This is a genomic window from Helicobacter sp. WB40, assembly GCF_027859275.1.
Taxonomy (GTDB): domain Bacteria; phylum Campylobacterota; class Campylobacteria; order Campylobacterales; family Helicobacteraceae; genus Helicobacter_D; species Helicobacter_D ibis.
Genome location: NZ_JAQHXS010000001.1, coordinates 113,955 through 171,625 on the forward strand (window position 1 = coordinate 113,955; position 57,671 = coordinate 171,625).

The 57,671-nt window shown below is 31.5% G+C and carries 53 protein-coding genes (2 of these 53 cut by a window edge); 28 read left to right on the top strand and 25 right to left on the bottom strand.

Annotated elements, in window-relative coordinates; all coding sequences use genetic code 11:
- The 4 genes from PF022_RS00670 to PF022_RS00685 all read left to right on the top strand — a co-directional run.
- Positions 1-652, top strand: the 3' portion of a protein-coding gene (locus tag PF022_RS00670; RefSeq protein WP_271021199.1) for a citrate synthase. The gene continues 626 nt to the left of window position 1, outside the view; 652 of the gene's 1,278 nt are visible here — the last part of the coding sequence; its start codon lies beyond the left edge, outside the window; its stop codon occupies positions 650-652.
- A 99-nt stretch (positions 653-751) separates the two neighbouring features.
- Positions 752-2,095, top strand: a complete 1,344-nt coding sequence (locus PF022_RS00675; protein WP_271022449.1) for a class II 3-deoxy-7-phosphoheptulonate synthase — start codon at positions 752-754, stop codon at positions 2,093-2,095.
- Between the two features lie 108 nt (positions 2,096-2,203).
- Complete coding sequence (gene hsrA, locus PF022_RS00680) at positions 2,204-2,875, top strand: homeostatic response regulator transcription factor HsrA (protein ID WP_271021197.1); 672 nt, start codon at positions 2,204-2,206, stop codon at positions 2,873-2,875.
- Between the two features lie 121 nt (positions 2,876-2,996).
- Positions 2,997-3,740 (top strand): hypothetical protein, encoded by a 744-nt coding sequence (locus tag PF022_RS00685; RefSeq protein ID WP_271022451.1) that lies wholly within the window; start codon positions 2,997-2,999, stop codon positions 3,738-3,740.
- On the opposite strand, the gene murI is transcribed toward PF022_RS00685, so the two are convergent.
- From murI to PF022_RS00705, 4 genes are all read right to left on the bottom strand, one after another.
- Positions 3,734-4,483, bottom strand: coding sequence for a glutamate racemase (gene murI / locus PF022_RS00690; protein ID WP_271022453.1), 750 nt, complete (start codon positions 4,481-4,483; stop codon positions 3,734-3,736). The genes PF022_RS00685 and murI overlap by 7 nt on opposite strands.
- Positions 4,484-4,486: 3 nt before the next feature.
- Entirely contained in the window at positions 4,487-5,812 is a 1,326-nt protein-coding gene (rho, locus tag PF022_RS00695) for a transcription termination factor Rho (protein WP_271021194.1), read from the bottom strand.
- 76 nt (positions 5,813-5,888) lie between these two features.
- Positions 5,889-6,497 carry a LysE family translocator gene (locus tag PF022_RS00700; RefSeq protein WP_271022455.1) on the bottom strand — a complete coding sequence of 203 codons (609 nt, stop codon included), beginning with the start codon at positions 6,495-6,497 and terminating at the stop codon, positions 5,889-5,891.
- A gap of 1 nt (position 6,498) precedes the next feature.
- Positions 6,499-7,410, bottom strand: coding sequence for an aspartate carbamoyltransferase catalytic subunit (locus PF022_RS00705; RefSeq protein WP_271021192.1), 912 nt, complete (start codon positions 7,408-7,410; stop codon positions 6,499-6,501).
- A gap of 133 nt (positions 7,411-7,543) precedes the next feature.
- Here PF022_RS00705 and PF022_RS00710 point away from each other — a divergent pair, with 133 nt between their 5' ends.
- From PF022_RS00710 to dapE, 6 genes are read left to right on the top strand one after another with little or no spacing between them, the layout of a single operon-like run.
- Complete coding sequence (locus PF022_RS00710) at positions 7,544-8,869, top strand: UDP-glucose dehydrogenase family protein (RefSeq protein ID WP_271021191.1); 1,326 nt, start codon at positions 7,544-7,546, stop codon at positions 8,867-8,869.
- Positions 8,862-9,365: a hypothetical protein gene (locus tag PF022_RS00715; protein ID WP_271021190.1), complete on the top strand. Its 504-nt coding sequence runs from the start codon at positions 8,862-8,864 to the stop codon at positions 9,363-9,365. Before PF022_RS00710 ends, PF022_RS00715 begins: the two co-directional genes overlap by 8 nt.
- Positions 9,362-10,084 carry a 23S rRNA (cytidine-2'-O)-methyltransferase TlyA gene (tlyA, locus tag PF022_RS00720; RefSeq protein ID WP_271021189.1) on the top strand — a complete coding sequence of 241 codons (723 nt, stop codon included), beginning with the start codon at positions 9,362-9,364 and terminating at the stop codon, positions 10,082-10,084. The genes PF022_RS00715 and tlyA overlap by 4 nt, the downstream gene beginning before the upstream one ends.
- Positions 10,041-10,928, top strand: a complete 888-nt coding sequence (locus PF022_RS00725; RefSeq protein WP_271021188.1) for a bifunctional riboflavin kinase/FAD synthetase — start codon at positions 10,041-10,043, stop codon at positions 10,926-10,928. The genes tlyA and PF022_RS00725 overlap by 44 nt, the downstream gene beginning before the upstream one ends.
- Positions 10,921-11,625 (top strand): carboxy-S-adenosyl-L-methionine synthase CmoA, encoded by a 705-nt coding sequence (cmoA, locus tag PF022_RS00730; protein ID WP_271021187.1) that lies wholly within the window; start codon positions 10,921-10,923, stop codon positions 11,623-11,625. The genes PF022_RS00725 and cmoA overlap by 8 nt, the downstream gene beginning before the upstream one ends.
- An 18-nt stretch (positions 11,626-11,643) precedes the next feature.
- Positions 11,644-12,759 carry a succinyl-diaminopimelate desuccinylase gene (gene dapE / locus PF022_RS00735; protein ID WP_271022554.1) on the top strand — a complete coding sequence of 372 codons (1,116 nt, stop codon included), beginning with the start codon at positions 11,644-11,646 and terminating at the stop codon, positions 12,757-12,759.
- On the opposite strand, the gene PF022_RS00740 is transcribed toward dapE, so the two are convergent.
- Positions 12,752-13,204, bottom strand: a complete 453-nt coding sequence (locus tag PF022_RS00740) for a hypothetical protein (protein ID WP_271021186.1) — start codon at positions 13,202-13,204, stop codon at positions 12,752-12,754. The genes dapE and PF022_RS00740 overlap by 8 nt on opposite strands.
- Positions 13,205-13,244: 40 nt before the next feature.
- Here PF022_RS00740 and truB point away from each other — a divergent pair, with 40 nt between their 5' ends.
- Positions 13,245-14,066 (top strand): tRNA pseudouridine(55) synthase TruB, encoded by an 822-nt coding sequence (gene truB, locus PF022_RS00745; protein ID WP_271021185.1) that lies wholly within the window; start codon positions 13,245-13,247, stop codon positions 14,064-14,066.
- Here truB and PF022_RS00750 read toward each other — a convergent pair.
- The 9 genes from PF022_RS00750 to selD all read right to left on the bottom strand — a co-directional run bounded on the left by PF022_RS00750 (position 14,059) and on the right by selD (position 22,741).
- Positions 14,059-15,216, bottom strand: a complete 1,158-nt coding sequence (locus PF022_RS00750) for an acyl-CoA reductase (RefSeq protein WP_271021184.1) — start codon at positions 15,214-15,216, stop codon at positions 14,059-14,061. The two genes, truB and PF022_RS00750, sit on opposite strands and share 8 nt — an antisense overlap.
- The gene (locus PF022_RS00755; protein WP_271022457.1) at positions 15,182-16,237 is read right to left on the bottom strand and encodes a LuxE/PaaK family acyltransferase; all 1,056 of its coding nucleotides are present in this window, start codon (positions 16,235-16,237) and stop codon (positions 15,182-15,184) included. The genes PF022_RS00750 and PF022_RS00755 overlap by 35 nt, the downstream gene beginning before the upstream one ends.
- A complete protein-coding gene (locus PF022_RS00760) occupies positions 16,234-17,598 on the bottom strand; it encodes an AMP-binding protein (protein ID WP_271022458.1) in 1,365 nt (454 codons plus the stop codon). The genes PF022_RS00755 and PF022_RS00760 overlap by 4 nt, the downstream gene beginning before the upstream one ends.
- On the bottom strand, positions 17,595-18,590 hold the full coding sequence (locus tag PF022_RS00765; protein ID WP_271022460.1) for an N-acetylneuraminate synthase family protein: 996 nt from the start codon (positions 18,588-18,590) through the stop codon (positions 17,595-17,597). The genes PF022_RS00760 and PF022_RS00765 overlap by 4 nt, the downstream gene beginning before the upstream one ends.
- On the bottom strand, positions 18,591-20,315 hold the full coding sequence (locus PF022_RS00770) for a thiamine pyrophosphate-binding protein (RefSeq protein ID WP_271022461.1): 1,725 nt from the start codon (positions 20,313-20,315) through the stop codon (positions 18,591-18,593).
- A 3-nt stretch (positions 20,316-20,318) separates the two neighbouring features.
- Complete coding sequence (locus tag PF022_RS00775) at positions 20,319-20,783, bottom strand: 3-hydroxyacyl-ACP dehydratase FabZ family protein (protein WP_271022462.1); 465 nt, start codon at positions 20,781-20,783, stop codon at positions 20,319-20,321.
- Between the two features lies 1 nt (position 20,784).
- Positions 20,785-21,027, bottom strand: a complete 243-nt coding sequence (locus PF022_RS00780; protein ID WP_271021178.1) for an acyl carrier protein — start codon at positions 21,025-21,027, stop codon at positions 20,785-20,787.
- Positions 21,017-21,613: a hypothetical protein gene (locus tag PF022_RS00785; RefSeq protein ID WP_271022463.1), complete on the bottom strand. Its 597-nt coding sequence runs from the start codon at positions 21,611-21,613 to the stop codon at positions 21,017-21,019. Before PF022_RS00785 ends, PF022_RS00780 begins: the two co-directional genes overlap by 11 nt.
- 141 nt (positions 21,614-21,754) lie before the next feature.
- Positions 21,755-22,741 carry a selenide, water dikinase SelD gene (selD, locus tag PF022_RS00790; protein WP_271022555.1) on the bottom strand — a complete coding sequence of 329 codons (987 nt, stop codon included), beginning with the start codon at positions 22,739-22,741 and terminating at the stop codon, positions 21,755-21,757.
- A 142-nt stretch (positions 22,742-22,883) separates the two neighbouring features.
- Here selD and PF022_RS00795 point away from each other — a divergent pair, with 142 nt between their 5' ends.
- The gene (locus PF022_RS00795) at positions 22,884-23,657 is read left to right on the top strand and encodes a sulfite exporter TauE/SafE family protein (protein WP_271021176.1); all 774 of its coding nucleotides are present in this window, start codon (positions 22,884-22,886) and stop codon (positions 23,655-23,657) included.
- On the opposite strand, the gene PF022_RS00800 is transcribed toward PF022_RS00795, so the two are convergent.
- The gene (locus PF022_RS00800) at positions 23,654-25,330 is read right to left on the bottom strand and encodes a cation:proton antiporter (RefSeq protein WP_407081407.1); all 1,677 of its coding nucleotides are present in this window, start codon (positions 25,328-25,330) and stop codon (positions 23,654-23,656) included. The genes PF022_RS00795 and PF022_RS00800 overlap by 4 nt on opposite strands.
- Positions 25,331-25,474: 144 nt before the next feature.
- Positions 25,475-26,428, bottom strand: coding sequence for a catalase family peroxidase (locus tag PF022_RS00805; protein WP_271021174.1), 954 nt, complete (start codon positions 26,426-26,428; stop codon positions 25,475-25,477).
- 184 nt (positions 26,429-26,612) lie between these two features.
- Here PF022_RS00805 and PF022_RS00810 point away from each other — a divergent pair, with 184 nt between their 5' ends.
- Positions 26,613-27,107 carry a flavodoxin gene (locus tag PF022_RS00810; RefSeq protein ID WP_271021173.1) on the top strand — a complete coding sequence of 165 codons (495 nt, stop codon included), beginning with the start codon at positions 26,613-26,615 and terminating at the stop codon, positions 27,105-27,107.
- Here PF022_RS00810 and PF022_RS00815 read toward each other — a convergent pair.
- Entirely contained in the window at positions 27,104-27,502 is a 399-nt protein-coding gene (locus tag PF022_RS00815) for a hypothetical protein (protein WP_271021172.1), read from the bottom strand. The genes PF022_RS00810 and PF022_RS00815 overlap by 4 nt on opposite strands.
- Positions 27,489-29,690: a phosphoribosylformylglycinamidine synthase subunit PurL gene (gene purL / locus PF022_RS00820; RefSeq protein ID WP_271022464.1), complete on the bottom strand. Its 2,202-nt coding sequence runs from the start codon at positions 29,688-29,690 to the stop codon at positions 27,489-27,491. The genes PF022_RS00815 and purL overlap by 14 nt, the downstream gene beginning before the upstream one ends.
- A 134-nt stretch (positions 29,691-29,824) precedes the next feature.
- Here purL and ppsA point away from each other — a divergent pair, with 134 nt between their 5' ends.
- From ppsA to purH, 7 genes are all read left to right on the top strand, one after another.
- Positions 29,825-32,245: a pyruvate, water dikinase gene (ppsA, locus tag PF022_RS00825; RefSeq protein ID WP_271021170.1), complete on the top strand. Its 2,421-nt coding sequence runs from the start codon at positions 29,825-29,827 to the stop codon at positions 32,243-32,245.
- Between the two features lie 14 nt (positions 32,246-32,259).
- Positions 32,260-32,880 (top strand): phosphoserine phosphatase SerB, encoded by a 621-nt coding sequence (gene serB, locus PF022_RS00830; RefSeq protein ID WP_271021169.1) that lies wholly within the window; start codon positions 32,260-32,262, stop codon positions 32,878-32,880.
- 9 nt (positions 32,881-32,889) lie between these two features.
- A complete protein-coding gene (locus PF022_RS00835; protein WP_271021168.1) occupies positions 32,890-33,909 on the top strand; it encodes a transaldolase in 1,020 nt (339 codons plus the stop codon).
- 105 nt (positions 33,910-34,014) lie between these two features.
- Complete coding sequence (locus PF022_RS00840) at positions 34,015-34,551, top strand: 50S ribosomal protein L25/general stress protein Ctc (protein WP_271021167.1); 537 nt, start codon at positions 34,015-34,017, stop codon at positions 34,549-34,551.
- Complete coding sequence (pth, locus tag PF022_RS00845) at positions 34,552-35,118, top strand: aminoacyl-tRNA hydrolase (RefSeq protein ID WP_271021166.1); 567 nt, start codon at positions 34,552-34,554, stop codon at positions 35,116-35,118.
- Positions 35,115-36,182, top strand: a complete 1,068-nt coding sequence (locus PF022_RS00850) for an LptF/LptG family permease (protein WP_271021165.1) — start codon at positions 35,115-35,117, stop codon at positions 36,180-36,182. Before pth ends, PF022_RS00850 begins: the two co-directional genes overlap by 4 nt.
- 9 nt (positions 36,183-36,191) lie before the next feature.
- Positions 36,192-37,724, top strand: a complete 1,533-nt coding sequence (gene purH / locus PF022_RS00855; protein ID WP_271021164.1) for a bifunctional phosphoribosylaminoimidazolecarboxamide formyltransferase/IMP cyclohydrolase — start codon at positions 36,192-36,194, stop codon at positions 37,722-37,724.
- On the opposite strand, the gene PF022_RS00860 is transcribed toward purH, so the two are convergent.
- The 3 genes from PF022_RS00860 to secA are packed head-to-tail and all read right to left on the bottom strand — an operon-like array spanning position 37,705 to position 42,329.
- Positions 37,705-38,562 (bottom strand): radical SAM/SPASM domain-containing protein, encoded by an 858-nt coding sequence (locus PF022_RS00860; RefSeq protein WP_271021163.1) that lies wholly within the window; start codon positions 38,560-38,562, stop codon positions 37,705-37,707. The genes purH and PF022_RS00860 overlap by 20 nt on opposite strands.
- Entirely contained in the window at positions 38,555-39,835 is a 1,281-nt protein-coding gene (locus PF022_RS00865; RefSeq protein WP_271021482.1) for an ABC transporter permease, read from the bottom strand. Before PF022_RS00865 ends, PF022_RS00860 begins: the two co-directional genes overlap by 8 nt.
- Positions 39,771-42,329: a preprotein translocase subunit SecA gene (secA, locus tag PF022_RS00870; RefSeq protein ID WP_271021162.1), complete on the bottom strand. Its 2,559-nt coding sequence runs from the start codon at positions 42,327-42,329 to the stop codon at positions 39,771-39,773. The genes PF022_RS00865 and secA overlap by 65 nt, the downstream gene beginning before the upstream one ends.
- Positions 42,330-42,422: 93 nt before the next feature.
- On the opposite strand from secA, the gene hemE reads away from it, so the two are divergent.
- The 3 genes from hemE (at position 42,423) to kcuS (ending at position 45,913) form a co-directional block, all read left to right on the top strand.
- Positions 42,423-43,439, top strand: coding sequence for a uroporphyrinogen decarboxylase (gene hemE / locus PF022_RS00875; protein ID WP_271021161.1), 1,017 nt, complete (start codon positions 42,423-42,425; stop codon positions 43,437-43,439).
- 124 nt (positions 43,440-43,563) lie between these two features.
- Positions 43,564-45,723, top strand: a complete 2,160-nt coding sequence (locus PF022_RS00880) for a carbon starvation CstA family protein (RefSeq protein WP_271022466.1) — start codon at positions 43,564-43,566, stop codon at positions 45,721-45,723.
- Positions 45,695-45,913, top strand: a complete 219-nt coding sequence (gene kcuS / locus PF022_RS00885; protein ID WP_271021159.1) for a KCU-star family selenoprotein — start codon at positions 45,695-45,697, stop codon at positions 45,911-45,913. Before PF022_RS00880 ends, kcuS begins: the two co-directional genes overlap by 29 nt.
- Before the next feature lie 34 nt (positions 45,914-45,947).
- Here the strand turns inward: kcuS and PF022_RS00890 are convergent, their stop codons facing one another.
- The 4 genes from PF022_RS00890 to PF022_RS00905 form a co-directional block, all read right to left on the bottom strand.
- Positions 45,948-47,144, bottom strand: a complete 1,197-nt coding sequence (locus PF022_RS00890) for a glycosyltransferase family 2 protein (protein WP_271022468.1) — start codon at positions 47,142-47,144, stop codon at positions 45,948-45,950.
- A gap of 70 nt (positions 47,145-47,214) precedes the next feature.
- A complete protein-coding gene (locus PF022_RS00895) occupies positions 47,215-48,462 on the bottom strand; it encodes a TolC family protein (RefSeq protein ID WP_271022469.1) in 1,248 nt (415 codons plus the stop codon).
- Positions 48,425-51,574 (bottom strand): efflux RND transporter permease subunit, encoded by a 3,150-nt coding sequence (locus tag PF022_RS00900; RefSeq protein ID WP_271022470.1) that lies wholly within the window; start codon positions 51,572-51,574, stop codon positions 48,425-48,427. The genes PF022_RS00895 and PF022_RS00900 overlap by 38 nt, the downstream gene beginning before the upstream one ends.
- Positions 51,571-52,617: an efflux RND transporter periplasmic adaptor subunit gene (locus tag PF022_RS00905; protein ID WP_271021155.1), complete on the bottom strand. Its 1,047-nt coding sequence runs from the start codon at positions 52,615-52,617 to the stop codon at positions 51,571-51,573. Before PF022_RS00905 ends, PF022_RS00900 begins: the two co-directional genes overlap by 4 nt.
- Positions 52,618-52,989: 372 nt before the next feature.
- Between PF022_RS00905 and PF022_RS00910 the strand changes: the two genes are divergently transcribed.
- From PF022_RS00910 to PF022_RS00930, 5 genes are all read left to right on the top strand, one after another.
- On the top strand, positions 52,990-54,978 hold the full coding sequence (locus PF022_RS00910) for an STT3 domain-containing protein (RefSeq protein WP_271021154.1): 1,989 nt from the start codon (positions 52,990-52,992) through the stop codon (positions 54,976-54,978).
- 2 nt (positions 54,979-54,980) lie between these two features.
- The gene (moaC, locus tag PF022_RS00915; RefSeq protein WP_271021153.1) at positions 54,981-55,460 is read left to right on the top strand and encodes a cyclic pyranopterin monophosphate synthase MoaC; all 480 of its coding nucleotides are present in this window, start codon (positions 54,981-54,983) and stop codon (positions 55,458-55,460) included.
- 154 nt (positions 55,461-55,614) lie between these two features.
- Positions 55,615-56,862: a sulfite:cytochrome c oxidoreductase molybdopterin oxidoreductase subunit gene (gene sorA, locus PF022_RS00920; protein WP_271021152.1), complete on the top strand. Its 1,248-nt coding sequence runs from the start codon at positions 55,615-55,617 to the stop codon at positions 56,860-56,862.
- Between the two features lie 3 nt (positions 56,863-56,865).
- Positions 56,866-57,198, top strand: coding sequence for a cytochrome C (locus PF022_RS00925; protein WP_271021151.1), 333 nt, complete (start codon positions 56,866-56,868; stop codon positions 57,196-57,198).
- Between the two features lie 111 nt (positions 57,199-57,309).
- On the top strand, positions 57,310-57,671 hold the 5' end (the start) of the coding sequence (locus tag PF022_RS00930; protein ID WP_271022471.1) for a PhoX family protein. It continues 1,450 nt past the right edge of the window; the window shows 362 of its 1,812 coding nt (coding positions 1-362); its start codon is at positions 57,310-57,312; its stop codon lies beyond the right edge, outside the window.

Below are 57,671 nucleotides of genomic sequence, written 5' to 3' on the forward strand. Positions count from 1 at the left end.
AAAATATACAATAAATGGTGAAGAAGAAATTACTGCACTAGAAATTGAAGCGTTAGATAAGTTGTTTATACTTCATGCAGACCATGGTCAAAATGCTTCAACTACAACCGTTAGAAATGTAGCTTCAACTGGTGTTCATCCATATGCTGCAATATCAGCAGGTATAAATGCGCTATGGGGTCCAGCTCATGGTGGTGCAAATGAAAAGGTGCTAGATCAATTAAGAGAAATAGGTGATGTAAATAATGTAGATAAATTTATCCAAAGGGCTAAAGATAAAAACTATCCTTTTAGACTTATGGGATTTGGACATCGTGTGTATAAGAATTATGACCCTAGAGCAAAGGCTATTAAGGCATTAAAAGATGAGCTTGATAAAAAGGGAATTAAGATGGATTCAAGGCTTAGTGAAATAGCTGAAAAACTAGAGGAGGTAGCATTGAATGATGATTACTTTAAAGAGAGAAATTTGTATCCTAATGTTGATTTTTATAGTGGAATTATTTTAACAGCACTAAAGATTCCAGTTGAATTATTTACGCCTATATTTGTGATTGGGAGAATGCCCGGTTGGTGTGCTCAAGCAATAGAACACATAACAAATCCTTATGCAAGAATCACTCGTCCTAGACAAGTATATCTAGGAGAATAATTATTATAGCATTATACATGCTATGATAATTTTAATTTATATTTTATTTTATATTCCATTTTGCTACAATCAACGCTTATTAAAAAATTAGGAATTAATATGTCTTATAATCAATGGAGCATAGATAGTTGGCGAAGCAAAGTAGCACTACAACAACCACAATATTCAGACTTAGAATCTCTAAAAAAAGTAGAAGAAGAATTATGTAAATATCCACCATTAATCTTTGCTGGTGAGGCAAGATCGTTAAAAAAACATTTAGCAAAAGTATCAAAAGGAGAAGCATTCTTACTACAAGGTGGAGATTGTGCAGAGAGTTTTTCTAATTTTAGTGTTATAAAGATACGGGATTTGTTTAAGGTGATTTTGCAAATGGCTGTTGTTTTAACCTATGCTGGTAGTTGTCCTATTGTAAAGGTTGGTCGTTTGGCGGGGCAGTTTGCAAAGCCTAGATCTAGTGATAGTGAGAGTATAAATGGAATCTCATTGCCTAGTTATAGGGGTGATATTATAAATGATATAGAGTTTGATGCTAAAGCAAGGGAAGCAAATCCACAAAGAATGCTACAAGCATATCATCAGTCAGCCTCAACACTAAATATTATTCGTGCATTTGCCTATGGTGGTTTGGCTGATTTAAATCAAGTTCACAAGTGGAATTTGGATTTTGTGCGTGGAGAGAACTTTTTACAATATAAAGATATGTCAGATAAGATTAATCAAGCATTATCCTTTATGAAAGCTTGTGGAATTGATTCTGCTAATACAACTTCATTAAGACAAATTGAGTTTTTTACCTCACATGAAGCATTACTGCTAAACTATGAAGAAGCTCTAACGAGACAAGATCATCTAACTGGCAAGTGGTATGATTGCTCTGCTCATATGCTATGGATAGGTGAGAGGACAAGGAATTTAGATGGTGCTCATTTGGAGTTTTTAAGAGGTGTTGATAATCCGCTTGGTGTAAAAATAGGTCCAAGTTGCACAAAAGATGAGATTTTAGGGCTTTGCGATATTTTAAATCCTCATAATGAAGCAGGAAGATTGAATCTTATTGTAAGAATGGGCAGTGTCGCTATAAAAGAGAAATTCCCAAAACTGCTAGAATCTATAAAGAATGAAGGAAGAGAGATTGTATGGAGCATTGATCCTATGCATGGAAATACAATAAAGACAGATAGTGGTTATAAAACTAGAATCTTTGATGATGTCTTAAGCGAAGTGAAGAGCTTTTTTGAGATTCATAAAAGTGCAGGAACTTATGCTGGTGGAGTGCATTTAGAAATGACTGGAGAAGATGTTACAGAATGCATTGGTGGTCTTGTCAAAGAAGAGGGACTTGGTATTAATTATAATACACAATGTGATCCTAGATTGAATGCAAATCAAGCTGTTGAGCTATCATTTTTGATTGCTGATATTTTAAAGCATGGCAGATAGAGTGATTTAAATATTTTTTTAGATTCCTTAAAATTTTCATAAGAAATTTTTAAAAAAATCTGAAAAAGTATGTTATAATCGTCAATGATTTTATTTAAGGATACTCAAATGCGTATTTTAATCATAGAAGATGATATAGGTCTTAATAGGTCTATTACTGATAAACTAAACAGCAGTGGCTATCAAACTGATGTAGCAGAGAATTTAAAAGATGGTGAGTATTATATTAGTATTAGAAATTATGATTTAGTTATAACTAGCTTTTTGCTATCAGATGGTAGCGGACTTGATATTGTAAGTCAAATTAAAAGCAAATCACCAAGAACAGCGGTTATTATAATATCATCAAAGACAGATTCAAAAAGTGAAATAGATTCTTTAAAGAGTGGTGCTGATGATTATTTGAAAAAACCACTAGATTTTGATGTTTTACTAGCTAGAATTGAAGCTAGACTTAGGTTTGGTGGGTCAAATTTAATTGAAATAGATGACTTAGTTATTAATCCTGATGAGGAGAAGATTACCTACAAGGGGCAGGAAATCGAATTAAAAGGTAAGCCTTTTGAGGTTTTAACACATCTAGCTAGACATAAAGAACAAATAGTATCTAAAGAACAATTGCTAGATGCCATTTGGGAAGAACCTGAACTTGTAACTCCAAATGTAATAGAAGTTGCAATAAATCAAATAAGACAAAAAATGGATAAACCACTAAACATAGCTACAATAGAAACCGTTAGAAGAAGAGGGTATAGATTCTGCTATCCTAAAGGTTCTTAAAGATTCTTCAAGCAAGAATCTCATTCTTGCAAATTACTTTCTAAAGATTCTTGTCTGCTAACTTCTTAATTTATATCTAAAAAGGAACGATACTTGCTAATAAATTCCAAAAGGAGTTTGTATGAATTTAAGGATCGTTTGTTTATTTTTATTTTTGTATTCTATTGCCTTTGCTGTCCCTCAAATTGAGTTCAAAAACTCTTGTGTTCCTTTGAAGGACTTTTCTGATTCTCAAAAAGAAGTGCTGTTAAAATCTTACCTAGCTGGAGAAAAATTTGGCTATGGATATACTCTAGCTGCAATAGCATGGAAGGAATCTTGTGCTGGAGAGTATAAAATGAATTTTCAAGATCCAAGTGCGGGCAATTTTCATGCTTATATTCCTGGTGTAATTAAAAGATATCCAAGTTTAAAGCAAAATGGATTTACGCAAAATATGGTAGGTGCTTTACTTGTGGAAGATGATGACTTTGCAGCAAAAATCGCCATTAGTGAGTTGCAATTTTGGGATAAAACCCATAAGGGAAACTGGAAAAATATTATTAAATCATATAATAAAGGATATAGTTGGCAAAAAAATGAGAACTCAAATGTCCAAGCTGAAAAGTATTATTCAGATGTCGCACAAAGAGTAAAGCAACTTCAAGGATATTTTGATACCAAAGAAATGAAAGAAATTGCTCTAAAAATGCCTAAGAAAAATATGCAAAATAAAGAAGAAAATAAAACATACTATGCATATAATGAAGATAAAAAAGAAGAGTTTATGCTTCTGCCAATATATCAAATAGGAAATGAGTTTGCAGCTCCTCTAAAACAAAAGCCGACAATTATAAAAGATTTTGAGCTTATGGAGATTTATTGATTTAGCCAAATATTTGCAGTTGCTTTTAGTTTCTCTAAGTTATCACTTGCATAGAATTCTATGTTTGTAGTGTCGAATCTTTGTAGCTTATATTTTGCTTGTAGATATTCTACTATTGATTCGCCTGAATGTATAAGGATTGGCTTGTTGTTAAAAAAGTTTGATATTTCTTTTGAGATTAGTGGGAAATGTGTGCAACCAAGTATGATAGCATCTGGAATATTTATGTTGTTAAAGTAATATTTTATTGCACTATTTAAGACTTCACCACTAAAGATTCCTTCTTCTACCATTGGAACAAATAGACTTGTTTGTAGTGATTGTATGTTGCTATATCCCTTATCTTGCAATAAAGTTGCATATATATTGCTATTTATTGTCGCTTTTGTGCCTAGTATTAGTATTTTTGAATCTTTATTTTTGATTTTGTTTGTAAGTGCTAATACACCCGGCTCTATCACACCTATGATTGGGTAATTTGCGTTTTGTTGCATTTGTTTTAATGCATATGCACTAATTGTGTTGCATGCAACTATTAGTAAATCTATATTGTGTGTGTTAAAAAATTCTAATGCTTCAAGAGAGTATTGTGTGATAACTTCTTTACTTCTCGTTCCATATGGAACTCTAGCAGTATCTCCATAATACACGATAGTTTCAAAATGTTGTGAGCTAATTATGCTCTTAAGAACACTAAGCCCACCAACTCCGCTATCAAAAACACCAATTTTTCTTGGAATCACAAGCTATTCCTTGGCATTATCATTCATATTGTTTAGGAACTCTTCATTGTCTTTTGATTTTTGCATTTGAGAATAAAGAAAAGTTAGTGCTTCAACTTCGTTATTCATCTGATGAATCGCATTCCTTAAAACCCAAACTTTTTGTAATTTTTCTTTACCTAGTAGTAACTCTTCTTTTCTTGTACCACTCTTTAGTATATCCATAGCAGGATAGATTCTTCTTTCTGCAATAGGTCGCGATAGGACTATTTCACTATTGCCAGTACCTTTGAATTCTTCAAATATTACTTCATCCATTCTTGAGCCAGTTTCAATTAAGGCTGTTGCTATAATTGTTAGAGAACCGCCTTGTTCTATATTTCTAGCAGCACCAAAGAATTTTTTTGGTCTATGTAGTGCATTTGCATCTACACCACCACTTAGCACCTTTCCGCTACTTGGAGTTGCTGTATTGTATGCTCTTGCAAGTCTTGTAATTGAATCTAAAAGGATTACTACATCTTTTCCCATCTCAACCATTCTCTTTGCCTTTTCTACAACTAATTCAGCAACTCTTGTGTGGTTGCTTGCAGGCATATCAAATGTTGAGCTATATACTTCCCCTTTCACACTTCGTTCCATATCTGTTACCTCTTCTGGTCGCTCATCTACTAGCAATACTATCAGCTCTACTTCTGGGTGGTTTTGTGTGATACCATATGCTAGTTCTTTCATTAATTCTGTTTTACCAGTTCTTGGGGGGGCAACTATTAATGCTCTTTGTCCTTTGCCTATTGGTGCGAATAAATCAAGCATTCTACCTGTGATTTTAAAGCTATTGTATTCTAGTTTTATTTGTTGTATTGGGAATAGAGGTGTTAGATTTTCAAATAAAGGACGATTCTTCATTTCATCTGGTGAATGATAATTTATCGCTTCTACTTTTAATAGAGCATAATATCTTTCTTGATCTTTTGGTGATCTTACTTGACCTGTTACTATATCTCCATTTCTTAGAGCGAATTTTCTAATTTGTGTGCTACTTACATAAGCATCGTTTCTTGAGCCAGAGAAATTCTCATCAATAGATCTTAAAAATCCATATCCTTCTTGGGTGATTTCCAAGATTCCAGTAAATAGTATAAATCCACCTTTGCTTACTTGTGTTTTTAATATTTCAAAAATTAATTCTTGTCTTAAAAATTCTTGGGGGTTTTCAATTCCTAGAGATTTTGCTATTTCTGCTAATTTATCTATTGATTGTGATCTTAAAAATTCTATCGTGTAGCCTTCAACGGGCGTATGTGTCCTTGATTTATGCTTTGTTTCTTTTTCGTTTTTTTCACTCATTTATAACCTCTATTGTGATTGATTTGGCTAGTGCCTAAAGTTTAAGAAAGTGATTAAGTAGATTAAAATTAAAATTCTATTCTAAAAGTAAAGTGTTGTCAAGCATACAAATGGCTGAATACAGCAATGACGCACCAAAAATAGAAAACACAATCGCACATATCTTATCTATTTTGTTAAATAAATCATTTGTTAAAAATCTCCTAAAATATATAGAGAGTATTAACGCACTAAAAAATGCTAATAAATTACCAAGCATCAACGAAATAAGGTTTAATCCTAGATTCTTATCTATAAATGGGGTTACTATTACTGCAAAGAATAATATAACTTTTGGGTTTGAGAGATTTATAAAAAGACCTTTTAGGTAGCAATTATTAGACTTTGTTATATGTTTTGTTAGGTTAATATTATTTTTGCTCTTTAGCAAAGATATTGCAAGATATATTAGATACACTCCGCCTATAATGCTTAATGTCATTTGAAAAGCATCGCCACTTAGAATCTTAGTTAGCCCAAAATACACTAAAAGTGCAAAAATAGTGCAACCACTAAAGATGCCAAATAAGCTATATAAACCTTCTTTAAAACCATATTGCAATGTATTTCTTGTGATAAATAATATATCAGGTCCGGGAGTTATAGCAGCGATAAATCCCGTTATAAAAACTAATACAAATTCCATATTAAAAATATGGGAAATGTTTAGGAAGTTTTGTTACATCTTGTGCTATTAGTGTCTCTAAGACTGCCATTCTTATAGCTACACCATGTGTTACTTGCTCTAGCACTTTACATCTTGAATCGCTTAGCATATCATCGCTTATATCTATATTTCTATGCACAGGTCCGGGGTGTAATAAGATTATATTTCTATCTCCTACTAGCTCTTTTGTTATGCAGTAATCTTTTGCATAGTCTTTTAGGCTAGAGTATATAGATTCATTGTGTCTTTCTGTTTGTGTTCTTAGACTCATTATCGCATCGATATTGTCTATTATCTCTTTTATATCATGTGTGTATTTTAGCTTTGTTCTAGGAAGGAAATGTGGTGGGGCTACTAGTATTACTTCCATACCGAATCTGCTTAGTAATTCTATATTGCTATTTGCAACGCGTGAGTTTTTTATATCTCCTACTATTGCTATTTTTTTACCTTCTACATTTCCTAAATGCCTCTTTAGTGTTAGTAGATCAAGTAATGCTTGTGTGGGGTGCGCATGTGAGCCGTCTCCTCCATTTACAATAGAACACGAAAGATATTTTGATAGTATATTTGGGACGCCGGAATTTTTATGTCTTACTACAATGGCACTTGGATTCATGGCATTTAAGTTTGCTGCAGTATCAAATAGGGTCTCACCCTTTGAAGTTGAGCTTCTCTCAACATCTAGTCTAACTACGCTACCACCAAGTCTTTTGGTTGCAACTTCAAAGCTAGATAGAGTTCTTGTTGAATTTTCAAAGAAAATAGTAATTACAATGTGTCCATTTAGAGAATTGCGAGGTTTTCCATCTAAAAACTGCTCTGCTAAATTAAGTATCATTTCAACTTCGTTTTTATTAAAATCTTTTGTGCTTATTAAATTGCGTGGCATTTATTTCCCTTTTAAACCCCAAAAAATTCATTCTTGTAAAATGCTAAATTATATTTTTAAATTACTTTAAGTTTGCTTTGCTTTGCCTAGTAAATATGCTAGAATCGCACAAAATTTTGTGTTTGGGGTTTGTATGAATATCTCTGTAATTGGCACTGGTTATGTTGGATTGGTTAGTGGGACTTGTTTTGCTGAAATGGGTAATAAAGTTAGCTGTGTAGATGTGTTAGAAGAAAAAATAAATAATCTCAAAGAAGGCAAAATACCAATTTATGAACCCAGCTTAGAATCTCTTGTAATAAAAAATTATAAAAATGGAAATTTAAGCTTTACTACTTCTTTAAAAGATTCGATTATAAATAGCAATATAGTTTTTATAGCTGTTGGGACACCTATGGGTGAAGATGGAAGTGCTGATTTGCAATATGTATTAAGCGTAGCAAAAGACATAGGAGAAAATATGCAATCTCCGTTAGTTGTAGTAAATAAATCAACCGTTCCTGTCGGCACTGCTAGTAAGGTTAGAGAAGTTATAGAAGGTGAGCTTCAAAAAAGAGGAGTTTCTATTGATTTTAGCGTTGCTTCAAATCCGGAGTTTTTAAAAGAAGGAGATGCTGTAAATGATTTTCTAAAACCAGATAGAATAGTTGTTGGTGCAGAGGATACTTGGGCGAAGGATATGTTAAGGGAACTTTATATGCCATTTAATAGAACAAATAATAGGTTAATAATAATGGATATAAAAAGTGCAGAAATGACAAAATATGCTGCAAATGCAATGCTTGCTACAAAAATTAGCTTTATGAATGAAATAGCAAATATTTGTGAAGCTGTTGGTGCAAATGTCAATGAAGTAAGAATTGGTATTGGCAGTGATAATAGAATTGGATATAGCTTTATTTATCCTGGGTGTGGATATGGTGGGAGTTGCTTCCCAAAAGATGTAAAAGCACTATCAAAAATAGCACTTGACAATAATGTAGAGCCAAAGTTAATAAATGCAGTGGAGCTAGTAAATGAAAATCAAAAAAAGATTCTAAGTAAAAAGATAGTTAGACATTTTGGGGAGAATTTAGAAGGTAGGACTTTTGCAATTTGGGGGCTTAGCTTCAAGCCAGAGACAGATGATATGAGAGAGGCTAGTTCTATAGTGTTAATTGATGAGTTATTAAAGAGGGGTGCAAAGGTGCAGTGCTATGATCCAAAGGCAATGGAAGAGGCAAAGAAGTTTTATTTAAAAGATAAAGTAGGTGTTAGCTATGCAGATAATAAATATGATGCTCTAAACAATTGTGATGCTTTGGTATTAGTTACGGAGTGGAAGGAATTTAGAAGCCCTGATTTTAGTGAAATAAAAGAAAGATTAAAAGAAGCAGTAATATTTGATGGCAGGAATCAATATAGCACTTGTAATTTAGATGGGATTAAATATTATGAAATTGGAGTAAAACATGCTTAGGAGTGTTTTGTTATTTTGTGTTTGTTTGTTTTTGGTTGGTTGTGCTTCAATACAAAGTAGCTATATCCCAACACTTAGCGAGGAAGAATATATGCAGGCAACAAGAAAGGCAGAGTTGATAGTTGATGATACTACAAAAATTGTAGTTGTTGCTACTAGAATGAATATAATGCAAAAATATAAATCTAAAGATGAAGTATTTTTGCTTGATGTTTATGAAAGCGGTGATGGCAAGAAAGACTTTATCCAAAATGGATACAAAATATATCTGCAAAATAAAACAAAACCACTAAAGATACAAAAAATAAATAAAGATTCATTAGATGAGTTTATGCAAAGCAAGGTGATGAGGTGGAGTGAGCAATATTTAGTTACATTTGCACCACAAGATAAAAAAACTACAGATTCTTTAACTTTGGTCTTAGAGCATGAAAAATATGGCAAGAATTTTTTACAATTTGGATATAGAAACATAAAAAAAGAAGCAAGGGAATGAGGCTTGATGTAGCGTGTGCGAATCTTGGATTACTGGAATCTAGAAATAAAATAAAAGAAGCAATAAAAAATGGGCTTATACTAGTAAATAATAAAGTATGCACAAAGGCTTCATTAAATGTAGAATTAGGTGATGAAATAAGCATAAAAGATACAAAGCACTTTGTAAGTAGGGCTGCAAATAAGCTTGATTTGTTCTTAGATTCTTGTGATATTGATGTTAGGGATTTGGTTGTGCTTGATATTGGTTCTAGCACTGGTGGGTTTAGTCAAGTCTTGCTTCAAAGAGGGGTTAGGCTAATACATTGTGTAGATGTTGGAAGTAATCAACTTCATAAAAGTATAAAAGAAGACACTAGGGTAGTATGCTATGAAAATACAGATATAAGAGAGTTTGAAGCTAGCATTAAATCTTATTCTATGATAGTTTGTGATGTGTCTTTTATTTCAGTGTTTCAGATATTGCATAAAATTGAAGAATTATTAGATGGAATCTTTATTCTGCTTTTTAAGCCTCAATTTGAAGTAGGGAAAGATGTTAGAAGAAATAAAAAAGGTGTTGTGTTAGATAGAGAAAAAATAATGCTATCTTTAGAGAACATTAGAGAAACTTTACAAAATAGAGGGTTTGAGATGCTAAAAATAGAAGAATCTAAATTAAAGGGTAAGGAAGGAAATGAAGAGTTTTTTATCGCTACAAGACGATATAAAGTTAGCTAGTAGTATCACAAGCGTAGCATTGGGTAAATTTGATGGTATGCATATTGCACACAATGCTTTATTCTCATGTTTAGATAAAAGTGGAATCATACTTAGCATAGAGCAAGATAGTGGAAGTTTGTTGCCTAAGAAATATAGGGATTTTTATGCACCAAACGATATTTATAATCTGCCACTAGATGTAGTTAGAGAAAAAAGTGATATTGAGTTTGTTGAATTTTTAATGGATATATTGCCAAATTTAGAAAAAATAGTTGTTGGTTATGACTTTAGATTCGGAAAGGATAGATATTATTATACTTTTGATTTACAAAAGTGCTTTATAGGTGAGGTTGTAATTGTAGATGAGGTATTTTATAAAAAGTTATCAGTTCATAGTGGTCTTATAAAAGAGTTATTAATAAATGGAAATTTAAAACAAGCAAACAAATTACTTGGTAGATATTATGAAATTAGGGGAAATATAATAAAAGGGCAGGGTATTGGTAAAAGAGAGCTATATGCAACAATAAATATAGAAAATGATGGATTTTTGATTTTGCAAGAAGGTGTATATGCAGGATTCATACAACTTGGAGAACAAAGTCTTATATCACCATTTTATCCTGCTGTTATTTTTGTTGGTAATAGACTTAGCACTGATAAGAGTTTCGCAATAGAGGGGCATTTGCTTGGTTGTGAGCTGGAGGTAAAAGATAAAGTAGCTGGATTTTATTTTGCTAAAAAAATACGGGAGAATAAGTATTTTGATAATTTAGCAGATTTAAAAGCACAAATAACAAGTGATATAAATAAAGCAAGTAAGATTCTAAAGCTAGAAACTTGTGAGGTAGAAAATGGATAAAGTCTTTAGCGTAGAGAAAGATAGGCAGTTTGAATTTGATGAGAGTGTAGCTGATGTATTTGATGATATGTTATCTAGGTCTGTGCCATTTTATAAGGAAGTCTTAGAGTTATCATCATCATTTGCATTATCTTTTGTTAAAGAGGGAGATAGAATCTTGGATTTAGGAACTTCTACTGCTTCAATGCTAGTAGAAATTGCTAGAAAGTCCAAATATAAACTAGACTTAGTTGGTATTGATAATTCTCCTTATATGATAAAACACGCTAAAAATAAGCTTCTAGCTTATGGAATTAATGCTACTTTAATAGAAGGTGATGTTTTGGAGTATGATTTTGGGAGTTGTAATTGCATTATTTCTAACTATACTTTGCAGTTTATTCGTCCGCCACAGAGACTATCTTTGGTAAAGAAGATTTCTAACTCCATAAAAGAAGGAGGAGTTTTTATTTGTTCTGAAAAGACCATATGCGAGGATAAGGGACTTGATTATAAGTTTATAAATTATTATTTAGACTATAAGAAAAGTCATGGATATAGTGAGTTTGAGATAAACAAAAAAAGAGAAGCATTGGAAAATGTGCTTGTGCCATATAGCGAAGAAGAAAACAAAAAAATGTTCTTAGAATCTGGTTTTAGAGATGTTCAAATTTTGTTTAAATGGGTTAATTTTGCTACATTTATAGCTATAAAATAGATAAATTAAAAAGGTTAGATTGTGGAAATTGAAATACTAAAAAAGTTAATTTCTTTTAAGAGTGTTACTCCAAATGAAAGTGGAAGCTATGAGTATATTTTGGGGTTACTTAGTGGCTTTAAGGCTTTAGAGTTTGATAAAAATGGTGTTAAGAATCTATTTTTATATAAACAATATGGAGAGTGTAAAGATTCTTTGCATATTTGTTTTGCTGGGCATGTAGATGTAGTTCCTGCCGGAGATTCTTGGGATAGCGATCCATTTACTCCAATCATAAAAGATGGATATATTTATGGTAGAGGCACTCAAGATATGAAAAGTGGAATTGCAGCTTTTTTATCTGCTATTATGGAGATAGAAAGCTTCAATGGAATAATATCAATTCTCCTAACTAGCGATGAAGAAGGAGAAGCAATATATGGTACAAAATACGCATTAGAAGAGTTAGAAAAAATGAATCTTTTGCCTAATTTTGCTATTGTAGCAGAGCCAACTAGTGTAGAATCTGTGTGTGATATGATAAAAATAGGCAGAAGAGGCTCTATAAATGGAATCTTAACATTAGAGGGAAAACAAGGACATGTAGCATATCCAAGCAAATGTATAAATCCAACAGAGATTCTAGCTGTATTGTTGCCAAAGATAGCTGGATATAATCTTGATAATGGAGATGATAATTTTGAGCCTAGCAAGATTGTAATAACAGATATTCGTGGTGGTATGGAAGCTGTAAATGTAACTCCACAGAATATAAAAATAATGTTTAACATAAGGAATTCCACAAACACTACACTAAAAGATGTAGAAGAGTATTTTTATAATTTATTAAAAGATACTAAGCATACTCTAACTCTAAAGCAAAGCTCAAAGCCATTTTTAAGTAAAAAAGATAGTCTTGTGGTAAGTTTGCTGGTAAAGTCAATACAAAATGTCTTAAATATTAATCCAGCTCTTAGCACAAGTGGTGGTACTTCTGATGCGAGATATTTTGCCGAATATGGTATAAGTGTAGTGGAGTGTGGGGTGTGTAATGACAGAATTCATGCGGTAAATGAAAGAGTAAAAATATCTGAAGTAGAATCTTTAAGACGAGTTTTTAGTGAGTTTATAAATTTGGCAAAAGGGATTAATTAAAATCCCTTATAATTTGTTCTAAAAAATTATCAAATCTATTGTCATGCTTAACATTAAAGCTAAAAGTTGGAATTTCATAATAGCGTGAGTATTCCTTTGTCGCATTACTTGAGCTTGCAATTATATGTAGTCTAAAAAGATACCTAGGAGAGAAGCTTGATGAAGCACTTGGATTGTGCTCTTCTTTGGCTTCATTGTAAAATTCTGTGATAAAGAATTCTACTTTTTCTATATTGTTATTATTTACTAGTGCTAGTTTTATTTTTCTTTCTATTGTGTATATTATATCGCTTAGGACTATATCACTTTTATCTTTATTGTATGTTACTTTTAGGTCTATTTTTTCATTGTTTATATTTTGTATTGGTGTGAAATGCTCTGATATAGAACAAGCACTAAAAGACAGGCTGAAAAGTAAAGTTATAAAACATGTTAAAATTCTCATATTAACCTCCTAAATTGCATTATTATATCAAAGGAAATACTTGAATAAAATATTTGTAGCATATAAGCCTATTTTTGTGTCATCAAACTCTTATTTATCAAAGTTGAAAAAACGAGATAGAGTAACCAAGGCTGGTTTTAGTGGGACATTAGATCCATTTGCTTGTGGAGCATTACTCGTAGCATATGGTAAATATACTAGATTATTTCAGTATATAAATAAAACTCCAAAAGTATATAGAGCTACTTTGTTTCTTGGCTTAGAGAGCGATTCGCTTGATATTGAAAATATAAAAAATATCCATGAAGTTATAAAATTTGATGAATCTTTTTTGAAGGATTTATTGCAAGGATTCATAGGTAAAGTAGAGTTTATACCTCCAAAATATAGTGCAAAGAAAATAAATGGAGTAAATGCCTATAAACTTGCAAGAGAGGGGCATGATGTCACTTTAAAGAAAGCAGTCATGGAAGTATTTTTTATAAAATTTCTAAATTATTCTCACCCATTTTTGAGCTTTGAAGTTGGAGTTAGCGAGGGAGGATATATCCGCTCTTTAGGAGAATTAATAGCAAATAGACTTGGAAGTTTTGGCTCTCTTAGTTATTTAGAGAGGATTAGTGAGGGGACATTAAGCTATGAAGGAGAAAAGCCATTAAATCCGCTAGAGATTCTAAATATGGATATTGTGAATATTAATTCTAATCTAACAGAAAAAATACAAAATGGAAAAAAGTTAAGCATAGATGAGGTTGGATATTTTAAAGATTGCGAATTTATATTAAAGAGTGATGAGTTTTTTTCTATCGTTCGCGGTGAGAATGGTATGGTGGAATATCTTGTAAATAATATCCCTATATGACTTCTATCTTTTTAGATAGAGAAGTTATTAAATCATATCCGTCCCAATGAAATGAAAACTCTAAACTTTTGCCAAATGGCACTATTCTATCTAAACCTTTTTTATCTAAGTTTATTATTGCTTGTATTTGTTCTTTATTTAGTCCATAGTAAATTAAGCTTTGAGCTTTTTTCTGTAATATGGTTGATAACTCTTGTAAAGTATGTATTGTTCTATCAATAAAGAATCCGCTGTTGTATGCAAGAGATTCTATATTGTCTGTGTTAGTTTGTATAACTATTAGTTTTGGTGTGAATATTTCTGCTTTTATATTGAGTGAAATTGCTCCTTTACAGAAGTGTAAGTATTTATCCATTATTTTTGAATCTGCTATTTTATATTCTTGTATTTTTTCTAAAAGCATTGAGTAGAATAGTTCCTTTGCTTTATTATTTTTATAAATAGAGCCAAGCCATATAATAATCTTTGGCGAAGTGCAGGCGTTTTGGTCAAATAAGTAAGTATCATTGTAAAAATTATTTATTATCATTTGTTTATTATTAGAATCTAAAAAACTATCTGAATTTATAAGTGCAAGTGAGTATCTATCGCCAAAGACTAGATCATAAGCTAGTGGATTTATTTTTATTTGCCTTATTTTGTTAATACTCTCATCTCCACCCCATATCATTCGTATATCAGCCATTTTGCTTAGTTCTTCAAAGATTTCATCTTTACTTTGGAATCTTACAAATACAATTGAATCTTTTAGGTTTTTATATTGTTGTAAAAGTGTATTTACTTCATTTACAAAAATATTAACTTGTATATATTCCCTAAAAGGAATCCTAACTATATTTGCATTACCGCTAATTAACCCACTAATTAGAGAGTATGCGAAGTTTAGTGGTATATTTTGTGGGGCTAGGTGTAGCACTATCCCTCTACCACGCCTAGATTTATCATAATTTCTACTTTCTTTTAGCATATTTGCTCTTCTGCACCAAAAACCTAAAGACACTAAATCGCTATATTCTTTATGCTTCATCAAACTTTTACTTAATGAATCTAAAAAGTCTAATATCTCATCACAGAAAATATTTTTTATCTTGTAGGATTCTGCACTTTTTAATGAATTATTGCTTAGTATTTTTAAGTTCGTATGTATCACTACAACCCCTAATTTCAGAATTTTCCATTCTTCTTGTTAGTTTAAAATATTTTCCATATCTGCCACATGGGCAATCATCTTCACCATATATAATTCCCATATCTTCGCTTAAGATAGAATGCCCCGGATATGATTTTGGGAGTATTGAAATTATTTGCATGAATCCTTCTTTATTGTATGTGGAAATGTTAAAATTTTCATCTCTTATTATTATGTCATTATATGTGCTTGTATGAAAGTATCCACAAGGACATTCTATAAATATACTCCCAGCACTCTCTGCCATACCATAATAATCAATAACTTTTGTAATGCTAAATCTTTCTTTTAGCATTTCTTTAAATGAATCTTTTTGTATATTTAGTGATTCTAGTTTTTTCCAGCCACCACCATGTATTAGTGTGCTATTTTCTAAATTTATATTTGCATTTTCTAGTTCTTTGTAGAAATGTAAATATATAATAAAAGTAAAGCCAAAAACTAGAATATGCTTATCTTTGTGCTTATCTAAAAAGCATAAAATTTCATCAAGTTTTGGCTTATTATTCTCATCTAGTGCATATAAAATATCATTACCAAAAATAGAAAACCCAAAAATCCCAGCAGCCCTTGCGTTAAATTTCTCTTTATTGCTAGTTGTGCTTTTGCAGTCTATTATTAGCATAGGAGAGCGTTTAATATGGAGTGCATTGGAGATTGTTTTTATTAGAGCATTTTGTTGATTTTTTGCATTTTCTTTATCTAGGAATATTTGTGAAGCCTTGCCACTTGTGCCGGAGCTTGTTAGTGTTTTAGTCTCATTTTGTGTTGATTTTAAAGATAGTTCTTTAAATAGCCTTATTGGCAAAAATGGCGTGTTTAAATAGTTATTATCAAAGCTATATTGCAATGCATCTAGTATTGCTTTGTATTCTTTGCAGTTTTTGTAGTGGTATTGTGTTAGGGCACAAATATATTCTCTAAAGGATTCTTTATCCTTGTTTGGCAAAAATGGATCTAATTTTAGTATTTCTTCTATCATTGTTCTATCTTTAGTATTGGTTTTCCATTTTGATTTTTTGGTATTTCTTGTATGTATTGAACTTTAAATGCACTTTTATTAAGTTTAGTCTCATTGCTTAGCAGATTCTTTATGCTTTGTATATCTTTATTTGTGCTTAGAATTGTTATTAGATCATCTCTTCCATGTGCTAAAAATTCACCACAAAAATTACTTCTTAAAATATCTTCTATTGAATCTAGGCTAACTCTATTACCAAAAACTTTTAAAAATCTGCTTTTTCTACCAACCACAAAGAAGAATCCATCTTCATCATATTTTGCAATATCTCCTGTTTTTAGCACACCATTAAAGACATCGCCTTTTTGTAAATCTTCATAACTACTTGCATAACCTAATGCTACACTTTTTGCCTCTATACATAGCTCACCTTCAGTATTGCTCGTGTTTATCTTGTTGTTATTTTCATCTATTAGATACATGTTTATTTTATCTAGTGCTTTACCTATTGAGCCTATCTTGCTAAGCGAAAATTTGGGATTTAAATAGCTTATTCTAGGACTAGCTTCTGTTTGACCATACATTACATAGAAGTCTTTATTATTTTCTTTTGCGTAGTTTGCATATTTTGCTAGAAGTTTATTGTCCATTTTGCCTCCAGCTTGAGCTAGTAGTGTTACTTTTGTAAAGTGCTTGGTTGCTTTTAGTTTATCTAGCATACTAAAAGTATATGGAACTCCAAAGATACAATTAACTTCATATTCTAAAAATAAATCCCAAAAGTCTTTGTTTAATATGCTAGATTCGCTTAAGACAATACTAGCTTGTGAGTGCAAAAATGTATTTATAATTGATAGCCCAAAAGAATAATTAAGCGGTAGAGTGCTTATTGTCTTGTGATTGTTAGTTAGTTTTAGTGATTTGCATATGGCATTTGTATTAGTTAGTATATTTTCATAGCTTAAACGCACAAATTTAGAATCACCAGTGCTGCCAGACGTACTAAGAAGCAATGCTAAATTATTATCTGCTATTAATTTTGTATCTCTTAGCTTTAATAATACAAAGCCATCAAGCTCAAAAATAACTTCGCTATCTAAAAAATTATCTTCACTTTTTATAAACAAATATTCAACATTAAATAACTCTGTGTATTTTTGTATGCTTTTTTGATTGTTTGGGAGCATTATAGATACACAATTATTATTAAAAGAGGCAACATAAGCACATATGCATGGTATAGCATTGTAAGATACTATTCCTATTAGTGCTCTTTTGTTTATTTTTGCGTATATTTCATTGCTTATTGTTAATAGTTCTTTATAGCTTAGTTTTTTATTTTTTTGTATTAGGGCTATATTGTTTGTATTTTGTATTATCATTGTAAGTCTTCATAGGTTATTATACAATCTTGTTGTATATCATTTTTTAATTTCTTGCCTATTAGCTTATCTTTATCTTTTATACTAAGTCCTTCTCCAGCTCTCTTAAAGTCTAAATCATCTTTTGTGATTACATCTCCTTTGCTTAGATTCTTGTTTGCTATTATATTTCGTTGCATTTTTTGCTTATAGGCTAGTTCCTCATTGCTTAAGATTCTCTCTTTTGCTCCTAGAATCTTAATTGTATCTTTTATTTGTTCTATCATTTCTCTAAAGTCATCTTTATTTGTAGCCATATTATTATCCATACCCATTTTTGTGTTATCTAAAGAGAAGTGTTTTTCTATCACACATGCTCCAAGTGCCACGGCCAAAGAGGCTGCTTTATATCCTTGTGTATGGTCAGAGTAGCCTATGTTTATTTTAAATTTTTCTTTTAGCATTGTTATATTATTTAGATTTGCTAGATTGTTTGGTGTGGGATATATTGAAGTGCAGTGAAGTAAGATTACATTTTTATTGTGTTTTAGTATGGTTTCAAGTGCAGTTTGTATTTCTTCTATATTTGCCATTCCGCTTGAGATTATTATATTTGCTCCACTTTTTGCTATGTATTCTAAAAAGTTTAAATTATCTATTTCTTGAGAGGCGATTTTTATAAATGGCACTTGTAAAGATAAAAGAAAATCAACTTCTTCTTTAGAATATGGAGTGGAGGAAAAGTCAATGTCTAGCTCTTTTGCATATTCTCTTAATTTTATAAAATCATCTTTTTTAATTGAGAATTTATCTATGATCCTCTTTTGTATTGGATTTTTTAAATAATAACTTTGAGAATATAAAGATTCTGCACTAAAACTTTGAAATTTAACGCAGTTTGCTCCTATATCTTTTAGTATCTTTATCATCAAAAGTGCTGTATTTATATCGCCAAAATGACTAGAATTTACCTCTGCTATTATGTATGGCTTATGTTTTAGTATATTTTGCATTTATTCTCCTAAGCTTTGTAGTATTTTTTGCAGTTTTGATTCCTCTAAAAATGGTGCTTGATTTTCAAGTGTGCTTTTTATTGCTTTACCATTTTTGATATAAAAAGAGTTATGTATGTATTCTTGTGTATTTGTTGTTAGTATTTCACATATACATAGGTCTTCTTTTAGTATGTCTCCTAACTTTTCTAATTGCTCTTTGTTTTCTATTTTGAAGTATGGAATTTGGAATGTAGAAGCTACTTTTTTAAAATTTGGAAAAGAGATTCCATCATTTATATCATTCCCTATGGTTCTAGTTTTAAATAAATCTTTTTGTCTCTTTTTGATAATCCCATATCCGCTATTATTTGCTATTAAGATACATACTTTTATTTTATTAAATACTATGCTTTGTAGTTCTTGGATATTAAACATAAAAGATCCATCACCTATTAGTGCTATTGTTTTGTTGTTATTTGCTAGATATGCACCAATACTAGCAGGTAGTGCAAATCCCATACAACCTTGTGAGAAAGGCTCTATTAGAATCTGATTATCCTTGAAGTTAATATTGCTTGGTGCAATTAATTCTATAAACCCAGAATCGCATACGAAATTTGCCTCCTTTGGCATTGTCTTACTTAAAATGTCACATAGTTTATATATATCTATTTCTTTATGTGTTGGATTGTATTTTTTGAGCCCTATTTTTATGTTTTGTAACTTTTCACTCCATACTTCCCAAGTTTTTTCTAATTTTAGGTTATTTAGATTTTGTAAGGCTTCTTGTATATCGCATTGTATTTTGATTGCTTCTATTTCTTGTGGTGTTTTAAAATCTGTATTTATGAGTATCTTTTTTGCATTTGGTGCAAAGTTAGCTAATTCACCAGTTGTTGTGCTATCAAGCCTTGTTCCTATACATAGGAGTAGATCACATTTGCTTAGTGCGATATTTGCAGCCCTAGTTGCTCCTATTGTACCTATGCTACCTATGCTTAGTTTGTTGCTAGTTGGATAAATATCGCTTACTGATTTTTCAAATATTATTGGTATTTGTAGATTGTTAATTAGTTGTTGTATGCTTTGTTTATATTTTCTTATTTCGTGTCCTAGACATATTAGAGGTTTTTTGGAATCTTTTAGATGATTTTTAATTATTTTTATGTCTATGTTTTCTTTTTCATGCTTCTTTGGTGTGTATCTTTTTAGATTCTCTACTTCTATTCTTGCATTTTGCAAATCTAGGGGTATATCAAGCCACACAGGACCAGCTCTATTTTCTAGCATCATATACAAGGCTTCATCTATTATATATGCTATATCATTTTTATCTTCTAGCATTTTGGCGTATTTCGTTATTGGCTTTACTATATTTATTATATTTGTTTCTTGTTGCCCATAAGTCCTTATGTCTCTATTTGTGTGAGTTGTTGTTTCTTTTAGGGTGTTTTGACCAGAGATTATTATAAGTGGGATTTCATCTTGATATGCACACAAAACAGGAGTGATTGCATTTGTGCTAGCACAGCCACTAGATATAAGACATATTCCTATATTATCGCTTGCGATACTTACTCCCATAGCGGCAAATGCCGCTCCTTGCTCATTATGTGTGCATATGTAGTTAATTCTACTCTTTGCTATGCTATCAGTTAAGAATAATGCACCTCTGCCATTTACTAAAAATACATAATTACTTAGATGTTTTATTCTATCTACTAAATAATCACAAACTCTCAAAATTTACACTCTTGGTTTAAATTTATTTAATATACTTGGTATACAAACTATAAAGTTTGCTTTTACTGCTACTTTATCCTTGATGTATCCTATGCTCTCTCCCTTTGCTATGCCTCTTTTGTATGAAAATAGTTTTGATTCTATATCTAATCTATCTCCGGGTTTTACTTCTATGTGAAAACTACTACTACTACTAAGGTCTGTTGCTATTGCACCTTTGTTTCCATTTAGTGTTAGGAAAGTCATAATAAATACTTGAACCAAAGATTCAGTTAAGATAAATCCCGGAACTATTGGATTATCCTCAAAATGAGGTGGGAAAAACCACTCATTATATGTGAAGTTCTTGTAACCTTTAGCATATTCTCCGGGCTTTATCTCTTCTATAATGTCTAAGAAAAACCATGGATAGCGATTTGCTTGATATTTTTGAATCTCAATTGGGTTTAAGTTTCTTAATATCTCCATTCTAGCTCATTTTTATATTGTATTTTTCTAGTATTTCTATTCCCTTAGCGAAGCTTGATAGATCGATAATATCATCTGCTTCAAACTCTATATGAAACATATCTTCTAGTGCTGCTACTAAGCCCATATGTCCTACGCTATCCCATGAATCTATATCTTGATATTTTAGATTCTTTGCTTCTTCTTTATTTACATCAAAGCACTCGCAAAAAACATCAATGTAGTTTTGTAAATTATTTTCCATATAACATCCTTTCAAATTTAGATTTATTTTTCAAAAAATTTTCTTTGTAAAAGTTCAGCATTATGTGATCTATCGAATCTTCAAAGCCTATTTCTACGCTTCCCCAATTTTTATGGAAATTTAATACCCTAGTATTGTCTTTATGAACTATTTGTGCTGCAAAGTCATATGGGAAGTGTTCAAAAAATAACTTCTTTATTAGATAGTCAGATTCTAGGCTTTCAAGCACACTAGATTCATCGCTCATAACCCATCTACCAGGAGATAGCATACCTTGAGAATTATCTATTACATAGCCTTTTGTATCTTTCCATTGTTCGGTAAAGATTGGATATGGATAAATCGAGTTTGTCCCAAGAGGTGTGCCATCTTTTCTTTCTACTATGTAATACCACTCATTTTGTAGAGTTTTATAGTGTTTTATGTAATCTATTTGTTTTTGTAGATTGTTTTCTATTTTGTTTATATAGCGGTCTTTTTTTGGATTTATTCTTAGCTCTAGTATAAACTTTGCATCAGAGATTTCTACTTCTCTAAAATTTACAAATTTACCTTCAATATTATTTAAAAGTGGAGATTTAGGCATGTGCTATGCCTTTGTGATAGGTATCATATATATATATATATATATATCTAAACATACGAATCCTTTTTCAAAATTAAAAGTGTAACTATATCTAAAAACAAATAAAAATATGTAGATTTACTTAAAATAATAAATTCTACATTATAAAATATTTAGTTTTAATTCTTTGTTTTCTACTACTTTAGATATTACATTTGCACATTCTATTCCTTCATCTTTTAGGTGTTGTATTAGTTTGTTAGCTTCATTTTCGTTTATTGCTAATGCTAATCCGCCTGAAGTTTGTGCATCAAAGAGCAAAATATCAAGCTCTCTAAAGATTGAATCTTGTGCTAGATTAAAGTTACATTTATTGTGTATTGCTTCTTTATTGGCATAGCTTCCACCGGGGATTATTCCTTTTTTTGCAAATATTATAGATTCTTCTATTAGTGGGATATTATTGCTATATATCTCTAGTGATGTGTTTTTAGTTGTCATTTCTAGCAAGTGTCCTAATAATCCAAACCCAGTAATATCAGTGCATGCACTTATTTTGTAGTTTTGTGCTATGTTTTTAGCCTTTAAATTTAGCTCACTCATTATTTTGGATATTTTCTCTATTGTGTTGGATTCAAGTTTATTGGCTTTTAGTGCAGTTGTTAGAATCCCTAGTCCTATTGGTTTTGTGAGGATTATTACATCACCTATTTTAGCTGTGTTATTTCTCCATATCTTTTTTGGATTTATTATCCCATTTACACTAAGTCCATATTTTTGCTCACTATCTGCTATTGTGTGTCCTCCAAGTAGTGCAGCACCGGCTTCTTGTATTTTTGATAGCCCTCCCTCAAGGATTCCTTGTATTAGTTCTTGTGGTATATTGCATTTATCCCACATGAGCAAGTTTATAGCACTAATTGCATCTCCTCCCATTGCATATATGTCGCTAATTGAATTTGCAGCTGCAATTTGTCCATATATATATGGATCATCTACAACAGGGGTTATAAAGTCAGCACTTTGAACAATAGCTACTTCATCATTGATAGCATAGATTCCAGCATCTTCATTGCCATAAAAATCAACAAGAATGTTTTTGTTGTTTGTATTTTGTAGCTTAGATGATATTTGTCTTAGGTCTTCCAGACCTGTTTTTCCTGCTCAGCCTGCTACTTTTACGAATTTTGTAATTTTTATATCTTCCATTTTTAGCCTTTAAATTGTGTTATTTTATCAATTTGTTTTGCTAATTATGATAAATTTGAGATTTAAAATTTTTAGGATTCTTATGGAAGCTTTTGATTTATCTTTATTATCTGTTTTAATTTTGCTTTGTATTGGATTGTTTACTGGAGTTGTAGCAGGATTTTTTGGTATTGGTGGTGGAGCTATTATTGTGCCTATGATGATATTTTTGGGTAATGATATAAAAGTTGCCATTGGTATTTCAATTATGCAGATGATTTTCTCCTCTATTTATGGGACATATATAAATTACAAACAGAATAATTTGCACTTGCAAGATGGAATCTATATTGGAATAGGCGGGCTAATTGGTGCTTCATTTAGTGGTATTGTAGTTGATAGAATAGATTCATATATTTTAGAGGTTTTATTTTCATTATTTCTTGTGTATAGTATTTTTAAGTTTTTTAAATCGAATGCATATGGTGGTAACAGAAAGATCAAAGAAGGTTTGTATGGAAATTTATTTTTAGTGTGTTGTGGAATTGTTGTTGGAATCTTTGCTATATCTCTTGGAATAGGTGGCGGAATGATGCTGGCACCGCTTATGGCTTATTATCTCGGATATAATAGTAAGAAGATTATTCCAATTTCATTATTTTTTGTGATTTTTTCTTCAATATCTGGTTTTAGTTCTTTAGCGTTGCATGGTTATGTTGATTATAGGCAGGGATTTATAGTTGGTTTAGCTTCTTTGATTGGTGTTAGAATTGGTATTTATGTATTAAGCAGAATTGATGCAAAGAAGCACAAAAATGCACTTCTTGCAATGTATGTAGTTGTATTATCTCTAATGCTAAAAGAGATGTTGCTTTAGCTATCATTTTCTTCTTTTGAGGCTTCCGTTACCATATTAGCTATCATAGTTGCTATTTCTCTTTTGCCATTTATTACACTATATAATCCCATATCTTTATATTTGGCTTCTGATTCGTTGTTTTTTGTATATACAATTATTTTGCAAAATTTAGAGATTGATAGTATGTGATATATCGCTCTTTCGGCTACACTTATTGATTCTACACATATTATTACTGCTGTGCTTTTTTCCACTTGCATTTCTCTAAAGATTGTTTTGTTTGTTATATCTCCATAGATTACATTATGATTATTTCTATATCCTTTTTCTACTCTTTCATAGTTAAAGTCAATTGCAACTGCCTTTAGTTCAGTTCCCGCAAAGTAACTTAATAATCCTTGTCCTAAGATCCCATATCCACATACTATTACATGCTTGTTTAATAGTTCATCTGGCACTGCTGTATGCACTTTTTCTGTGTTTACTTCATTTGTTTTAGATAGATGTAGAAACTTCAAAATAGAATCTGAATATTGGTCTATTTTATTAAGTATAAAAGGAGTTGCAATCATGGAGAAAATAACCATAAGTGTTAGGAACTGATATATTTCGTCTGGTGTGATATTGTCTAGAAAGTTAGAGTTTATGTATTTTAATATACCGCCCTCTAGGTGTAAGTTTAGAATCTGATTTTGACTAGCAAGCAAGAATATGGCAAATGAAAATTCACCTATTTGAGATAGTGATAATGCAGTCTTCATTCCTGTCTTTACTCCGCTAAAGAATACTAAAAATATATACATAATTGCAGTTTTGGCTATTATCAGTCCTGCAACTAGGAATATTATAATAATGAAATATTTTAGTAAAAATACAACATCTATTTGCATACCAATGGTGATAAAAAATATACCAAGCAATAGGTCTCTAAAATATACAAGCACAGCACCTACTTGATATTTGTATGGAGTATTTGATATTATCATACCAGCTAAGAATGCTCCAAGGGACATAGAAAATCCAAAATAATTACTAATATATGCAGCACCAAGAATAATTAATAACACAACTCCTAAGAAGACTTCATCCGTTTTCATCTTTGCTGATGATCTTAAAATTGCTTTAGCGACGAATCTGCCAGGTAGCAATAAGAGCAGTAGAACTATTACAGCAGAAACACTAGTTGTAAGTAGCAGTGTTGAGATTTCTGCTTCTTTATTGCTTAGTAGTTTAATCATTAATAAAATTGGAATTACAGCTATATCTTGGAATATCAAGATACCAACACAGTTTTTTCCATAAGGGGTTTGTGTTTGGTTTACATCATTTAGGTGTTTTAGCACTATTGCAGTTGATGATAGGCTGACAGCACTTGCAACTATAATTGAAGTATCAAAGTTAAATCCCATAACGAAAAAACATATACCAAAGAATGCAAGCATTGATAGAAATACTTGTAATCCACCAAAAAGCAATACTTCTTTTTTTATGTTTGACATGGTTTTAAAGCTAAATTCAAGTCCTATCATAAACATAAGAAAAATTATTCCAAGTTCTGCTAATTCGTTTAGTCTCTCATTGTCTTCTAATTTTAGTCCAAAGAAATATGTGGTTAATACACCTGTCAGTATATATCCAATAATTGCTGGAATATTTAATTTATTTAGAATAATTCCAGATATAACAGCCATTGACATAACACATATTATTACTAATAAGCTATCTATAATCTCCTCCTCAAATTGGTTTAAAATTATTTTAATTTATTAAATATTTAAGATTCTTACATAATTTTGATTAAACTTTGTTTTTAGGGACAATAAATCCATAAGGATTCATTGTCTTTTACCGAAAGTAATAGAATAAGTAGGGCTTCTTAGGTTAAATAGTGGATCTTTTGGTGGCTCTACGCCAGTTGGTAAGTTAGATGGAAAATACACATCAGAATTGCAGCTTGTGCCATTGTAGTTTGTAACATTTAAAGTTCCAACTAATATTTCTTTATGTTTTCCGCTCCATAATGCAGTTGTGTCATCTAATATATCACCTTTGTTTGCTAATACCAAATACATATCATATTTCACAGGTTTATTTTTTGTGTAGTTTTGGAAATTAGTTGCCAAAAAGTCTTTATCTAGTTTTGCAAGTTGTTCATCGCTTAAATACTTGATGCCATCTTGTGGTATAAATTTCCATTTTGCTGGGAGCAACTCTCCATTGTTTGATTTAAAATAAAATGTGTGTATGCTATAAAATGGAGTGTTTTCAATGCTAGAAATTCCTATATTCTGTAAATATTTGTCAAAATTTCTATAAGAATCTACCTCCTTAGTTAGTTTAGCAATTTTTTCGTTATTCACTTTTCCATTTACTGGTATTCTCATTTCGAAGAATTGTCCAAATTCTTGCGGATTTTTTGCGAAATTAATTTCAGTATTTAGCATAACCATAGTCCAAGATTCTTTATCTCCATTAAAATTGATAGCCATTCCTCTTGGTTTACTTTTATCATCCATGTTTCCTCCACCAAGAGAATATCTTATATCAACTGGTATTTTATTTTGTAAAAATAATGGTAAATCTATATTAGAAATTCCATTTTTATTTACAACAAACTCACCACTTGCACAGAAACCTTTTGAATGATTCACTTTTTTGTGAGGATCTTTTGGGTCACCATTTAGCTGATAGAAAATGTCTGCAATTTTTTGCTCATCGTATGTTTGGTTTGCAAAAGCAACATTTATAGCAAGAATGCTAAAACACAACAACAGATTTTTAATTTTCATGTTTGTTCCTTTGAAGATAGTTTTTGTATTTGACAATACATTCTCTAATTATATCTTTAGTTTTGTAAATATTTACAACAATTTGTATTTATTATATTATAATAAGCATTATTATAATCATTTATTTAATTTTAAAAAAAAATATTATAGATTCTATGGTCTATTGAAATTTAAAAGGATATTTATGAAAAAAATTGGTTTATTTTATGGTAGTGATGGTGGCACAACAGAAAATGTGGCAAATAAAATTGCTTCTATACTTAACAATGTGGATATTTATGATGTATCAAAGTCCTCAAAAGAAGAATTATTGGGGTATGATAATTTAATTTTAGCTACTCCAACTTATGGTAGTGGTGATTTGCAAGGAGATTGGGAAGACTTCGTAGAGAATTTTAGTGCTATTGACTTTAAAGGTAAAACAATAGCTTTAGTTGGACTTGGCGATCAAGATGTATATTCAGATACATTTTGTGATGGAATATTTTCGTTATACGAACTAGTAAAAGAATCAAATATGATAGGACAAACAAGTATAGAAGGCTATGAGTATGAAGCAAGCAAAGCAGAGGTTGATGGCAAGTTTGTAGGACTTGTTATAGATGATGTAAATCAAGATGATCTAACAGATAGTAGAATTTCAAAATGGGTTTCAGAAATAAAAGATAAGTTTAATTAAAAGGCTCTATATCCGAGCAATATACATTTATCAAAGCTAGGCAAAACACACATAGCTTTGATATCCCCACCTATGCCTATATCAAGTAGGGTTTCATAATATTTTATATCAAATTGTAACTTGCTTCCGATTTCAGTATTTAGGCCAATACCGCTTATTTCATTAAAGTAAATAAAATTATATATTTTGCTAAAGATTAATATTAGAGATTCTTTTAGATAGTCTCTCTCTTTTGTGTCTGCTAAGTCGTAAGCTTCTTTTGTTGTGAGGATTCTACCTCTAAATTTAATATAGTTTTTTTGTATGGCTTGAGTATGTACTTGCTTATAAAAAGTATCAAGATCCATAGCATAAGTCGCTATGGATAGTAAAAATAAAATACTAAATATCTTCAATTAGTTCCTTAAATGAATCAAAAAATAGTGTTTGTGCCTTGCTTAGAGGCAGATTTATATCGCTTATTTGTATATTGTTACCACCTAAGGTTGCAATTTCTCTTAAGCATAAATTGTATTTTTCTGCTATTTGTAGTAGAAATTCTGTATTTTGCTTATTTGCTGATATTAGAATTTGGTTTGGAGATTCACCAAATAATTCTAGCTTATCTAATTTTTTATCACATATACATCCAACATTATTAAATATACATAGTTTGGCTAGTGTAGTAGCTAACCCACCTTTATGTATATCGTATGCAGAATCTATCTTATCTTTTGAAACCTGTAAGAACTTCCAAATATTTAGTTCATCTTCTAATGATATTTTTGAAATTTCTGCTTTTATTGAATTTCCAAATAATTTTGCAACAAGTGAAGCACCAAAGTTTAGCTCCAAATTATTTTTACATAGAATATATACACTATCCCCATCTTTAGAATTGTCTTTTATTATTTTTGATGGCTCATCTATAATGCCAACTGCTGCAATACTAGGTGTTGGATATATATCAATATTATCAGTTTGGTTATAAAGGCTTACATTTCCGCTAACTACTGGCATTTTTAGATTTTTTGATGCTATTTTTATGCCTTCACAAGCTTCTTTAAACTGCCACATTACCTCACTATTTTCAGGATTGCCAAAGTTTAAACAATCAGTAATTGCAAGTGGGATTCCTCCCTTTAATGCTATATCTCGTCCCACCTTTGCTACTGCTTGAATTGCTCCTTCTTTTGGATTTATATAGCATAGTCTTGAGTTGCAATACACACTTAAAGCTAGGGCCTTATCGTTTTCTTTTATTCTAATTACACTAGCTCCACTTTTTCCTGCTTTTGTCATTGTATTGTTTTGGATTGTGTTATCGTATTGTTCATATATCCATGATTTTGAATTTATATCTGGACTTTTTAGTATTTCTTCTAACATCTCGCCATTATTAATATCTAATATTGAATCTATCTTAAAAGATTCTATCTTGTCTAAATAAGTCGGGTTTTGGCTAACTTCTCTTCTTAAGATTGGAGATTTTTCGCTTAGTGGTTGCACAGGTATTTCAGCACATTTTTTATTATGCCAATATAGCTCCATTTTGCCACTATTTGTAACTTCTCCAATAATTGCACAATCAAGTTCCCATTTTTTAAATATTTCTAAGATTTTATTTTCGTAGCCTTTTTTTGCACAAATTAGCATTCTTTCTTGTGATTCACTTAGCATTAGCTCATATGGATTCATGCCTTCTTCTCGCATAGGGACTTTATCGAGGTGTATAATCATTCCGCTTCCACTTCGTCCTGCCATTTCAAAGCTAGAGCTTGTGAGTCCTGCTGCACCCATATCTTGAATTCCTACAATCAAATCTTCTTTAAAAAGCTCCAAACAGGCTTCAAGCAGTAATTTTTCTGTAAAAGGATCGCCAACTTGCACAGCAGGGCGTAATTTTTTAGAATCTTCATTAAAGCTATCAGAACTCATAACAGCACCGCCAAGCCCATCTCTACCAGTTTTTGAGCCTACATATATAACTGGATTGCCAACTCCTTCAGCTTTTCCATAGAATATTTCATTATTTTTTACTATCCCTAAAGTAAAGGCATTTACAAGTATATTTCCATTGTAGCAAGATTCAAAAGTAGTTTCTCCGCCAATGGTAGGCACTCCCATGCAGTTACCATATCCGCTAATGCCACCAACAACGCCTTTGAGTAAATATCTATGTTTTTTGCCTATTTCGTTGTTTTTGGTTATATCTCCGAATCTTATTGAATTTAGAGATGCAACAGGTCTAGCCCCCATAGTAAAAACATCTCGCATGATTCCACCAACACCAGTTGCAGCTCCAGCATATGGTTCGATGAAGCTTGGGTGGTTGTGTGATTCCATTTTAAAGACTGCCCCATATCCACCACCAATATCGATAATACCAGCATTCTCTCCGGGTCCTTGTATTACCCAGTCTTCTTTTGTATGGAATCCATTTAGATAAATTTTGCTTGATTTATAACTGCAATGCTCACTCCACATCGCAGAAAATATTCCTATTTCAACTAAATTTGGTTCTCTATTTAGTATGTTTAGAATCTTTTTGTAGTCATCGTTGCTTAGCTTGTGTTGTTGTAGTATAGATTGTATATCTTGCATTTATTACCTCTAAAACTTGATTGTATTACATAAGTGTATCAAAGAAGTAATAAAGCAAAACTAAGAAATAAATAAACTTACTTTAAGTAGAATGTTTAACTTTATCGACAGCCATAAGGGTAAGGAGTAGTGCTATGAAATATATTAAGTTTTTTAAAGAGCTTAATAATAGAGATGTGCCAATTGTAGGTGGTAAGAATGCAAGTATTGGGGAAATGTTTCAAGAGCTTGTACCAATGGGGATTAAAGTTCCAAATGGATTTGCAATTACAAGTGAAGCATATTGGTATTTACTAGATAGTGCGGGGATTAGAGATAAAATAAGAGAACTCTTAGAAGGGATTGATGTTACTGAAATAGATGTTTTAAATGTGCGTTCAAAAAAGATTAGAGATATGATTTTTGGCACACCACTTCCTTCTGATTTGAGAGAGGAAATTTTAGAAGCTTACAGAATCTTAAGTGAAGAATATGGAATGGAAGAAGCTGATGTTGCAGTTAGAAGTTCTGCTACTGCTGAAGATTTACCAGATGCGTCATTTGCAGGACAACAAGATACATATTTAAGTGTGCAAGGTCAAACAGAATTAATTCATTACATTAAATCATGTCTTGCTTCTTTATTTACAGATAGAGCTGTGAGTTATAGAGCTTCAAGGGGATTTGATCATTTTAAAGTAGCGCTATCTGTTGGTGTGCAAAAAATGGTTAGAGCTGATAAGGGTAGTGCTGGTGTTATGTTTTCTATCGATACAGAGACAGGATTTAAAGATGCGGTTTTTATAACTTCTTCATGGGGGCTTGGTGAAAATGTAGTTGGTGGGACTGTAAATCCAGATGAGTTTTATGTGTTTAAACCTGCATTAGAGCTTGGTAAGCGTCCTATTCTAAAAAGACAGCTAGGATATAAAAACATAAAAATGGTATATGCAGCACCGGGAGCAAAACACCCTACAAAAAATATAGAAACAACAGAAGAAGAATTAAGAAGTTTTTCTATAAGTGATGATGAGGTTCTCACTCTAGCTAGATATGCTATGCTAATAGAAAAACACTACACAAAAGAAGCTGGAGAGTATCGCCCTATGGATATGGAATGGGCAAAAGATGGTAATAGCGGAGAGATATTTATAGTCCAAGCGCGTCCAGAGACTGTGCAAAGCCAAAAGATGAAAAAACAAAGCAATACTTTAGAGAAATATTTCTTTAAAAATAAAAATGAAAAGGAAGTTATCTTATGTGGTAAAGCAGTTGGTGGCAAAATTGGTACTGGTAAAATTAGAGTAATTGATAATATAAACAATATGGGTGAGTTAAAGCAAGGAGAGATTCTAGTCACTGATAATACTGATCCTGACTGGGAACCTGCTATGAAAAAAGCTTCTGCTGTAATTACAAATCGTGGTGGTAGGACTTGCCATGCTGCAATTGTTGCTAGGGAAATTGGAGTACCTGCTATTGTTGGTGCTGTTGGTGCAACTGAAAAGTTAGAAACTGGAATGGAAGTAACGGTCTCTTGTGCAGAGGGCGAAGATGGCTTTGTGTATAGTGGAATCCATGAATATGAAATTGAAAAAATCGATTTAGCATCACTAGAACAACCAAAAACAAAGATATATATGAATATCGGAAATCCAGAAAAAGCATTTTCTTTCTCCATGATACCAAATAATGGTGTTGGGCTTGCTAGAATGGAGTTTATTATTAACAACTATATTAAAGCCCACCCTCTAGCTTTAATAGAGCTAAATAATGGAAATAAAGAGTTTGATGGAGTAGAGGGCGTAAGAGAGATTATGTCTGGCTATGCAAATCCTAAAGACTTCTTTATTAAAAAAATCGCAGAAGGTGTTGGAATGATAGCAGCAGCCTTTTATCCAAAGCCAGTTATTGTTAGAACAAGTGATTTTAAGTCTAATGAATATTGCAGAATGGTTGGCGGTAAAGATTATGAGCCACACGAAGAAAACCCAATGATTGGCTATCGTGGGGCTAGTAGATATTATTCTAAGGAGTATTTACAAGCGTTTGAATGGGAGTGTGAGGCACTTGCTATGGCTAGAAATGAAATGGGATTTTCTAATATGAAAATTATGATTCCATTCCTTAGAACCCCTGATGAGGGAAGAAGAGTGCTAGAGATAATGCGTAAAAATGGTCTAGTGCAGGGCGAAAATGGGCTTGAGATATATGTTATGTGTGAATTGCCTGTAAATGTAATATTAGCAGATGAGTTTTTGCAATTATTTGATGGATTCTCAATTGGTTCAAATGACCTAACGCAGCTTACTTTAGGCGTTGATAGAGATGGTGAGCTTGTAAGTCATGTTTTTGATGAGAGGAATCCAGCATTGCTTAAAATGTTTAAAATCGCAATTGAAGCATGTAAGCGCCATAATAAATATTGTGGAATTTGTGGTCAAGCACCTAGTGATTATCCAGAAATTGCTGAATTTTTAGTGGAAAATGGCATAACTTCAATTTCTCTAAATCCAGATTCTATTATTGAGACTTGGGATAGAATTGTAAAACTAGAGCAAAAATTAGGTATATGATTTAGGGGTATTGTTTGAAACTTGCAGTATTTGATTTTGATTCTACATTAATGGACGGCGAGACTATAAATTTGTTAGCTAAAGCTTATGGAAGGGAAGCTGAAGTTAGTGCTATTACAAAAGAAGCAATGGAAGGTAAGCTTGATTTTTATCATAGCCTTAAAAAAAGAGTTGCAACGCTAAAAGGCATGTCTTTAGGAGATGTTCATTCTGTATGCTCAAAGCTAGTGTATAACAAAGGTGCAAAGGAAATAATAGAGTTTCTAAAGGAAAGAGATTATAAGGTTGTTGTCTTTAGCGGTGGATTTGATGAGGGGGTTAGTGCTGGTAAAGAGGCACTTGGATATGATATGCACTTTAGCAACACTCTTCATCATGCAAATGGAATCTTAACTGGGTCTGTTGGTGGAGAGATGATGTTTTCTTATTCTAAAGGTAGAATGTTAGAGAAGATTCAACAACTGCTTGGTGTATCATATGAAGATACAATAGCGGTTGGCGATGGTGCAAATGATTTATCTATGTTCTATCATTCTGCTAAAAAAGTTGCATTTTGTGCGAAGGAAAAATTAAGGTCTGCTGCTAATATCGTAATTGATACAAAAGATCTGTCTTTGATAAAAAAATATATTTAAGGGTTTGTTATGTCAAATATTTCATTTTCTTTGTGGTGTGATTTTGTAGAGAGAGACTTTTTAGAGGGAGAGTTTATAGAATTAATTGAAAGTGGGATTATAAATGGGGTTACTAGTAATCCTGCTATTTTTCAACAAGCATTGTTAAATAAAAGCTATGAATCTCAAAAGAAAGAAATAGCTACACAAGAGCCAAAGGAAATATATGAATCTATAGCAAAAAGAGATATACAAAGAGCGGCAGAAATCATGCTTCCTATGTATAATAAAGATATAAACAATGGGTATGTAAGCATAGAAGTAGATCCAAACCTATGCGATGATGCAGAGGGAACTATAAGAGAGGGTGAGAGATTATACAAGGAGATTGGCTATCCTAATGTAATGATAAAAGTCCCTGCTACAAAGGCTGGATATGTAGCAATAGAGAAGCTAATAAGTAAAGGAATACCAGTAAATATCACTCTTGTATTTTCAGAAAGTCAAGTAATAGAATGTATGGAATCTCTAAAAGCAGGATATGAAACATTAAAAAGAGATTATAAAAAGGATATAGGAGAATTACCAAGGGCTGTTATTAGCATATTTGTATCTAGGTTTGATAGGAAATGTGATGAGATTTTAAAGAATGCAGGAATTGCTAATGCTACTCTTGGGGTTAAAAATGCACAAAAGCTATATAAAATAATAGATAAGTATTCATTGCCTGCTGTTCGGGCACTATTTGCAAGCACTGGTGTTAAAGATGATACTTTAGAACCAAGCTATTATGTAGAAGAATTATACTATCCATACACGATAAATACTGCACCATTAAATACAATCAAGGCTTTTATGCAAGCTAGAAAATCTCTGCAATCGCTTATAGAAAATGGTGCTTATCTGCCAGATGATACAGAACTTGATGATTATTTTAAATTAGTTAAAAACGCAGGAATTAACCTAGAATCTGTATCGCAAGAATTACTAGAGCAGGGCTTGAGTGATTTTAAGGTGGCTTTTTCTAAGATATTAGATTCGTTAAAATAAATTAGCAATGAATCTTGCCTTATTATTAGATGTGAACTTTAAAGTAGGTTTCAATAAAAGGGTGGTATAATTAAAGCTTTTATTTTGTTTTTTAAGGATTAAGAAATGTTAAGTGGAATAATTAGAGAGAGTATTTCTAAAGCTGAAGTTAAGCAGTTAAGAAAAAATGGTTATCTAATTGCCAATATCTATGGTAAGGGTAAGGAAAATATTCATTGTGCTTTTAAAAGAAATGAATTTATAAGAGAAGTTAAGAATAAGACTGATTTGATATTTAATGTTGAAGTTGGCTCCAAGCAGTATCCAGTTGTAATTCAAGAATATCAAAAAGATCCTATTACTAGCGATATTATCCATGTTGATTTAATGTTAGCTCAAAATGGCATTGAGGCTAAATATTCTGTTAAAGTTAGATGCGTTGGAACTCCTAAGGGATTAAAAAATAAGGGTGTTTTAATGATGTCTAAAAAGAGGATTAAGGTTAAAGCAGCTCCTGAAAAATTACCAAAAGATTATGAAATTGATGTTAGCAATTTAGATGTTGGTGATGTTGTGCTTGTTAGAGATTTACCTAAAAATGATGGAGTAAAAATTGTTGAGAGAGATGATGTTGCAATTGTTGGTGTTATCAAATCTCGCTAAATGTTTTTAATAGTTGGTTTGGGAAATCCGGGCAATAAATATAAAAATAATCGCCACAACATAGGTTTTATGGTTGTGGATTTTTTAGTCTCCTTTTTGGAGGCTAGTCTTCAAAGCAATAAAGATTTTAGCGGTGAGCTATACAAGAAGAATGATTTACTCTTGTTAAAGCCCTCTACTTTTATGAATCTATCTGGTAAATCAGTTTTATCTGTTATAAATTTTTATAATGTTTCTAGTTTTTTAGTTATACATGATGATTTGGATTTAAAGTTTGGTGCTGTGAGATTCAAAGTTGGTGGCGGTAGCGGTGGTCATAATGGGCTAAGGTCTATAGATTCTATGTGTGGTAATGAATACTGTAGAATTAGATATGGAATAGGTAAGCCAGAGTTAAAAGAACAAGTAGCTTCATATGTTTTAAGTGATTTTACAACCGATGAGATAAAGTATAATGAATCTTTAATAAAACATTGTGCTAATGCTGCTTTGGAGATTGCAAAATTAGATAGTTTTATAGAGCTAAATAAAATATCGTCAAAATATTCTTTAAAAGAGATAGTATGAGTTTATTTACAAGATATATTAGTTTTTTGTACTTGAAGTCATTTTTGATAGTTTTTGTATCTTTAGAGTGTTTTTTTGTTCTTATTGATTTTGTGAAATATTTAGATTCAATGCCAGATTCTGCAAATTTGGTTGTATTACTTTTGTTTTATAGTTTTATATATGCTAGTAATTTTATTTTGCCATTATCTTTGGTGTTATCACAGATAGTATTTATTATAGTTTTATTGAAGAGTTCACAATTTACTGCTTTTTTATCTCTTGGATATTCAAAGGCTAGAATTTTTAATCCAATATTTGCAATTAGTTTTTTAATTACTATTTTTTATATTTTGTTAAATACAACTTCATTTGCATATGCTAGAGAAAAAATGGACTTAATAGTAGAGCAGGGCTTTATAAGTAGTTTTAAGAAGGATTTGTTTGTAAAATATAATAATAACTATATATATTTTGAAAAGATTTTTCCACTTTTGCAAAGTGCCTCTAATGTCAAAATATATGAAATGAGAGATAATGTAACTATAAGGCGTATTATTGAATCTAAAGAAGCTAGATTTGATGGTGTAGATTGGATATTGGATAGTGCTAAGATAACTACAATAGATGATGATGTATCGCATAATAAACCTCTGCAAGTAAGCTATGAAGAGAATTTTAAAACCCTAAATAAGTTCAAACCAAAAATACTTGATAATATTTATGAAAAGCATGGTAGTGTATCTATAGTCGATGCTTATGAGGCTATAGAATTACTAAAAACACAAGGCGTGAATATTGATAAATTGCGTGGTTCGCTTTATTATCTTTTGTTTTTTCCATTTTTTGCACCATTAGCTATGGTATGTCTATCAAATTTTACGCCAAATTCTAATAGATATGTTTCATTAGGTTTTGTAGGATTTATTATGATTTTATGTGTGCTTATGTTATGGGGGATATTTTTTAGCTTTTCTAGGCTTTCTATGAGTGGATTTTTAGCACCAGAGTTTAGTATATTGCTACCTATGTTTATATTGTTTTTGTGCAGTTGTTATTTTTATAATAAATTATTAAGAAATTAAGGAGATGGAATGACAGCGTTAATTAGTGTTAGTGATAAAAGTGGGATATTAGAATTTGCTAGGGGATTATTGGAGTGTGGATATGAGATTCTATCTACTGGCGGGACTTTAAAGCATTTGCAAGACAATGGAATTAATGCCATTGATGTTAGTGCTTATACTAGCAGTGTTGAGATGTTCGATGGAAGAGTAAAGACGCTTCACCCTAAGATTCACGGCGGAATCTTGCATAGAAGGGATAATAAAGAAGATGTAGAAGTAGCCAAAAAATTTGAAATTAAAGATATAAATTTAGTATGCGTGAATCTTTATCCATTCAAAGAAACAATACAAAGAACAGATGATTTTGATGAGATTATCGAAAATATAGATATTGGTGGTCCATCTATGGTTAGAGCAGCGGCAAAGAATTTCAAAGATGTAATGATTGTAACTGATACTTTGGATTATAGCTTGGTTCTTAATGCGATAAAAAACAATCAAAATACATTAGAATTACGACAAAAATTAATGATAAAAGCATATGAGCATACGGCAAGTTATGATTGTATGATTGCAAATTATATGAATGAGAGATTTAATGTAGGGTTTGGAGATAAGCATTTTATCTATGGTAATTTGGTATCTCCTACAAGATATGGTGAGAATCCTCATCAAAAAGGTGCTTATTATGAATTTGGTGATTTTTATTCTAAGAGATTTGAAACGCTAAAGGGTGAGATTAGCTTCAATAACCTAACTGATATAAATAGTGCTGTAAAGATTGCTTCAAGTTTTGGAAAAGTCCCAGCAGTGTGCATTGTAAAGCATGGGAATCCTTGTGGGTTTGCAATAAAAGAAAACCTGCTTACATCTTATGTAGAAGCTCTAAAATGCGATAGTGTATCTGCTTATGGTGGAGTGGTGGCAATAAATGGCAATATAGATAAAGCCCTAGCAGAAGAGATAAATAAGATTTTTATAGAGGTGCTAGTTGCACCAAGCATTACAGATGAGGCTTTAAGGGTGTTTGAGAGTAAAAAAAAGATAAAGATTTTTGTATGTGGTGGAGAGTATTTAGACTTCCCTAAAGATAGTTATGATTTTAAACATATTGATGGTGGATTCTTGCTTCAAAATAGCGATAGTGTTGGTGAAAACGAAGTAAGAGATGCGAAGTGTATGGGAAATATAGAAGCAACTTGTGAGCAAAAAAGAGATTTAGAGATTGCATATAAAGTTGCGTCTTTAGTTAAGTCAAATTGTGTTGTATATGTGAAAAATAGTGCTATGGTAGCAGTTGGAATGGGTATGACAAGTCGTGTAGATGCAGCAAAGAGTGCTATAAATAAGGCTAAGGATATGGGATTAGATTTAAAAGGTTGTGTGTTAGCAAGTGAAGCATTTTTTCCTTTTAAAGATAGCATTGAAGAAGCTCATAAGGTTGGAGTTAGTGCTATTATTGAGCCAGGTGGTAGCATTAGGGATAATGAAGTAATAGAATGTGCAAATGAGCTTGGAATCTCACTTTATTTCACTGGCGTTAGGCATTTTTTACATTAGAAATATAATTAGGGTAGCTACACTTTTGACATATGGATTCAACTCTTAAATTATTTAAGAATCCTTGTTTGATTTTTTGTGTTTTTTGGTTGTTTATTATATCTAGGAGACTATTTTTGCCTATGTCTCCTAAGTTTATTTCTCCCTTTGTGCAAAAGCAGCATGGAACAACAACTCCGCTAGTTAAGATTCCTAATTGAGAGATTGTGCCATAGCATTTACCATGAAGTTGTTCTTTGTCTTTAAATTCCCAAGAAAAAAATGACTTTTGTATTAGATGAATCTTGTATGATAATTTTGTTTTATGGTTGTGTATGCGAATTTTAAAGTGTTCTTCTAGTATCTTGTATATGGTTTGATTTATATCTGGTGCTTTAAAGTTTGAATCTAAATTCCATAGTCGTAAATTTATAAAAGTCTCACTTTTTAACTCTTTATGTTTTGCACATAGTGAGAATATATTTTGAAAATAAGAATCTAAATTTATATCTTTATTTTGATATATGGCACTTGTTAGGGATATGTTTATTTGCTTTATGTTGTTGTATTTTAAGAGAATATTTTGGGTGTGGGTATCTAAATAAAAACCACTGCTTGTTATTTCTAAATTTAGGTTTTTGTTTTTTGCTATTTTTATATATTCTTCTATGTTATCTAAGCTTAGCGGGTCTCCTAGAATGTGTAAAGCACAAAGTTTTGTGTGTGGATATATATCATTGCATATTTTTTCAAATAGCAAAAGAGGCATTTTGTCATTACTCTTCTTAGGGGTGCAAAATTTGCACGATAGCCCACAGAAATTTGTAATCTCTACAAAAATTTTTTCAAATTTACTCATTTCGTAAAACTTGCAAACAATCCACCTCTGTCGCCTTTTTAGCCGGATAGTATGATGAGAAAAAAACTATTAATAATGAGCCAAATAATATGGAGCATAAGTCAAATATAGATAATTCTAAAGGTAATTTTGAGCTACCATATACATCAGCAGGTAAGGATATAATTGGAAAATGAGATAGCAAGAATAATGCAATAGCAGCTAGGATACAACCGCAAATAATCCCGCTTATACCTATTAAATTACCAAGATATAGAAATGTTTTTTTAATTTCTCTTGGTGAAGCACCCATTGTTAGAAGCAGTGCTATTTCTTTTCTGCGATTCATAATTGTCATTAAAAGTGAGCTTATGATATTTAAAGAAGCGACCAAAATTATTAGCATAAGCACTATAAAAAGAGTTCTTTTTTCTAATTCTAATGCTGCAAAGAAGTTTCCATTTTGCTCCCACCAACCTACTATTCTTTTATCCACATATGTTTCTTTTAGTTTTATTATGTCTTTTTGTGGATTATCAGAGTATATGTGGATTCCATCATAAGAATCTTCTTTCATGCTTTTTAGGATTCTAAGGGATTGTAGGCTTGTATATATATAGCCCTTATCATATGCTATAAGCCCCGAGCTAAAAAAACCATTGACTTTAAAGTTTTTCATACTTGGTGCGAGTGTTATTGCATTTGGTGTTAAGTTTGTAAAAATTAGTAGCAAATTTGATTGATAATTTAGATTGTATAAGTTGGCTAGATTCTGCCCAATTATTACATCAAAAGTTCCTTGTTTATACTCTTCGTTATAGTTTTTTTTATAAAAGCTTTTTGTATTTTCTAGTGCTTCTTTAAAAACAGGATTAATTTGTGATTCTAATTCATAATCAATCCCAAAGATAATACCGCCCTCTAGTGTGTTTTGTGATTTTGAAATTGCTTGTGTTTGTATAAAAGGACTTGCTTTTAGATGTGGGAAATTTTGTTGTAAATCTTCTAGTGTGTGTTTATTTATATCAAACCCAATCATGGTAATTGGGTAATTCATTATAAAGAGTTTTCTTTGGAATTCTTTATCAAACCCATTCATTAATGCCATAGCAACTATTAGCACCATAACCCCAACGCATACTCCTAAAAATGCAAGAATAGCAGCTATTGATATGAATGGTTGGGATTTGTTGAATCTTAAATATCTTCTTACTAAAAATGGTGCTATATTACTTTGCAAGCATACCCTTTTTAGGACCACTAATCCCGCAACAATTTTTATATTTTTTACCACTTCCACAAGGGCATGGCTCATTTCTTACTGGTTTTGCTTTAAATAGAGGCTCATTTCTCATTTCTCTTGCCTCTTTGTTTAGCTCATTTAGTCTTTCTTTTGCTTTTTTTGCTTCATCTTCATTGGCAGCTACATTTGCATTTAGTTGAATTTTTTGTAGCATTTTAATTGATGTGTATTTAATTTGTGCAGCTAATTCTACAAATAGATTATAGCTTTCTTTTTTGTATTCTGTTAGTGGGTCTTTTTGGTTATATCCTCTAAGTCCGATTCCTGTTTTTAGATTATCCATTACATATAAATGCTCTCTCCAAAGATTATCTAAAGATTGTAGATAGACTATTTTTTCTACTTCGGCTCTTGTGTGGCTATCTAGGTTTTGCATTTTAGATTCATATTGTTTTGTTAGTTCTTCTTCTATGTATGGCTCAAAGGAGTTGTTGTTTTTATATGAATCTAAGAGTGCTTCTTTATTTAATGACACGCCAAAATCATCTAATGCTATTGATATTAGTGAATCTAAATTATCTTCATCGCTAAAAATTTCTGCCTTTTGCAATAGCATTGTGATACACTCTTGTCTGTTTTCTATTATTTTGTGTGATATATCTTGGTTTGGATTTAGCAAGTCATTTCTTACTTTATAGATTGCTTTTCTTTGCTCATTTGCTACATCATCATATTCGAGCAAATGCTTTCTTGCTTCAAAATGCATACTTTCAACTTTCTTTTGTGCATTTTCAACAGATCTAGTAACAAGCCCAGATTCTATGTGTTCTCCTTCATCTAGTCCTAGCTTATCCATTATTTTTTTAATCTTATCACTGCCAAAGATTCTGAGCAGTGAATCTTCTAAGCTAAGATAAAACTGACTTGTTCCAGGATCTCCTTGTCTTCCACTTCTACCTCTTAGTTGATTATCTATTCTTCTTGATTCATGTCTTTCTGTTCCTATTATATATAGTCCTCCAAGAGCTTTTACTTCATCGTCTATTTTTATATCCACACCACGACCTGCCATGTTTGTAGCAATTGTTACTGCTCCTTTTTTACCTGCATCTTTGATTATTTCTGCTTCTTGTGCGTGATGTTTTGCATTTAGCACAGAATGCGGGATTCTATGTGCTTTTAATAGCTCATGTATAGTTTCACTTTTTTCTATTGAGGCAGTTCCAACTAATATTGGTTGTCCTTTTTTATTTAGTTCTACTATTTTATCTACTAAGGCTTTGAATTTTTCCTTTTCTGTTTTATATATTAAGTCATTTAGATCTTTTCTAGCAACTGGAACATTTGTAGGGATTGATACAACATCTAAGTTGTATATTTCTAAAAATTCACTAGCTTCAGTTTGTGCAGTTCCTGTCATACCTGCTAGTTTGTCATAGAGTCTAAAATAGTTTTGGTAAGTTATATCTGCTAATGTTTGGGATTCTTCTTTAATTTTTACCCCTTCTTTTGCTTCTAGTGCTTGATGTAATCCTTCGCTAAATCTTCTACCTTCACTAAGCCTACCTGTAAATTCATCTACAATTACAACCTCACCATCTCTTAATACATAGTCTTTGTCTTTTTTGAATAGTAAATTTGCCTTTAACGCTTGGTCTAAGTGATGTGCCAAAATGGAGTTTTCTATGCTGTATAAATTATCTATTTTAAATAATTTTTCCGCTTCTGTGATACCTTCTTCTGTTAGGATTATTGTTCTATTTTTTTCATCTACATTATAGTGTTCTTCATTTTTTAACTTCAATGCAACATTATTGGCAATTTTATAATTATCAAGTGTTCTATTTGCTGGACCTGATATTATAAGTGGTGTCCTTGCTTCATCTATTAGAATCGAATCTACTTCATCGACTATTGCATAAAAATGGCTTTTTTGCACTTTGGAATCAAAGCTATATTTCATATTATCTCTTAGATAGTCAAAGCCAAATTCATTATTTGTCCCATATACAATATCACAAGAATATTGCATCAATCTATCATTATCATCATATTTATTTGATACTACCACTCCAACTTTATAACCCAAAAACTCATACAATGGTCGCATAACATCAGAATCTCTTTGTGCTAGATAGTCATTTACGGTTACTACATGCACACTGCCTATCATTGCATTTAGACATACTGGTAGTGTTGCTACTAGTGTTTTACCTTCACCTGTTTTCATCTCGGCGATTTTGCCATCATTAAGTACCATACCACCAATTAACTGCACATCAAAATGCCTCATATTTAGCACTCTTTTACTTGCTTCTCTTGTTATTGCAAATGACCTATGTAGGGCTTTTTTAAACGCTTCATTTTTATTTTCTGAATCTTGGACTTCTTTTTTTAGATTCAAAAACTCTTGCTTTAATTCCTCATCGCTTAATTTTTGGTATGTCTCTTCTAAGTCATTTATCTTTCTTACTTCTTTTTTGTATTGACTTACGATTCTGTCGTTTTTACTGCTTAAAATTTTCTTTACAAGTGAGCCTATCATTGCTTGATACCTTAACTTTTAATTTGCTTGAAATTTTAGCATAAATGCTACTTTGCTTAGATAAAATATGCAAAAATTTAATAAAGGCAGAAAATGATTTTTGTTGATGCATGTTTTGGTAAAGATACTCCATATACTCCTGTGTGGTTTATGAGACAAGCTGGTAGATATTTAAGCGAATATATGGAAGTTAGAAGCAAGGCTGGTGATTTTCTATCTTTGTGTAAGAATCCAGCACTAGCAAGTGAGGTTACTTTGCAACCTGTTGATATTTTAGATGTTGATGCTGCAATTTTATTTAGTGATATTTTGGTGGTTCCTATGGAAATGGGAATGGAGCTTGGATTTTTTAAAGGTGAAGGACCTAAGTTTTCTAAAACAATAGATAGTTTTAGTGATGTTAAATCTTTAAGCTTAGATTCTAGCTCTAGGCTAAATTATGTGTATGATACTATATCTCTAACAAGAGAGAAGTTACACAAAGATAAGGCGTTAATAGGATTCTGCGGTGCTCCATGGACATTGGCTACTTATATGGTAGAAGGTGAGGGGAGCAAAACTTATGCAAAATCAAAAAAGATTCTATATAGCAATAAGGAGTTATTGCATGCATTGTTAGAGAAAATCACCCATAACCTAAAAGAGTATCTAAAGTGCCAAATAAAAGCTGGTGTAAATGCTGTTATGATATTTGATTCTTGGGCTAGCGCATTGGAGTGCGATAGTTACTTTGAGTTTTCTTGGGAGTATTTAAAGGATATTGCACAAGAGATTAAAAAAGAGTATCCACATATTCCTGTGATTTTATTTCCAAAGGGGATTTCTGGCTTTTTAGACAGAATAGATGGAGAGTTTGATGTCTTTGGAGTTGATTGGAGCACACCATTATTACAAGCTAAGAATCTTTTGGGAGATAAATATGTATTGCAAGGCAATTTAGAACCATGCAGAATCTACAATAGAGATTCAATGCTAAGTGGTGCTAAAGAAATACTAGAGATAATGAAAGGCAAAAGACATATATTTAATCTAGGACATGGTATGTTGCCTGATTTGCCAAGAGAAAATGCAATAGAATTAGTGAAGTTTATACACAATTATAAATTCTAATGTTACTATCTTTAACATATTGTTGTATATAGCTTCGAATCATCACAGAATTATGCATGTTACGATTGCTTATTTAATATTACAAATGTATAATATTTTCTCATGCTGATTTAAAGGAGAAAATATGAACAAGATAGCCAGTCATATCTTGTGGGGCATTGTTGCTTTAATTGGTGCGTGGTGTTTTGGAGTTTTAGCACTGCACACTGGAGAGAGCATTTCTGCTATTTGGATTATTGTTGTTGCGGTATGTATCTATTCTATTGGTTATAGATATTATTCAAAGTATATTGCAGAGAAAGTATTAGAGCTTGATGATAATCGTGCTACACCTGCGTTGGTGCAAAATGATGGTAGAGACTTTGTTCCTACAAATAAAATAGTTCTTTTTGGACATCATTTTGCAGCTATTGCTGGAGCAGGACCGCTAGTAGGACCAATTCTAGCGGCTCAAATGGGGTATCTACCTAGTATGATTTGGATTGTTGTTGGTGTTGTGCTGGCTGGTGCAGTACATGATTTTACAGTACTTTTTATCTCAACTAGAAGAAATGGTAAATCTATTGGCGAGATTATAAAGCTTGAACTTGGCAAAGGTGTTGGGAGTATAGCTATGGTTGGGATACTAGGCATTATGATGCTAATTATTGCAATCTTAGCACTTGTTGTTGTAAATGCTTTAGCTGAATCTCCTTGGGGACTTTTTACCATTGCCATGACTATTCCTATTGCTATTTATATGGGGATTCATATGAGATTTTTACGACCGGGCAAGATTGGTGAGGCAAGTATTATTGGCTTTGTCCTTTTGCTTTTGGCACTTTATTATGGTAGATATGTAGCAGAGCACCCTGAGCTTGCAGTAATTTTTACTCTTAGCCCTACTACTCTGACTTACATAATGATAGCTTATGGATTTATTGCTGCAATTTTGCCTGTGTGGTTTCTTTTAGCACCACGCGATTATTTAAGCACATTTTTAAAAATTGGTGTTATTGTGCTTATGGCTGGTGGAATCTTGATTGTAGCACCTGAAGTGCAGTTTGGTAGTGTTACGAAATTCATTGATGGAACTGGACCGGTTTTTAGTGGGCAGTTATTTCCATTTTTATTTATCACCATTGCTTGTGGTGCGATAAGTGGATTCCACGCATTAATCTCAAGTGGAACTACACCTAAAATGCTAGAGAGAGAATCTCATGCAAGAATGGTTGGCTATGGCTCAATGGTAATGGAATCTGCAGTGGCTATTATGGCGTTAATTGCTGCGATTATCTTAACTCCGGGCTTATATTTTGCTATTAATGTTGCACCTGCAGGACTTGGCACAGCAGGAATAAAGGAGGTTAGCGATGCAGCTGTAATTGCAGCACAGACTATTAGCTCTTGGGGCTTTACTATATCGCCTGAAGAAATACTAGGTACTGCAAAGGAAATTGGAGAACCAAGCATATTAAGTAAAACCGGTGGAGCACCTACCTTTGCTATAGGATTAGCTACTATTATCTCACAAGTGCCACTTTTTAATGCTGGTTCAATGGCGTTTTGGTACCACTTTGCGATTTTGTTTGAAGCACTATTTATCCTTACTGCTGTTGATGCTGGGACTCGTGCTGGACGATTTATGGTGCAAGATGTGCTAGGTAATGTATATAAGCCTTTTGGTAATATCCATTCGATATTTTATGGAATCTTAGCTACACTTATTTGTGTAGTTGGTTGGGGATATATCCTCTATCAAGGCGTAACAGACCCACAAGGCGGTATAAAATCACTATGGACACTCTTTGGTGTGTCTAATCAAATGTTAGCTGGTATGGCACTTTTAGCGGTTATTGTTGTGCTTTTCAAAATGGGCAAAGGAAGATTAGCATGGGTTGCAATTCTACCTGCTACTTGGGTTTTGGTTAGCACACTTTATGCTGGGACATTAAAGCTTCTTCCTGCAAATGGAGAGAAGGTGCATGATTCTGTAAGTCACATCGCACTTTGGCAGATTAATTCATCTAAAGCAGATGAATTATTGGCAAAAATTGTAAATACTAGCGATAAATCTTTAGTGGAAACTATGAATAAAGAAGTAGCTAAATTCCAAACTATCGCAAATAATAATCTTTTAAACGCTATTTTGTGTGCGTTTTTTATGTTTGTAACTATTTTGATTGCTTTAAAGAGTATTCTAATTTGCATTAGATGTGTAAATAATCAAAATACAATCCCATTAGCTGAAAGCTCATATCTAAAGACAAAAGATTATGAAAATCAAGCATTTTCTACGCATTAGCTTTTTAAGATTTGTAAAAATCTATCAAAAATCTGATAGGTTTTTACACTTACTTGTTGGAATGCCAAGCTATGATAAGTATCTAGAACATATGCAAAAACATCATCCAGATAAGATTCCAAAAAGTCAGAAGGAATTCTTCAAAGAAGCAATGGAGAGAAAGTATGGAGCAGGTAGTAGCAAGTGCTGATAAGGCTAAAGCCATAAGTTTATGGATACATAACTTAGCCTTGAGATAATACCTTATCTATATTTTGTGATAGGTTTAAATATTTTTCATTTGTATGCATTAGTATGTGTAATAAATCTCTTTTTTCGTTTTCATCTAGTAATTCTATTATGTATCTATATTGGTTAAGCCAAGTATATAGTAATCTATAATAGCTCTTATTTACCCAGCTATTTACACCACCATTTTCTAAGAATTTATAGATATTTAGATAAATAATTAAGTAACTATAAATTCTATAAGCTCCTCTAATTTTCAAATATGTCAAATCTGGAAATTTATCTCTTACTTTCTGTAAATATGGAGGTAGTTTTTTTGGCATTGGTATTTCTGTCTTTTTGTCTATATAGCTAGTAATTGAGCCTTCTCTTATTCTGTATATATACATCTCATCTTTTAGCATTTTGACTTCCTGTGATAGCATACATAAAATAAGCCCAAAATCATTGTCTTCATGCATTATATTATGAGTGAATCTTAGATTGTATCTATTTAATACTTCTGCTTTAAACCCACCTTGATATGCAAAGTAAAATGAATATCCAGTTCTTTGTAATACTATATGTGCTATTTCCATACCATTTTTATAGTTTTCTACATAGTGGAATTGTTCTGAAAACATGTTTTTTATTACTTCGCCTTTTTCGTTTGTTGATTTTACTTGAAAGATTGTTAGTTCAGATTCATTGTCTCTTATGCATTTAGTGGCATTTATATCTATCATATCATCGCTATCTACAAATTGTATGAAATGATCATTTGGCATTTCTTGTAAAAGAATAGAATTTACATTTTCTAAATCTGTTTTTATTAGATTTTTAGAGAATGTGAAGTGCTTATTTAGTGTGTTTATATCTATATTTTTCTTTTGTTTGTTAAAGCTATTTACCTCACTTAGAGTTTGTATGCCTGTTTTTGCCTTTAATGCTTGTTGTAATTTTTCTCTTAGTGGCTTTATAAATTCTAATCCAGCATTCCTAGCACTGCTAAGCCCACCATTTGGTTTGTCTATTATAATTATTCTAGAATCTTGTTTTGCATATTGCATTGCTATTTTTAGACTATTATCAGTGCTTCCGTCATTTACTAAGATTAACTCAAAGTCTTTGTAACTTTGATTTATAATTGAATCTAAACATTCTTTGAGATAATTTTCTACATTATAGATAGGGACTATTATTGAGTGATTCATGCCTTAACCTTAAAAATTTTTAGCATTAAATCAAAAAAAAAGAAAAAAAACAAATTAAATTTCGAAAAATTTATTTAAAAGATACTAGTTTGCTTTGTGTTATCCTCTCTATTTCAGCTAAGCTTTGAATTATTGCATATCTATTTAGCACAACATTGCTTCTAGCTTCTGTTAGTAAATATTCTGCGTCTAAAAAATCACTAGTGCTCATAATTCTAGCTTTATATCTATTTTTTGAGATTCTGTAATTTTCTTCTGCCTGTGTTAGTGCTACTTTTGATACTTCATAGGCATTTAATGCTAGATTATAATTTTCTATTGCATTAAATAGTTGCAACTCAAGCTCTTCTATTAAATTAGCCCTTTGTGATGTAAAAGCCATTTTGTTTGTTTTAGCAGATTCTAAATTATATTTATCGCTAAGACCATTAAATATATTTATGCTAACTTGAAGCTGTATCGTGCTTTCATTATTGACATTTTTAGAGTTTTTGAGATTATCACTATTTGTGTATTCTCCTATTAGGTTTAAATCTGGTAAAAACTCTCCTCTTGCACTTTTTATATTGCTATCTTTGCTTTGTATTATATTATCTAGGTATAAAATTTCAGCCCTTTTTTCCAGCATTATGGATTTTAATTTCTCTTCTACTAGCGTTGGCGTGTGTAGTTGTAGTTCATTTATATCATCTAAATTTATTTTGATTCTTGTATATCTCTCTAGAGTTTTTATGTAATAATTTAGCATACTTTGTGCAGAAAGTAGGTTTTGTATTGCTTTATTTAGCTCTACTTCAACTGCTAGAAGGTCATTTTTAGGTATGAATCCTACTCTATAAAACTCCGCACTTTCTCTTTTTTGCTCCTCTAGTAAGTCTTTTGATTGTTTTGCGACTATTACACTTTGCTTTTGTCGCAGGATATTTATATATGCACTCTTTACTAGTAGGATAATATCTTCAGTTGTGCTTTGTAGGTAATATTTTTGAGCTTCATAGAGATATTTTTGTGATTTTGTATTATAAAAATCGCTAAAGCCATTAAATAAATTGTATTGAATATTTGCTCCAAATGAATTTGTGGTGTTTTGGTTGTAATTGTTTTTTCTATTTGATGTAGTTTGTCCATAGGTTATATTTAAACTTGGATAGAATTTGCCTTGTGAGCTTTTATAGTTATATTTTGTTTCATTTAATATGTGTTCTTGTTCTTTTATGCTGTGGTTTGCAATTAGTGCTAAGTCTATAGCTTCTTGCATACTTAGTGCATATAAGTTGGTGCTAGTTAGAAGAGCTAGAAATATTAGTAATTTTTGCATGTTTTAGTTCCTTTTTTATAAAAAATGATAAAAGACAAGGTATAACAAATAATGTTAGAAATGTAGAGAGTGTAAGTCCGCCAAGTATAACTGCTCCAAGTCCTCTATATATCTCACTACCAGCACCCGGCACAAGCACAAGAGGAAGCATGCCAAATAGAGAGGTAAGGGTGCTCATATAAATTGGACGAATCCTAACTCTAACTGCATTTATTATTGCTTGATGTGGGTCAAATCCATATAATCTTATATTGTGCAACGATTGATACACTATTAAAATGGCGTTATTTACTACGATTCCTACTAGAATTATAAAGCCAAGCATTGTTAGTATGTCTAGTGGCTGATTTGCTATTAATAAATTCACAAGCCACAACCCAAGCACACCTCCACCAACAGCAAGTGGCACGGTAAATAAAATTATAAAAGGATATACAAAGTCTTCATATAAAGCTGCCATTAATAGATAGATAATAAACACAGCAAGTAAGAATCCTCCCTCTAAGGCTAGTCTTATTTTTGTTAGTTGGTCTGCACTTCCGCTTAGTGTTATTTTGTTTTCTCCAAAAGATCCATTATCTTGTATTGTCTTTATAACATCGCCTTGTATTCTCTCCATAGCTTCTTGTATGGTTATATTTGGTGGCGGGCTTACTTGAAGTGTGACGGTTCTATCTCTCTCTAAATGTCTTATTTCGTTTATGCCATATTCTATTTTTTGAATTGCTAGTGATGATATAGGCAAAATCCCACTTTGTGGAGTGTAGATTGAAGCTTGATATAATTCTTCTGGAGAGGTTATTTGAGATTCTTGTGTTTTTAAGACTAAATCTATTTTTTCTCTACCTTCTTCTTTGTATTCTGATATTTTTCTGCCGTCCATTAGCACATCAATAGCAATTCCAAAACTCCTTGCATCTAATCCGACAGCTTTTAGCCTATCAGAATTTGGATACAAGTTTAGCTCTGGGAAGAGTAATTCTAAACTTGGTCTAGGTATTATTTGTGTCCCATTGCCAAATGTATCATAAATTATTTTTTGCATTGAAATTGCAGTTGCTACTATATTTTCTAAATTTGTGCCACTTATATCTACATCAATGCTTCTTCCTTGTCCTCCTCTTCTCTCAAAGATACCTGTTTGTGTTGCAAATCCGCTAACTCCCGGTATTTGTGCCATGCAAGATCTAGCAAGAGGTATTAACTCTCCAGCCCTGCTAATCTCTGTGCTCCTTAGTCCAAATTGCATAAATGTTTCACTTCCTAAATAGAACATATTATCAATTGGCGGAATCTTATTTGTACCTTGATAACCATTGTAATAGAAATAATTACTCAAGCATAAAAATAAGTCGTTGCCTATTTTTTGTCTCTCATTATATGATAGTCCGGGTGGTGGGTTTAGGGTGCTTATTACGAAGTTTTGATTGCCTTGTGGGAGGTATTCCATTTTTGGAAACAAAAAGTAACTAAAAGCAAATGATATTAGAGTTAGACTAAGTATGGTTGTTATTTTGTTTTTTGTGCTTTGCATTGATTTTTCTACAAATTTCATAACAAAATCCACAAATCTAAATCCAAAATTAACAATCATCTTTGATAGCTCTTTTAGTTTTTTGTTTTCTATTTGTTTTTTAAAGTTTAATTTGCTTGCCTGATAGCTAAGTGTAGGTATAACCATGATTGAGACAAAAAGTGAGAATAGCACAGCACTACTAGCTGCTATTGCTATGTCTCTAAAGAGTTGTCCTGCTTCTTCTTGCATGTTTATAATTGGTATAAAAATAGCAATAGTAGTTAGAACAGAAGCAATTAGCCCACCTATTACTTCGCTAGTGCCATCGCTTACTGCATTTATGAAGTCTTTGCCCATTTTTCTATGTCTGTCTATATTTTCTAGCACAACAATTGCAGAATCTACAAGCATACCAACTGCAAAAGAGATTCCAGCAAGTGAAACTACATTAAGCGTTCTATCTAGAGCTGCCATGATTATAAAAGTGCCAAAGATACTAAGTGGCATAGCAACTGCAATTATCAGCGTAGAAGTAATTGACCTTAAAAATATAAATAGCATACAACAAGCCAAAATTGCACCTACCATGATATTGCCCTTTACTAGTGCTATTGCTTGTTCTATGTAGCCTCTTTGGTCATTCATCCATTCTAATCTCAAGCCTTCTTTTTGTAAGATTCCAGCATTTAGCTCATTAAATACCTTTTCTACTTCATTAGTTAGTGTTAGAACATTTGCATCAGCATTTGGCTTTATTGATATATTTAATGCTTCTTGTCCATTGTATAAAGAAGCTGTGGTTTTGTTTTCAAAACCTTCTTTAACTTCAGCAATATCGCTAATTTTTATTCTTTTTAATCCATCGCTCCATATTATAGTATCAGCTATCATTTGTGGGGTTTTGTATTCTGCTGTGGTTCTTACTCTATATGATTTTCTACCATAATTCATAGTTCCAGCAGATATATTTACATTTTCTTTCTCTAATGCGTTTATAATATCATCAATAGTTAAATCAAAGGCTGCTAACTTTTTGTAATCTAATACAATATGAATCTCTCTATCGTCTCCACCGGGGAAAAATACTTCAGCAACTCCATCGATTCTTTCGAAATATTGAATAATTTTTTCGTTAAAGAAAGTCCTATATTCTCGGACATTTTTATTATCGCTAACAAGCATCATTCTAACAACAGGAGATGTATCATCCCCAGTGGCTCTAATAATTGGTCTATCCATATCATCAGGATAACCCTTTACTTCATCTAGTTTATTGCTTACATTTAGCATAGCTTCAGTTAGGTTTGTGCCTATTTCAAACTCTAAAATTATATTACCGCGACTATTTCTTGACCTAGATTCAAGGGTAACTAGACTATCTATTCCTTTTAGTGCTTGTTCTTGTCTTTCTATTATTTCTCTTTCTATCTCATATGGAGTAGCACCATTCCAGGTAGTTGATATTGAAATTACAGGTCTTGTTACTTTTGGTGTTAGCTGATATGGCATTGTGCTTAGGCTTAAAGAGCCAAACAATACTAATAGTATCATTCCTACGATAACTACTACTGGTCTATTTATTAATGCTTTTATCAATTTTTACCCTCTTGCTCTTTTATTTCTTGCCCATCTTTTAATCTTTCATGTCCTTGAGTTATTACTTTATCATCTATGTTTATAGGTTCTTCTAGTGGTGTAATTGAGGCATATAGCCCTTCATAGCCATTTATTTTTATTTCCACTTGTTTTGCTTTATTGTCTTTAGCTATAAATATTACATAACTTGTTTTGCCATCTTTATATATAGGGATAATTGAATCTCTTGCTACAAAGAGTGCTTTTTGTTTATCTGATATATTTAAGCTTACTCTAACTTCAAGTCCTTCTATTAGTTCTCCATTTTCATCATCTATTGCTAATTTTATTGGAAATGTTCTAGCTTTGGAATCTCCAAGAGGTATCAAGGCTAGAACTTTTGCTTTGTAATTCTTGTTTGCTATTTGTGTATCTACTATATCTCCTACTTTTAGCGAACGCAATATCTCAAAAGGCACTTCAATACTTGCTTCTAGTGGCGATAATTTAGCTATATTAAATATACTATCACCATTTCCAACCCATTCTCCTTGCTTTAGTAGTTTTTGCAACACAACCCCATCATATGGTGCTTTAATTGTTTTCTTTTCTTTTTGTGTTTTTAAGTATCCTAAATTTGCAGCTATTGAATCTGTATTACCTTCTTGGGCTTGCAGATTATATAGTGCATCTTCATATTCTTTATAAGCTATTGAATTGCTTTTATATAAAGATTCATACCTTTGAAATTCTTTTTTTGTCTTTTTTAGTAGTGCTTCACCTTGTTTTAGTAATGCTTGTTGAGAATTTATTTCTTTTGTTAATAAATCACTATTTAGTCTTGCTAGAGGTTCTCCTTTTTTGATTTTATCTCCCTCATTTACATATATCTCATCTATTATGCCGGATAATTCTGAAGCAAGAGAGGATCTATCGCTAAAATACAAAGTTCCTATGTAGTTGTAGTTTGAGTTTAGCACACCACTTTTTATTGACTCTGTTACGACCAGAGTAGTTGCGTGTATGTTTGATAATATCATAAACAAAATAGTTGCTATTCTCATTTTAATTTAACACCTTTGAAATAAAATTTGCAAATTGTATATAAAAAATGTTAACTATAAGTGAAATCTTTTAAACTATATAGAGTTGTTATTATAATTTTGGTGCTACTTTTAGGAATTTAATAATTAAAGTTGAGGAGGATGAGATTTATGTAAGTAGCACCAAAAAAGAAAACGATGAACTTTAAACTGATCTAATTCTTTACAAATTGTAAGAAAAAGACAATAGAATTTTAACTTTTTTAGCTTAAATTTTGATTAAAATTGTATTTTAGTTTCGAATTTATACATGATTTTTTATAGAATATTATTTTTTTAATGTTTTATAGATTATATTTATAATAAAAAGAATGTTTAGTAAGGTAGCATTTTATGTTAAATAAAAATATTGTTTTGATAGTCTGTGCTTATTTTGTATGTGTTATTTTTAGGTTTTATTATCCTTTTAGTATATACGGAATCAACGAATTTATGTGGAATGACACCTTTATACTAAATACAAATGATGCATATTTTTATGCAGAGGGCACTAGGGATATAATGGAGGGTATTAAAAATACGAATCTATCTCCAACCTATGAGATATTATCCATAATTACGGCTTTTTTAGCACAAGTGTTACATATTGATATAGATGTTTTAATGTTTTATTTGCCTGGTTTTGTTGGGTCTTTAGTTGTTTTTCCTGTTGTAATTAGTCTTTATTTTTATGGCGGTTTTAATATTTTTATTAGTTTGTTTTGTGGGGTTTTAAGTGGAATAGGCGTTAGCTATTACAATAGAACAATGTTTGGCTACTATGATACTGATATGCTTGTTATTGTTTTATTGTTATTTATTGCCATGTTTATTTTAAGGTATTTATATAGAAACACTTTATGTAGCATTTTTGCTGTTTTATTACTTAGTTTATTTGCACTTACATATTATCATTCATTAGTTTATGTGCTTTTTGGTTTTTTGCTTGTTTTGTTTTTCTTTAAAAGAAGTGTTTCATTAGAGATTTTGTGTATAAGTTATGCTAGTTTTCTTGTGTTATATGAGATGTTTGGAGTTTATGTTTCATTATTTTCTTTATTTTTGCCATTTGTAATGTATATAGATAGAAGGTATGTAGCTTATATTTTTTATTTTGTTTTATTTGTATTTGTGATATTTGTGGCTTATAATTTGTTGCCTTCTGTGCTTGGTAGTGCATACTTTAATAAAGATAGTATAGTAAGTAATAGCATTTTTCATTATTTTGGTGTTATAAATACCATATCAGAGACTTCAAATATTGATTTTTCCACATTTGCTTATAGAGTTAGTGGTGGAATCTTTTGGTTTATTATTGGTTGTCTTGGACTTATTTTATTGTTCTTTAAAAAAAGAGAGTTTTTGATTTTTCTACCATTTGTTATTTTTGGATTCTTTTCTTATTTTAAAGGGCTTAGGTTTAGCATTTATAGTGTTAGTGTTTTTGCTGTTGGTGTTGGATATTTTCTTGTATTTGTTTTAGAGTATATAAAATCACACAAAACTATATCTACAATAATTGGTATATTGTATGCCTTTGTAGCACTTTTTCCACATGTTATGCACATTAGGAGCTATATTATTCCACCAGTGCTAAATAATAGCGAAGTTAGAATCTTAAATGAGATTCCTAGTGAAATTGGAGATTATGCTATTTCTTGGTGGGATTATGGATATATAATTAGATATTATTCAAAATTAAACACAATAATCGATGGTGGGATTCATGAAGGACATAGTAATTATCCAGTAAGTTTGATACTTAGCGGAGATAGCGAGAATCTAAGCTATAACTTATCAAAAATTTTGCCCGATATGAGCTTTGAAGAGTTTTTAAAAAAAAATAACTACACTCCAAATAAAGCTATAGAAGCACTAGAAAGTCCAAGCTTTAGATATGAAACTTCTAAGAATATTTATATTATCTTGCCATTAAGAATGCTAAATATTTTCCCTGCTGTAAGTAGCTTTAGCAAAATCAATATAACAAGCGGAGAGACTTTTAAGCTAGGTGTTTTTATGCTATCTCAAGTTTATATTGATAATAAGGCATATTTTAAAAATGGTATCAAACTAGATGTTGTAAGTGGATATTTAACTTTAAATGGAGATGTAATACAAGTTGGAGAAATTATTAATTTAAAAAGCAACTCTAAAAAAATCTTAACAGATTCAAAACTAGTAGCAATAATACTAAAAGATAATAGGGCATTAGTGTGTGATAGGGAGTATTTGGATAGTTTTTATTTTAAGGCTGTATTGTTTAAGAATCTAGATTCAAGGCTATTTAAAGAAGTGCTTAGCAATGATAGTATAATTGTGTATAAAGTAAATAAAGGATAGAAATGCAACTAACTCACTTAGATAATAATAATAATCCAAACATGGTAGATGTATCAAATAAAGATAATACAAATAGAGAAGCAGTAGCTAGAGGCAAAATCACAATGAGCAAAGAAGCCTTTAGTGCAGTAGTGGAGCTAAAAACAAAAAAGGGACCAGTAATACAAACTGCAATTATCGCTGCAATAATGGGTGCTAAGAGGACTTCAGAGCTTATTCCAATGTGCCACCCTCTATATCTAACCTCTGTGAAATGCAATATAGAAGAGATAGAGAGTGAAAATTCATTTATCTTAGAAGTAAGGGCAAAGACAAATGGACAGACAGGTGTTGAAATGGAAGCGTTAATGGGAGTAAATATAGGACTTTTGACAATTTATGATATGGTTAAGGCAATCGATAAGACAATGGTGCTTAGTGATATATACTTGCTCAAAAAAAGTGGTGGTAAAAGTGGAGAATACAAAAGAGAGGGCTATTAGTTTAAAAGTAAAATTTTAATAATTTTATATAAAACTCGTAATTATCGATATATCAAGCTTATATAGCAATAAATAAAGAAAAAATATTTTTATCTTTTTTAACATTTAATTACATAAACTTATGTTTTTAACATAAATAAATTTGGAGTATTAAATGTCTAAAAAGATTACAAACATTGAGTTACAAGACAAAGAGAGGAGAGGTTTTTTCTCTAAAGTTGGTATTGCATTGCTTGGAATTAGTGCTATGCCATTGTTTAATAGCTTTGGCGGTAGTGTAGCACTAGCAAATGAATTACCAGCTTATAGACTAAAAGATAAGAAGAATCTAAAATATCATGGAGAAAGACCACTAACTGCAGAAACAGAAGTGTATGCGTTAGATTCTGATTTTACTAAACCTGAAAACTTCTTTATAAGAAACAATGGTGTGCCACCTTCAATGGATAAGATTAAAGAAAGAGTAAAAAATGGTTGGACACTTGAAGTAAGTGGGGAGAGTGTAAAGGACGCTAAGACTTATACTTTAGATGAGTTAAAAAGTAAGTTTAAGCACTATACTTATGCACTTACTTTAGAGTGTGGTGGTAATGGTAGAGGTGAAGTAATACCTAGCACAAAAGGGACACAATGGGGCTATGGTGCTGTTGCATGTGGTAGATGGACTGGTGTTAGGGTTAGGGATATTTTAGAGGATTGCGGTATCAAAGATGATGCTGTGTATATCGGATACTATGGTGTTGATACAAAGCTTACTGGAGAAGAGGTTGCACCAATTAGTAGAGGTGTGCCACTAAAAAAAGCATTACAAGATGAAACGCTTATAGCATGGGAATATGAAGGTAAAGATATACCTTGGGTTAATGGGTATCCTTTAAGATTAGTATGTGGTGGATATCCTGCTAGTGCTAGTGGGAAGTGGCTATCTAAGATTGTAGTTAGAGATAAGATTCATGATGGCGAGAAAATGGCTACTTCATATAAGATTCCAGTAGAGCCTGTAAGACCGGGAGACTTTAATTATAAAGGCGAAATGAAAATAATTGAATCTATGCCTGTTAAGTCAATTATTACAAACATTAAAAATGATACGAAGTTTAAAGCAAATAAGAATTTCGAAGTTAGAGGCAAGGCTTGGGCAGGTGAGTTAGAGGTAAATGAAGTTTATGTAAGTGTTGATTATGGTGTTACTTGGATTAAAGCTAATGTAGAAAAGCCTATAAATAGACTTGCATGGCAAAAATGGAGCACAAAAATCAAGCTTCCAACAAAAGGATATTATGAGATATGGGCTAGAGCAGTAGATAGCGAGGGTAAAAGTCAGCCTATGGTTCTAGCACAATGGAATCCAAATGGTTATTTAAATAATTCATGTCATAGAGTAAGTGTAGTAGGGGTGTAAGAAATGTTTAAAAAATTATTTGTATTTTTGTTTTTGAGTATTTCTTGTTTGTTTGCAGAATATAAGATAAATCCTGACAATGGTCTTATTATAGACACCAATGTTGAGCTAGTTGAAAATCATTGTCTCGCGTGTCATAACTCTGGGCTTATTGTAAATATGAATGCAAATAGAGATGCATGGATAGCTGCTATTAGATGGATGCAAGAGAGCGAAGGCTTATGGGAGATTCCTGCTGAAGATGAAAGTAAGCTACTTGATTATTTAGTAAAGCATTATGGGGAAAAATATAACACAAGAAGACGACTTCCTTTACCTATATTGATGCAAAAATAAAATACAAGCACCATTTTGGTGTTTGTATTTTTTTGGATATTTTTCTCATTTTTTACAGCTCTTTTACACACTTCTTTTAGAATCCTTTTAATCTACTTTAAAAGGATATAAATGCAAAGACGAAATTTTATGAAAATTCTTGGAGTATCGACTGCTTCTTTATCTTATGCTAGTTTTTTTGGTGCATCAATTCTTAATGCTAAGGAAAACAAACTGCTAGGATTTGAATCAATAGATATAAATACAAAAGATATAGTAGTAGTTCCAAAGGATTATGAGGTAAAGCCACTAATTAGTTGGGGAGATCCATTGTTTTCTAGTGCAAAAGAGTTTGATGAATCAAAAATTATAAATGAAGATTCAATTAATAATGCAACTTTAACATTTGGTGATAATACAGATGGAATGTCTGTGTTTGAATTAAGTGAGGATTCATATATTATGTGTGTAAATAATGAGTATATTAATCCAGA

Coding starts and splice junctions, on each gene's coding strand:
- PF022_RS00675 (WP_271022449.1), top strand. CDS start 752: ATGTCTTATAATCAATGGAGCATAGATAGTTGGCGAAGCAAAGTAGCA.
- hsrA (WP_271021197.1), top strand. CDS start 2,204: ATGCGTATTTTAATCATAGAAGATGATATAGGTCTTAATAGGTCTATT.
- PF022_RS00685 (WP_271022451.1), top strand. CDS start 2,997: ATGAATTTAAGGATCGTTTGTTTATTTTTATTTTTGTATTCTATTGCC.
- rho (WP_271021194.1), bottom strand. CDS start 5,812: ATGAGTGAAAAAAACGAAAAAGAAACAAAGCATAAATCAAGGACACAT.
- PF022_RS00700 (WP_271022455.1), bottom strand. CDS start 6,497: ATGGAATTTGTATTAGTTTTTATAACGGGATTTATCGCTGCTATAACT.
- PF022_RS00705 (WP_271021192.1), bottom strand. CDS start 7,410: ATGCCACGCAATTTAATAAGCACAAAAGATTTTAATAAAAACGAAGTT.
- PF022_RS00710 (WP_271021191.1), top strand. CDS start 7,544: ATGAATATCTCTGTAATTGGCACTGGTTATGTTGGATTGGTTAGTGGG.
- PF022_RS00715 (WP_271021190.1), top strand. CDS start 8,862: ATGCTTAGGAGTGTTTTGTTATTTTGTGTTTGTTTGTTTTTGGTTGGT.
- tlyA (WP_271021189.1), top strand. CDS start 9,362: ATGAGGCTTGATGTAGCGTGTGCGAATCTTGGATTACTGGAATCTAGA.
- PF022_RS00725 (WP_271021188.1), top strand. CDS start 10,041: ATGAAGAGTTTTTTATCGCTACAAGACGATATAAAGTTAGCTAGTAGT.
- cmoA (WP_271021187.1), top strand. CDS start 10,921: ATGGATAAAGTCTTTAGCGTAGAGAAAGATAGGCAGTTTGAATTTGAT.
- PF022_RS00740 (WP_271021186.1), bottom strand. CDS start 13,204: ATGAGAATTTTAACATGTTTTATAACTTTACTTTTCAGCCTGTCTTTT.
- PF022_RS00755 (WP_271022457.1), bottom strand. CDS start 16,237: ATGATAGAAGAAATACTAAAATTAGATCCATTTTTGCCAAACAAGGAT.
- PF022_RS00760 (WP_271022458.1), bottom strand. CDS start 17,598: ATGATAATACAAAATACAAACAATATAGCCCTAATACAAAAAAATAAA.
- PF022_RS00765 (WP_271022460.1), bottom strand. CDS start 18,590: ATGCAAAATATACTAAAACATAAGCCATACATAATAGCAGAGGTAAAT.
- PF022_RS00775 (WP_271022462.1), bottom strand. CDS start 20,783: ATGGAGATATTAAGAAACTTAAACCCAATTGAGATTCAAAAATATCAA.
- PF022_RS00780 (WP_271021178.1), bottom strand. CDS start 21,027: ATGGAAAATAATTTACAAAACTACATTGATGTTTTTTGCGAGTGCTTT.
- PF022_RS00785 (WP_271022463.1), bottom strand. CDS start 21,613: ATGCCTAAATCTCCACTTTTAAATAATATTGAAGGTAAATTTGTAAAT.
- PF022_RS00795 (WP_271021176.1), top strand. CDS start 22,884: ATGGAAGCTTTTGATTTATCTTTATTATCTGTTTTAATTTTGCTTTGT.
- PF022_RS00800 (WP_407081407.1), bottom strand. CDS start 25,330: ATGGCTGTTATATCTGGAATTATTCTAAATAAATTAAATATTCCAGCA.
- PF022_RS00805 (WP_271021174.1), bottom strand. CDS start 26,428: ATGAAAATTAAAAATCTGTTGTTGTGTTTTAGCATTCTTGCTATAAAT.
- PF022_RS00810 (WP_271021173.1), top strand. CDS start 26,613: ATGAAAAAAATTGGTTTATTTTATGGTAGTGATGGTGGCACAACAGAA.
- purL (WP_271022464.1), bottom strand. CDS start 29,690: ATGCAAGATATACAATCTATACTACAACAACACAAGCTAAGCAACGAT.
- ppsA (WP_271021170.1), top strand. CDS start 29,825: ATGAAATATATTAAGTTTTTTAAAGAGCTTAATAATAGAGATGTGCCA.
- PF022_RS00835 (WP_271021168.1), top strand. CDS start 32,890: ATGTCAAATATTTCATTTTCTTTGTGGTGTGATTTTGTAGAGAGAGAC.
- PF022_RS00840 (WP_271021167.1), top strand. CDS start 34,015: ATGTTAAGTGGAATAATTAGAGAGAGTATTTCTAAAGCTGAAGTTAAG.
- pth (WP_271021166.1), top strand. CDS start 34,552: ATGTTTTTAATAGTTGGTTTGGGAAATCCGGGCAATAAATATAAAAAT.
- PF022_RS00850 (WP_271021165.1), top strand. CDS start 35,115: ATGAGTTTATTTACAAGATATATTAGTTTTTTGTACTTGAAGTCATTT.
- purH (WP_271021164.1), top strand. CDS start 36,192: ATGACAGCGTTAATTAGTGTTAGTGATAAAAGTGGGATATTAGAATTT.
- PF022_RS00860 (WP_271021163.1), bottom strand. CDS start 38,562: ATGAGTAAATTTGAAAAAATTTTTGTAGAGATTACAAATTTCTGTGGG.
- secA (WP_271021162.1), bottom strand. CDS start 42,329: ATGATAGGCTCACTTGTAAAGAAAATTTTAAGCAGTAAAAACGACAGA.
- hemE (WP_271021161.1), top strand. CDS start 42,423: ATGATTTTTGTTGATGCATGTTTTGGTAAAGATACTCCATATACTCCT.
- PF022_RS00880 (WP_271022466.1), top strand. CDS start 43,564: ATGAACAAGATAGCCAGTCATATCTTGTGGGGCATTGTTGCTTTAATT.
- kcuS (WP_271021159.1), top strand. CDS start 45,695: ATGAAAATCAAGCATTTTCTACGCATTAGCTTTTTAAGATTTGTAAAA.
- PF022_RS00890 (WP_271022468.1), bottom strand. CDS start 47,144: ATGAATCACTCAATAATAGTCCCTATCTATAATGTAGAAAATTATCTC.
- PF022_RS00895 (WP_271022469.1), bottom strand. CDS start 48,462: ATGCAAAAATTACTAATATTTCTAGCTCTTCTAACTAGCACCAACTTA.
- PF022_RS00905 (WP_271021155.1), bottom strand. CDS start 52,617: ATGAGAATAGCAACTATTTTGTTTATGATATTATCAAACATACACGCA.
- PF022_RS00910 (WP_271021154.1), top strand. CDS start 52,990: ATGTTAAATAAAAATATTGTTTTGATAGTCTGTGCTTATTTTGTATGT.
- moaC (WP_271021153.1), top strand. CDS start 54,981: ATGCAACTAACTCACTTAGATAATAATAATAATCCAAACATGGTAGAT.
- sorA (WP_271021152.1), top strand. CDS start 55,615: ATGTCTAAAAAGATTACAAACATTGAGTTACAAGACAAAGAGAGGAGA.
- PF022_RS00925 (WP_271021151.1), top strand. CDS start 56,866: ATGTTTAAAAAATTATTTGTATTTTTGTTTTTGAGTATTTCTTGTTTG.